This window comes from Nocardia jiangxiensis NBRC 101359 (assembly GCF_000308615.1).
Taxonomy (GTDB): domain Bacteria; phylum Actinomycetota; class Actinomycetes; order Mycobacteriales; family Mycobacteriaceae; genus Nocardia; species Nocardia jiangxiensis.
Genome location: NZ_BAGB01000160.1, coordinates 1 through 57,091 on the forward strand (window position 1 = coordinate 1; position 57,091 = coordinate 57,091).

Here is a 57,091-nt window from a genome sequence, read left to right on the forward strand (position 1 = left end):
GGCGATGTGCCCGGCCTCCGCGCGGAGGCCGGGCACAATTCAGGCGTTGTTACGGCGTGCCGAGTGCCGCCGCACGCTCGATGACGTCCATGCACTGTTTCAGGGCGTATGCCGGATTGATCTCCAACGCCTCGGTCGCCTCTTCGTAGATCAGAATGTGGCCGGCGGGAAAGAAGTACACCTCTCCGGCGGTAGCAGTCTCGTCGGGGAGTCCGGTATTGGGATAGGTAGCGCGGATGGTGCCGGAGTAGATGTATCCGTAATGCGGACAAGGACATACGCCGCCGGGCATTCCACCCACCCGATAGAGTTCGGTGCAGTCCCGGGGTCCGGCGGTGCGGGTGAAACCCACCTCCATGTCCCCCCATTGCTGGGAACGGAAGCCCGCTGCGCTCCGAGGCCAGCGGCCGTCTCCTCCCGGAGGCAGGTCCTGGGGTCGTGAATGGGGCATATTTGCCTCGCTTTCCTGCAGTGTCGAGACCCACCAGCGGGTCCCGAGACGATATGGCGGCGGTTCAGACGCCGAGCAGGTCGAGACTGCGATGACGCTCGACCGCGCGGCCGAGTCGGCCGGTCAGATGATCGGTGATCGGGCGGTCTACCCGCCGAGTCATCGCCCAGAGGAAGAACCCGTACGGCAGATACGCCCGGTACATCCACCAGGCGCGATCCCGGTCCGGCGGGGTGGCGGCGTGAGCCGAGAGCCGATCGAGGTAGTGGTCGAGGAGGGTTCGTTCGTGGTCGGCGAGATCGTCCGGGCTCAGGACCGTTGCCAGGTGGTAGGCCACATCGAGGGCCCACACACCGTGCTGAACGACCTGCCAGTCGATGAGCCCCGGGACTCCGCCCGGCAATTCGTAGATGTTTCCGGTGTGCAGGTCACCGTGCACCACGCAGGACGGCGATTCAGTGCGAAGACGATCCATCGCGGCCATCGCCGCTGCCAGACGGTCGCCACGACGCACCGAAGCCGAAACCCCATGCGCTCGACCGTCGTTCAGCAGTTCTTGCAATTGCGCAGGGCTTACATGCCCGGACAGCGAAATCAGCCGAGACGGAAAAAGCGTATGCAGCGCAGTCTTTCTCCTGTCCCAAGTGGCAGCATGCAGGGCGGCGAGCTGATCGAGCGTCGCGGCGGCCTGCTGCGCGCTGTAGCCGACCCGAGGATCCAGGAACCGAGCGCCGCTGGCGACCAGATCGTGCATCAGCACGAGCGCATGCCCGGTGTCCTCGTCGACCGCCGCGTGTACGCACGGTGGTGTACGGACCGGAAGATCATGGGCGGCGAAGCGGTAGAAGTCACCCTCGGCACGTGGGAAGCGCTGTTGCGTCGGGTTGAAATATCCCTTGGCGCACAACGCGATCGGAGCATCGGACTGGTGCGTGTAGTGGACTCTGAAGCGCAATTTGGTCGCGACTGTCTCGAGGCGCTCGACAACTTCGGTTCTGGTTACGACGGCGCCCGGATGGCTCCGATCCAGTGTGGCGGTGAGCCAGTCCGCCGACAACACGACGTTCGGGTCCCGGGGTGCTTGCCTGAGCACGGTACTCATCGGGCGTCCTCCGGGGTGATGACTCCGGTGAGCTCGCACGCTCGGTTCAGATAGGAGAAGCGGCGGGTGCCCGAATTGGTCGGTGGGTGCATGGATCGATGGCTGCGCAGGCTGAACAGACCAGCCTTCAGACCCGCGAACACTTCGTGCCAGTGCAGATTCTCGGTCGAAAGGCCGGTCGATTCCTGCCACAGATCGATTGTCTCGGTGCGAGTCCCGAGGCCGTCCAGTCGTGGGACTCCCTGGCCGATCGAGAGAGAATCGTCGAACAGGAGCCACCAGGCCAGGTCCGCCACTTGACCGGCCAGTGAGGATTGTTCCCAGTCCATGACACCGACGACTCGGAAGTCGTTGTCGAACATGATATTTCCAATGCGGGCGTCCCCCCAGGACAGGCCCGGACGGGACGCCGCCGGGCGATGTTCGTCGAGCCAGTCGAACAGCGCCAGAACGACATCGGGTATGTCCTCGCCCAGTGCCCACTGCGTGTAGCTGCGCCAGTAGCCCAGGTGTTGTGTGTCCCCGGCGGGACCGTGCTCGGGCCGGTCGATGAAAGACACTGTCGAGAGTGGTATCCGGTGGATCGCGGCTAGTTGCGCCATGGCGCTCTCCCACGCCGTGCGGCGCTGCGCCGGGGTTGCCTCGGCGAGCCAGCCCGAGGAGTTGTAGGCGGGCATGCTCACCGGAACCTTGCCGTGCATGCGGCGCATCACGTAGAACGGCTGCCCGAGAACCGATGTGTCGGTCTCGAACCACAATGCACGGGGCACCAGCACTTCGGATGCCTTGTCGAGTGCCACCAGGATGTCGTGTTGCAGATGGAATTTGGGCTCGTAGAACACCTGATTTTCCGGCGCGGGCGCGATCCGCACCACCAACTCCTCGATGTGTCCGGCCACATGCGCCGTCACGAGCATCGTCTCGTTCGAAAAGCCCGCGCCGCGTGGATAAGTTGGACGGTCGAGCACGACGCTCGCGACGCCCATCCGATCGGCGAGCCACGGCTGCAGAGCAGTGACCGCAGCATCGAGGTCACGACCTTTGGAAAAGACGGGCCCAGGCTCCATCGCCGTTCGGTTACCTTTCATTCGAGAGACCTCCGAAGGCCATGAGGCAGAAGGTCCACAGCTTCTCGGCTATATCGTCGATATCGTTCGGGGCGGGTGCGAATGAGTAGTGGTGGTACACCGACATGACCAGCTTCATCGCCAGCCACGCATCGGCCGCCGGATCGGTGGGCCGCAGCAAACCAGCACGCGCGGCCGCACGCAATTCCTGCTCGACGAGGTCGGCGAAGGGCTGGTTGGCCCGAGCCATCTCCGAGGGAAAGAGTTGGTAGAGCCGCCAATGCTCGGCCGTGATGAACCGTGCTCCGGAACCACCGTCATCGCCTTGTAGAGAGCGCAGCGACCGGACGACGTAGTAATGCAAGCGCGCCACCGGGTCTGGCATCGCCCGCGCTGTTTCTTCCACCTCGGCCGCACGCTCGGCGATCAGATCCTCGAACACCGCCAGTAGTAACTGGTCTTTCCCGGAGAAGTGACGGTAGAAGGTTTGCAGGGCGATGCCCGCTTCCTTGGACAGCTCCTGGGTCGTCAATGTTGTGCCCTCGATCTGCAGTAACCGCCGTGCGGCGGCCACGATCGCCTGGGCCTGCTCGATACTGCGGACTCGGGACCGCCGCACCGCACGAGAACGTGCGGCGGCCCGGTCGGCCCAGGCTGGTGGGGTGCGGTCCCCTCCGGGATCATCGACGGAGGTATCCGATCCGGACATCAGCAGGACTCCTTTCGTATGAACTCATCTCGTGCACCGGGCAGCCCGTCATCCGGCCACATATCCGCCATCGATCGGAACCAGCGCTCCGGTGATGTCGGCGGCCCTGTCGGAGACCAGGAACACCGCGGCCTCCGCGCAGTCCTGTGCGGTGATCGGGCGGCCCAGCGGATGTCTGGCCGCGGTGTGCCGGGCTATTCGAGCGATCGACTCGGCAGTCATATCCGCACCACCGGCGGCCATGAAATTCGTGTACGGCATCCCGGCCGGGCAGATGGCGTTGGCGCGGATTCCGAATGGTGCGCCCTCGATCGCGACCGCGCGGGTCAGTTGGTGCAGCGCGCCTTTCGTGGCCCCGTACACCGCACCACCCCATGCCACCAGACCGTCCACCGATCCGGTGTTGAGAATGACGCCGCTGGTCTGCTGGCGTTTGAATTGGATGACCGCGTGCTTGCAACCGAAGAAAGCCCCACCGACGTTGACCGCGAACAAGCGTTGAAAGTCCGAGACCGTGTGTTCTTCCAGTGACGCGCCCAGTCTCGGGGTCGGCACCCCGACATTGTTGAAGACGATGTCGAGTCGGCCGAACCGGTCGACCGCTGCTCTCAACATCATCACGACATCCGCCTCGTCGGCAACGTCGCAGGCTACGGGAAAGGCTGTGCCACCAGTACTTTCGATACTATCCGCAGTCTCTCGGGCACTGTCGGGATTGATATCGGCACACAGCACTCGAGCGCCTTCTGCGGCGAAGCGCCGCGCCGACGCGGCACCGACGCCGGATCCGGCACCGGTGACCACGGCGGCTTTTCCTTCCAGAAGCATCGATTCACTCATCCGGTGAGCCATGCAGCTTCGAATCGGGCATCTCAGACCCCGGCCAGGACCGGTGGCTCGGCGGGGGTGAAGCGGTACAGCCGTTCCGCATTGCCGCGGAGAATCTTGTACTGAGTTTCGGCCGGTAGGTGACCGATGAGCCCCCGCGCGGTCTGGATGCAGTTCGGCCAGGTGGAATCGGAGTGCGGGTAGTCGGTCTCGCACATGATGTTGTCCTCGCCCAGAACGTCGATGCTGGCGATGCCGTGGCTGTCCTCGATGAAGCAACCGAAGACGTGCTCGCGGAAAGTGGCGCGGATGTCCAGGGAGTCGAGGTCGACATTGCGGCTGACGCCGTGGTCGTTGAACTGGATTCCCTTCTTCACCCAGTGGCGCTGTTTGTCGAGCACCTGCTCGGCACGCTCCAGGAAGTAGGGCATCCAGCCGATCTCCCCTTCCGACAGCGCGATCTTCAATGTCGGGAACCGCTGGAACATTCCGCTGAACAGCCAGGACAGCATGGCGCCGGAGGTACGCGTCGCGCCCCAGGCGAGGTTCGCCAGGAACGGTGCGTCGGGGGCGATCTGGGGCACGGTCGAAGACGAGCCGACGTGCATCGAGACCACCATCTCCAGGTCGTTGGCCGCGGCCATGACCGGATCCCAGTACCCGTTCGCATCGTGGATCGTCGGGAGTCCCAGTGGCGCAGGGTTTTCCGAGAAGGCGAAGGTGGTCGCGCCCTTCGCCGCGCAGCGTTCCAGTTCGCCCGCGGCGAGTTTCGGATCCCACAGCGGAATGAGGACCAGCGGGATGTAGCGGCCGGGCGCGCTGGCGCACCAGTCCTCGATCATCCAGTCGTTGTACGCCTGCAGGCAGACGAAACCGAACTCATGATCGCTCGCTTCGGAGAAGAGTTGGCCGCAGAACCGTGTGATGGTCGGGAAGCACAGGGAGGCGAGAATTCCCGCGCGATCCATATCCTCGATCCGGGCTTTGGCGTCGTAGCAGCCGGGTCGCATTTCGCTGTACGGCAAGGGTTTCGGGCTGAACTCCTCCTTCGACTTTCCCGCGACGGCACTCAGGCCCGAACTGGGGAAGCGTTTGCCGTCGTAGACCCAGCAGTCCATGCCGTCGGCATCGATCTCGATGTGTGGCGCCCGCTCGCGGTCGGCGCGCGGGACGCGGTCCAACCACAGGTTCGGCGGTTCGAGGATGTGGTCGTCGACCGAGATGAGCCAATCCAGGGAAAGGTCGGAGGGCACGATAGCTCCTTGTGATTCGGTCATCGGAGTTCGCCGATGACAAGGTGTTTGACTTCCTGGAAGGCTCGGATTCCGTCCGGGCCTCGTTCACGGCCCAGGCCACTGTGCTTGTAACCCCCGCTCGGGGCGTACGCGCTGACCAGGGCCGTGTTGACGTTCACCGCTCCTGTACGCAGCCGCCTGGCGATCGCGGTCGCGGCGGTGACGTCGGCGCTGTAGACCTGTCCGGACAGGCCGTAGCGGCTGTCGTTGGCGATCTCGACCGCTTGGTCGATGTCGCGGTAACCGATAACTGCCAGCACCGGACCGAAGATCTCCTCCTGTGCCGCGGGATTGGCGTTGTCGGGGACGTCCAACACGGTCGGTTCGAGGTAGTAGCCGTGGTTCAATCCATCGGGGCGTACGCCGCCCTGTATCACTGTGGCTCCGTTGTCCACGGCCTGCTCGATGATCCGCTCGCAGCGTGCACGTTGTGCGGCGCTGATGAGTGGGCCCAGTGAGGTATCAGGGGCGGTGGGCGCACCTACCCGGAGTCCTGCGTAGGCCCGCGAAACCGTGTCGAGCACTTCATCTTTGTGTTTCTCCGGAACCAGCATCCGGGTGGCGGCGACACACGCTTGGCCGGCCATCCTGGCCACAACGACCGAGGCGCCGATCGGCGCCTTCGTGACGGCATCGGCCAGATAGATCTGTGCCGATTTGCCACCGAGTTCGAGCGCGACTCGTTTGATGGTCGGTGCGGCCTGCACTCCGATCAGGGCGCCGACTGCCGTGGATCCGGTGAACGAGACCATGTCGACGGCGGGATGGCTGGTCAGCAACTCGGCACCTGCCGAGCCGGACTCTGCGACCACGCTGAGGACTCCCGGCGGCAGTCCGGCTGCGTCAGCGGCGGACCCGAAGATCAGCGACGATATCGGCGTCAGGGGGCTGGGGCGCAGTATCACCGAGTTGCCGGTCAGCAGCGCGGGAACGACCTTCTGAAGCGCCATGATGAATGCCGCGTTGTAAGGGGTGATGGCGGTGACGACACCCACCGGTTCATGTCGTCGAATGCTCAGTGCTACCCGGCCCCGCGTCAATTCGTCCAGGGGAACGGGATTCGCATGTTCGTGTGACATCGACAGATAGAGCTCGATGGTGTTGCGCGCGATGGCCATTCCCGACCGGAACTGGGACTGTTCGGCGAATGCGAGTGGCTGACCGGCTTCGGCCACCATGGTCGCCACCAGCTCCTCGCGTGCGGCCTCGACATGGTCGAGAAAGGTGTGCAGTACGCGGGCGCGTTCGGCGTCCGGGACCTCGGACCAGTCACCGCTGTCGAAACTGCGGCGTGCCTGGACGATCGCACGCTCGATCTCGGCGAGCGGAGTGGAAACGAGTTCGGTGACGACCGTCTCGTCTGCGGGGTTCTCGACGAGGATGACGTCGTTTCCGTCGACCCAGGAGCCGGCTACGTACGAGCGTCGTTCGGCGAGGATCGTCGCCATGTGTGCCCTCCCATTTCGGTTGCTGTGCACGGTCATAACGGTTCGTTGGTGTACGCGACGGCACCGCCGAAGTGCGGTGAGGAATGGCAGGCGAGCCCGACGGTCGCGGCTCGCTGTCGTGCTCCGGCGCGCCCGGCCAACTGGAGGTAGCACTCCAGCATCTGCGGTATACCGTGCATTCGGCCGTTGCCGAGAGTGCCGCCGCCGGACAGCACTGGCAGTCCGGCTGGGTCGTCGCTGTCGATGCCGCCGTCGCGAACGAATCGGTGTGCTTCGCCGACAGGGCAGAAACCGAGTACCTCGAGCCAGAAATAGATGAACGGGGAGAACCCGTCGTACAACTGGGGTAGGTCCACATCGCCGGGCCCGACACCGGCTGAGGCCCACAGTCGTCGAGCTGTGGCGTCGCCGCCCTCCATGATGTCATCTAAGGGCCAATGCGATTGCAGCCGTAGTGGATTGGGTCCGCTCGAGGCGTGACCGGCGATGTAGACGGGACGGTGCGGAAGATCGCGGGCGCGTTCGGCGGATGTCAGAACGAACGCGGCTACGCCGTCGACGGGGATGTCGCAATCCAGGCGGCGTACCGGATCGCTGACCATCGGTGCGGCCAGGTACTCCTGCGCGGTCAGTGGCCGGTCTGCCCAGTACGACCAGGGGATTCTCGCGCCGTTCTTACGGGCCTCGACCGCGACCGCTGCCATCGCCTCGGGATCGGCCTTGTAGCGCTGCAGATATTCGTTGTAGGGCAGCGCGATCATCGGTAGCGGTCCGCCGTACCCCTGTGGTGCGGTCCACTGCTTCGGTCCTGCCGCCGCGGCCATCGAATTGGCGTGGTACCCGCCGGCTGGGTTGTGCAATGCCCTGTGCAGCACAACGTAATTCGCTGAACCGGAAGCGATGGCGTTCACCGCCAGGGCCACCGCGCCGGGGATCTGGCCGATGCCCTGGAAGCTGGCGATGTAGCGGGGGTCGGTCCCGATCCGGTCGGCCAGCCAATTGGCGGTCACCGTGCTGGAGCCGTCCTGCACGGTGTGCGTCCCGGCAGTCGGAAATAAGGACGACGTGACGAACCCGTCGATCGCTGAAGGCGTCAGCCCGGCGTCGGCGATGGCGGCCCGAGCGATATCGACGGTTGTCGCGCCGAGTGAGCGATCGAAGTGACGACGTATGTCGCTGTGGGCGAACCCCGCTATCGCTACCTGCCCACTCGCGGGGAACCGGCCGGTCACCGGATCGATCCATCGGGTGTTGGGCTCGTCGTGCGGTTCGCCGTGGATCCGCCTGCCAGAGTGAAGGCCGGGATCGAGAATTCCTCGTCGATGTCCTCGAATGTGACCAGGACCGGATCATCCACGTGGACAACGGTTTCCGGACCTTCCAAGAGCTGCGCGACCATACGCAGTCCGGGCTGCTCGGCTAGTTCGACATCCACGAGCAGATAGGGCACCCGATCGGCGAATCCCAGGAGGGAGGCATTGCGGACGACTGTCCACGATCGCACCGATCCTCGTCCTCTGACCGGTTCGAATCTGTACATGGGTGTTGTGGTGCCGCAGTGCATGCAGGTCTCCGTCGGGGGAAACGCGAACCAGTCGCATCGGGAGCATCGGGGGAGGGACAGTACGTGTCGCCTGGCGGCTGCCCAGTAATCCGCGGACAGATCGTCGGGGACTGGTATCGGGCGTGATGCAGTCATGGAATGACCTCGGCGATTGCATGGGAGTCCACTGAACCCCTTCCGATTACATGGGAGAGAATGCGACTCTCGATCATTGTAGAACGACACTCTCGTTTGTGGAGGCAGGAATGCGGGTTCAGGTCCGGCGCTCTCGGTGCCTGTCGATCTCTGTGGTCTGAAACATGTTTGTGCACAGACGTTTTGGCGGAGTCTCGCTGAGAACCTCGGACTCGCCGGTTTGGTCCGGACATACAGATCGGGCGCGCCTCGAGTCGGCCCGATCCGCTGACCGGAGTACGGTCGCTCGTAGCTTTCTGCCGTCCTCGGCCCGCGATCGGGCGAGGTGTGTGCGTCTTCTAATGCGTCGGCGCGGTCGGCGCGAAGGTGATGTTCAAGTTTCGCAGTCCACGGAGCAGGAAGGTCGGCTCGTAGTCGTAGGTGCGGGCGTCGGCAGGTCCGTGGATGCTGTCATCGATGGCGATGTCGTGGAATCGGTCCAGGACGCGATTCAAGGTGACCTTGCCTTCCACGCGAGCTAGCGGTGCTCCTGCGCAGGTGTGGATGCCGCGGCCGAAGGCTATGTGCTCGCGGGCGTTTCGCCTGTCGAGTCGGAACTCGTCCGGGTCCTCGAACTTGCGCGGGTCACGGTTGGCCGCACCGAGGCAGAGCATGATCACGGTGCCCGCCGGAATGTCGACGTCGCCGAGCCGGGTGGTCTTACGGGCCAGCCGGAAGTCCACCTTGGTGGGGCTTTCCGTCCGCAGTGCCTCCTCCATGAACGCGCCGATCAGGCTCCGGTCCGCACGCAATGTCTCCTGGAGATCAGGTTGCTCGGCGAGCACTCGGATGGCGGCGCTGAGCAGTTTGGTGACGGTTTCCTGCCCGGCGGCGAACAGGAACGTGGCCGGCCGAACGAGCTCGATCAGCTCGGGCGTCGATCCGTCGGGGTATTTCGTGGTGGCCAGGGTGGTGAGAATGTCGGTGCGGGGATGCGCTCGCCGGTCGGCGATGTAGGTGCTGAACGTCTCGTCCAGCCATTCGAGCGGATTCGTCCCCGTCGCTTGCTCATACATCGATCCTTCGATGGTTCCGGGGGTCGTCTGACCGGCCAGCCGGGCGCGGAATTCGTCGCGGTCGGCGTCGGGCACGCCGAGCAGGTCGGCGATGACGAGTGTGGCGAAAGGCTTGGCGTAATCAGTGAGGAATTCGCACCGGCCCTTGGCGAGGAACTCGTCGAGCTGGTGGTCGGCGAGTTGCCACATGAAGTCCTCGTTCTCCTTGAGTCGCTTGGGAGTCAGCAGGCGGCTCAAGAGCGCACGAGTGCGAGTGTGGTCGGGGGGATCCATGGTGACCATGTGCTCGGAGATCCGGAACAGGTGCCGGTGCTGTTCGATCTGCGCGGAGATGTCGTCGCCGGCAGGCTCGAACGGCAGGGGCGGGAAGGGGCCGCCGATGGAGATTGCCGCTGAGAAGGTGGCCGGGTCTCGGAAAACTTCGACGACCTCCTGGTAGCCGGTGACAGCGACGACATCGTGATGGGGTTCGCGGAATACCGGATTCCGGCTACGCAGGTGGTCCAGATACGGGTAAGGGTTCTGGGTGACGGCCGGGTCGGTGAAGTAGTCGACTTCGGCGAGATCGGTCATGTCTGGCCAACTTTCGGTTCGAGTCAGGGGCGGCGGACCGGGCCTTCGAGCGGCGTCGCGGCCCGGCTCGCCTCGGCTGTCAAGGCGTCCCGACGATCATGAGAGAGTGGTGTTCTCGTGAATAGTAGAATGATACTCTCGCTTTTGTAAGTGGTATTCGTTCGATTGGTCCGGCAAGCCTGGATCGGCGAACGGCGGGCATCGGTATGCCCGATCGACGATGAACCGAGGTGCTTCATGAGCGGGCGGGTCGAAGGCAAAGTCGCCTTCATCACGGGTGCGGCGCGAGGGCAGGGCCGCAGCCACGCGGTGCGGCTGGCGCAGGAGGGTGCGGATGTCATCGCGATTGACGTCTGCAAGGCGGTCGGTGGTAGCGAGGGGATTCCGCCTGCGACCCCGGAAGACCTGGCTGAGACTGCGGACTTGGTCAAGGGGCTCGGCCGACGGATCGTGACCGCGGAGGTCGACGTCCGCGATCTCGAAGCGCTACAGAGCGCAGTGGACAGCGGGGTGGAGCAGCTGGGCCGATTGGACATCATCGTGGCCAATGCGGGAATCGGCCTGGGTGGTGCGACGCTCGATCAGACCAGCGAAGAGGATTGGGATGCGGTGATCGACATCAACCTCTCCGGGGTCTGGAAGTCGGTGAAAGCCGTTGTGCCACACCTATTGTCGGGCGGGCACGGTGGGTCCATCATTCTGACCAGTTCGGTGGGCGGGCTCAAGGCGCTGGCGAACACCGGCCACTACATCGCCGCGAAACATGGGGTCGTCGGTCTGATGCGTACGTTCGCCGTCGAATTGGGCGAACACTCCATCCGGGTGAACTCGGTGCATCCGACGAACTGCAACACTCCGATGTTCATGAACGAGAGCACGATGAAGATGTTCCGGCCCGATCTGGAGAACCCGGGCCCGGAAGATCTCGTGGCGCCCGCTCGGCTGATGCACATCTTGCCGGTCGGCTGGGTCGAAGCGGTCGATATCAGCAATGCGGTGCTGTTCCTGGCCTCGGACGAATCCCGTTACATCACCGGGCTTCCCATGACGGTCGATGCGGGTAGCACGCTGAAATGATCTGAGGAGCCGGCTGATCGGGTCACTCTCGTGGTGACCCGATCAGCCGGTCGGCATCCGGTTATTCCGCCGGGGTGGTGCCGTCCTCATGTGCCATCCAATGCACGAACCGATGTAGCGGATACATGGCATCGTGCGGGTTGCCGATGGTGCTTGGGCCTGCCTCGCCGAGATGGACGATGCGCTGGGCGCTGCGGGCGGCGAGGCGATCACGGTACGCGGGTATGCGGTCGAAGGGGTAGAAGCCGACCGTCTGGGTGGCGACGGTGACATGACGTAGTGCGTCATCGAGAGAATCGACGCGAACGACGTTGGCGGTCTTGTTGATCGGATGGAAGTCGACAGGTTCGTCGGAGCGGATCACGACGCCGGTGCCGTCGGTGCGGCCCCAGACTCGGAATTCGTCGTCCAGCATCGCCAAGGTGTCGATCTGCTCGCGGAGGTCGGGGGCGAGTGGGCGGGAATCTCCCGACGCGGCAGCCTTTTCGGAGATGTGTGCGTACAGCCGCTCGCAGAAGTGGTCGGACTGTGCGGGATCTGCTTCGAGGTAGACGAAACGGCTTGCGACGCAGGCATCCTGGTTGAGCACCATGATGTCGGCGGCAGCCAGCTCGGCTGCGCGATCCACGGATTTCTCGGACGCGAACGCCTCCCGGCCCACCATCGAGATCGAGGTCTTCGGGTCGAACGACACCAGTTGCAGGCCCGGACCGAGATATTTGATCACGTTGTCGATCGCGTCGCCGCCACCCCAGGCCACGATCTTGTCGAAGTACTGCGGGCGGAACAGCACCCGCTCCACCGATTCGTCCCCGCCCCGCCAATAGACCGCCGACATCGATCGCACCACCGCGTGATCCGGATCAATGTCGGCCATCGTGCGGAGAATCCCTACCGCGGTGAAGGGATCGCTCGAGGACATCTTGAACAGATTCACCGCCTTCACCAGCGCAGCCTGCGCGATGCACTCCACGACGACACTCGGAGCGTTGCCGGGCAGGACGTGGATCAGCCGTGGTGCGAACGCGCGAATGAAGCTCCTGCGGCCGGTGAAGTCCTGCTTGGGAATCCACCCATCGAGGGCTCGGGGATCGGGGAAGTTCTGCTCCACCAACGTTTCCAGCACCCGGCGATCGAGATATGTCGCCGCGTATTCCAGTTGCGCCTCGAGCATCGTTCGCGGCAGAACATGAGTCGAGGTCATCCGCTCCAGGCAATCGGCCAGGAAGGGATTGCCGGGGTCGCGGAGTCGTTTCCCGGCCTCGACGAGGAAGTCGATGATGTCGGTGACCGGCACATCCAACAGCGGTGGGACTTCGCTGCGTGGATGCACGGCTTGGTCCAAGGACAGCTGTGGGGTCGCGAAGGCCACGCCCAGATCACGCGAGCGCTGGACGACATCATCACCCTCGATCAGTGTGCCGCGCAGGAAGAACGGCGCGGAGACGGTGGTCGTCATGCCAGCCCCCGCACGTAGGCGTCGACGGTGCCGGAGCATGCGATCTTGTCGTCGCCCGCGAGCTCGGCATAGCGGGTGATGTCGTCGCGCACCGACGGTCCGGCATTGCCGCAGGCACATCGGCCGAAGTCGAGCGAGATCTTGTCACCGGTGATGACCCCACCCCAGCGGCCGTCCAAGGACAAATCGAAGAACGCCGCGCGTCCTTCGATCTCACCTTCGTCTGGGGAGAGCAGCACCTCTCCGTCCTCGTCGAGAACGAACGGAATCACCCACGGCGGCACGTGATAACGACCGCCCGCCTGACACCGCGGCATCCCCGAGTTGAGTTCTTGCATGGAGTACATCTGGAACTTGCGCTCGGCGCCGATGTTGAATGTCTCGTTGACGAAATCCTCGTAATCCGCTGGTAGTTGCGCGCCCTTGCGGCCGCCACCGACGTATAGGCAGTTGTCCGGGTGGAAATCCACTGCGGTGCTGCCCATCTCGCGCACGAGCCGGGCGGCCTCGTACAGTGCGCTCCACATACCCGACAGATAGAGCTTCTCCTCGCGGTGCGCGACGAGTGTCTCCGCAGCTACCACCATCGCCTTGTCGAGTGCTTGCTGACGTTGCTCGGACGTGCGCTCGAAAGTGGCCAGCTCCTCGGGTAGCGCGGTCCCGTCCGCGATCTTCTTGCGCAACGCGATCATCGAGGTCAGCGAGCCGGTCGTGATCGGCGGGATCGGCATCCTGAAGGGTTCCTTGGCCGGATCGCTGTATGCCGTGTGCAAGGCTGTGCCGATCGCGGTGTTCCGGGGTGAGGACGCGGTGGTCGCGATTCCCAGCATCCGCCGATCCTGTGCCGGCTGCACTCCCGATCCCCAGGCGAAGACTGCGACGACGTCCGCACACGACCACTCGAGATCCTGCTGAGAGGACACCAGCATGGCGGGCCTCCCGGTAGTGCCGCTGGTGCAGGTCAGATGGTGCCCTTCGGTCTGGAGTCGATCGATCCAGTCATCGATGTCGATGATGTCGGAGGTATCGATCGGTGGAATCGGGTAGGGCGAGACGGTGCCGAGCCACTTGCCCAGCCGATCCCACTTACGTCCGGTCAGGAACGCTTCGGGATAGCTCTTGTACGCGGTGTGCGGAAACAGTAGCGGGATCGCGTCCTCGAACCGCTGGATCGAGGTGAGCCCGGCCTCGTCCGCCCGGCGAGCGAGCAGTTTGATGCGATCGCGGCGTTCGGAGAATCGTTCGTTGAGCGCTGCGAGCTGACTGGCTCGCAGCTCGCTGTGTGAGTGATCGAAGCGGTCGTCGGCCGTGGCCAGACGCATCAGCTGCTCCGTTGCTGAAGTCATCGACAAGCCCTCTCGAGAATCACATTACCGAAAAATGATAATAGATACCCCCGTGTGTCATTATTGTCGGATTCGGCCGGTATGCAAGGGTTTTGGCCGCCGATCTCGGCGCGATCGCCGAACTTGATACTGAGTTGGAGCGCGTGGGCCGGAGCTGGACCGGCTCTAGAGCGTCGACGGGGTGGTTGGCCCTGCTGTCGCCCTGCCGGGGTCGTATCCCGCCCGGTTTGAGTGAGGGGCGGAAGGCGCCGATTCGTTGTCGCCAGGCACGATGACCGATCTCATGAAAACTTCCAGGAGCCGGAGAACTTCGCGAGACGGGTCGAGCAGGGACTGGATGCGCAGGCCGTCGATCATCGCGAGCACAAGGGTGACCTTCTCCTCTGCCGACAGGTCGGCGCTGTCCTGCGCGGTGGGCAGTGAGTCGCTGGCCAGGTGTGCGCGCAGGCGTTCGCGGCGCTCGATGAAGAAATCATGTGCGGGATGGGCCGAGTTGGTGGCAGCGATGGCGAATGCCATCCAATTGCGCTGGTAATCGGGGTTGTCGAATTCGCCCCGAAGGACCTCGCTCAGCACGCTTGCCCCCGCGGTCCCGGACGCGCGGATCTGTGTTGCGAGTTTCTCTTCGTCCTCATCTCGTTGCGCCAGGGCGGCAACGAGCAATTCGTCCTTCCCGGAGAAGTGCCGCAGGAGAGCGGCATGGGTTATCTGTGCCCGGGATGCGATGTCCCGCAACGACGCACGCTCATAACCGTGCTGTGCGAAGCTCTCCAACGCAGCGCGCACGATCTGCGCGCGCCGCGCCGGTGTGGAGGCATTCGGTCCGCGCCGACGCTTTCCCGCGGCCCCGCGCTCACCAGGTGAATTGGTCTGGCGGAGTGCGGTCATGGACGTCCTTCGGTCGGGAATCGGGGCAAGCAGGCAGGTTTCGCGGTCGACCTATTCTAGTCTTGCAAAGAGTAACCAATATGGTTACTTTTAGCTGAGAGGCTGATTCTGGTGAGTAAGAGGAGATTCCGTGTCCATCCCTGATGTATCGGATAAATCCCTGGCAGAGCTGATTTCGCTCCGGGGACAGCGGGCGGTTGTGACCGGGGCCGGTCGAGGGCTGGGTAAGGCGATCGCGCTACGCCTGGCCGAGGCCGGGGCCGACGTGCTGATCGGCGACATCGAGGCCGACCTGGCGATTACTGCTGCTGAACAGGTAGCCGAGGCGTATGGCGTCCGGGCGATCGGGGTGGCCATGGATGTCACCGACGGGAGTCTCGTGGCGGCAGCGGCCGATCGGGCGGTCGCGGAACTCGGCGGTCTCGATATCTGGGTCAACAACGCCGGTGTGTTCCCCAGTATCCCGCTGCTGGAGATGAGTGATACGGACTGGGAGAAGGTATTCGCGGTGAATGCCCGTGGTGTGTTTCTCGGCGCGCGCGAGGCAGCGCGGCGCATGTCCGCTGCCGGGAGCGGTGGAGCCATCGTGAACATCGTTTCGACCGCTGGATTCCGTGCCAGCGCACCGGGTTTGGCTGCCTACGTCGGATCGAAGCATGCAGTGCGTGGTCTCACCCGTGAGCTGGCGCTCGAACTCGCACCGATGGGCATTCGAGTGCTCGGAGTCGCGCCGAGCTTCGTCCCCACCGAAGGCAACATGATGGCGCACGCGGCAGCGGGTATGCCCGCCGGAGATGATGACACTCCGCCGACGCCGTTGATGCTCAGCGGACCGATCGGCCGGGTTGGTGTGCCGGATGACATTGCCCGTGTCGCCTTGTTCTGCGCGTCGGATCTATCGGCCTTCATGACAGGCAGCACGTTGCTCGCCGACGGCGGCAGCACTGTCTGACTCGGCAGCGCTTCACGACGACATCCGAACTGCTCCTGGGTGGCTCGATCTTTCCGGCTGTGCAGAACTTTCTGCTCGCTGCTCGAGCGTCGGGGCCGGGTGCTTGCCTGACCAGTTGGGCATCCTATGGTGGCGAAGCCTTGCTGCGCCTGGGGATTGGGCCCTCGCCGGACATGTGGTAGCTGGCTGGCCACGTGGCGTCTACGGCCCAGTTCGCCGCCGCCCAGTGTCCGAAGTCGTATTCCACGACCGTTGGGATCGGTGACCTGTCGCCATAATTCTCGATCAGGGCGAGCACAGTGTCGTCCGGATTCTCGTCGACGTCACCGGCCTGCCGCGGCTGGTAGTGCGGTGGCCGAATTGGGCTGCGCGCTGTTCGAGGCTGGTCCGAGCTGGGGCGCTCATCGGTCGGTGAACCTGAGCGCTGTGCTTTCCATGGCGCAGTGGAAGTGATATTCTCATGTACCGGTAATGATATTACCGCTGATCAGAACCATGAAACAGTAAGCATGAGACTCATGAGCCCCAAGACCGGCAACGGGATGACGAGGGGCCTGTCTCACTCCGCCGTGAAAGGCTGGCGCGCGAATGACCGATCTGGCATCAGTCGACTACTTCTCCGATGCGGACATCGCTCAGAACCCGTACGAGTACCTCGATCACCTGCGTAACCAGAACCCCGTGTTCCGGGAGCCGCACTACGGTGTCGTGGCCGTGACCGGCTACCAAGAGGCGATCGAGGTATTTCGCGACGCCGGCACCTTCTCCGCGGCCATATCGATCGGCGGCCCGTTCCCGCCGCTGCCGTTTCAGCCCGAGGGCGACGACATCACCGCGCAGATCGAAGCGAACCGCCACCACTTCCCGATCAACGAGCACATGGTGACGATGGATCCGCCCAACCACACGCGTACTCGGGCGCTGCTCGCCAAACTCCTGACTCCGAAACGGTTGAAGGAGAACGAAGAGTACATGTGGCATCAGGCGGATCGTCAGCTCGACGAGTTCATCGCCAACGAGAAGTGTGAATTCCTCGGTGAGTACGCGAAACCCTATGCCACGCTGGTGATTGCGGATCTGCTCGGCGTACCCGATGCGGACCGCGACGAGTTCCGGGCCACGCTGGCCGGGCACGAGAGGCCCGGAAGCCGCGTCGGTGCTCTCGATCACGAGCCGGTCGGCCTCAATCCGCTGGAGTGGCTGGACAATACGTTCAGCGCCTACATCTCCGATCGGCAACGCACACCGCGCGAGGACATCCTGAGCGTTCTGGCCTCGACAACCTATCCCGATGGTTCGGAGCCCTCGATCATCGAACTCGTCCGGCCCGCCACCTTCCTGTTCGCCGCAGGCCAGGAAACGGTCACCAAACTCCTCAGTGTGGCTGTCAAGGTTCTGGCCGAGCGGCCGGAATATCAGCAGCTTCTGCGGGACGACCGCAGTCTCGTCGGACAATTCATCGAGGAGTCACTGCGGATCGAAAGCCCGACCAAGGTCGACTTCCGTCTGGCCAAGAAGAGTACGCAAGTTGGTGGGGTGGACATTCCCGCCGGAACGGTGCTCATGCTGTGCATCGGTGCCGCGAACCGCGACCCGCGCAAGTTCGAGAGCCCGGACCAATTTCGACTCGACCGTCGAAACTCTCGGGAACACATCGCATTCGGTCGCGGGATCCACACTTGCGCCGGTGCGCCGCTGGCACGGGCGGAGGGGCAGGTCACCCTCAATCGGCTGCTCGACCGAATCGGCGATCTCGCCATCGATGACAGCGTTCACGGCCCGTCGGGTCAGCGCAACTACCAGTACGAGCCGACGTTCCTGTTGCGCGGATTGCGAGATCTGCACATCACTTTCGATTCGAAGGTGCGGGCTGCCTGAACGAACCCGGTGGTTCTCGGACCATGATCGCCATCTTGCAGTCTCGCGACACTCTCGGGAAATATGCCCTGTAGTGGCCCACTCGTCGAGCGGGCCACTACAGGGATGTGCCGGAAGGAAGTTCGACTTGATGGCGAGCGAGCACGACGCGGGGCCGGAGATACCGGGTGAGGCGAGTGATCGGATCTGTCGTGCCGTGATCGAACTGCTCGAAGCCGAGGGCTACGAGACGATGTTGCTGCGCGATGTCGCGCGTCATGCGCGGGTATCGCTGACCAAGATCTACAAGCTGTACGGTTCTCGTGAAGAGTTGATCCTGGCGGCGTTGGACTGGTGGCTCGAGGCGAACCGGTATTCCGGTCTGGAGGTGCGTGCCCTCGAGCCGGGCGAAACCCTCTCCATCGGGCTGATGCGGGTCCTGCGCTCCATCTTCGAGCCATGGGAACAACATCCCGCCCTGCTCACGGCTTATTTCCGAGCTCGCTCGGCACCTGGCGGCGAGATGTTGTTGCGTCACGGGCTCGACGCTGTCGTGCCCGCGGCGATGGCGGCGCTCGACGGGGTCGACGCGGATTTCGTCCGAGATCTCGACACCATCCTGTCGAGCCTGGTCTACGGATTGCTCGGACGCTTCGCGTGCGGCGAGATCGAAGTGTCCGCGATCGTGCCGGCCGTCGACCGCACGGTGCACTGGTTGACGACTGGTTACGAGGCGGTTCGCGCCGTGTGAGACCTGTCAACGCGGGTGCGCTTCGGCACCGTCGCCCGGATCCTTGTGGAACACACCATCTTTCATGATCGCGACGATCCGGTCACTGTCCTGCAGGACGGTGATGTCGGTGAGTGGGTCGCCGTCGACGAGGATCATGTCGGCGAGGAATCCGGGTTTGATCTGGCCGAGTTCGTCGGGCCGACGCATGATCTGGCCGCCGAGCGCAGTCGCCGACAGCAAGGCTTCCTTCGGCGTGTAATCGAGCAGCTCGACGAAATGCTGCAAGTCGCGCGCGTAGGTGCCGTGCGGGGTCCACGCGAAACCGTAGTCACCACCGGGAAGGATGCGGATCCCGCGCGCCTTCATCTTCTTCAGTCCGTCAATGGCGCATTCGAGCTCGTGTTTGTACCCGGCGGCCTCGGCGGCTTCCGGCGGGTAGCCGAAATCGGCGGCGTCGTGCAGGGTCGCCACCAGCCAGTTGATGCCCGGCGCTACGAAGACCTCGTCCTTCTTCGCTTCGAGCATGTCCAAGCCTTCCTCGTCGACGAAGGAGGCGTGATAGATGATGTCGACGCCGTTGCGCAGCGACATCTTCACCGAGTCGCCGGAACGGGCGTGCGAGCACACCCGCAATCCGCGGCGGTGTGCCTCGGTCGTCGCTGCGAGGGTCTCCTCGTCGGAGAAGTAGTTGTCCGCGGCGTGCTGATTGCCGGTGATCTCCTCTCCGGACATGCTGAGTTTGACCAGGTCGGCGCCGAGTTCGACGTTGCGGCGCACTGCCTTGCGCATTTCCTCGGGGCCGTCGGCGAAGGCGGTGATTCCTTCGACGAGCGCGCCGCCGGTCACGGCGATTTCCTGGCAATTGGCCAAATAACGCGGGCCGGGGATCTGGCCGTCGTTGATGGCATTGCGGATGACGACGTCAAGCCGGGGTTTGGCCGCGGCGGCACCGACACACATGGTGTAGCCATAGTCGAGGTAGGTCCGTGCCGAGCGGGCGCACAGCAATGTGTGTTCCTCGACCCCCATGGAACCGAGGCCGGGCAGATCGGCCGAGTTGACCCAGGAGAAATGTGTGTGTGCATCGCACAGGCCGCTCATCAGGAACTTCCCGCCGCCATCGATGACGCGGACTCCTTCGCGGGCAAGCTCATCGGTGCCAGGTCGTACCGCGATGATGTGGTTCCCGCGAACGAGGACCTCGCCGTTGAACGAGTCGGAGCCGGTGGAGTCGAAGATCTGGACATTGGTGAACAGTGTGTCGGTGTTGTGGGTAGGGGCAGACGTCATTGTCGCCCTCCTTTCGAGCGAATGATCAAGGCTTGGCGAGGAATTCGACGAGCTGGGTGGTGACCGCGTCCGGGGCTTCGATGGGATGCCAGTGGCCGACACCGTCCAGGACGTGCAGTCGGGCGTTCGGGTACAACGCGAGTAGGTCCTCATTGACCGCGACGGGGCTGACCGGGTCGGCATCGCCGGTGACCAGCAGAACCGGAACATCGATCGACGTGATGTCGGGCTCGACGGCTGCGGCGAGGGCTTCGCAGGCCGCGGCATAGCCCTCGGGGTTCTGGCCGAGTAGGAGCTCACGGACCAGTGCCGAGGTCAGCGGCTGGGTCTCCAATGTCTTGCGAGACAAGGCGTTTGCGACGATCGTGTCCGCCACCGCGGACATGCCGCCCTCGCGCACGACGCGGGCACGGGCGCGAGTGCCCTTGCGGGCCTGATCGTTCTGAGTTCTGACAGGCCCCAGCAGAGCGATGCTGCTGACGCGATCCGGGTAGCGAGTCGCGAATGTCGTGGCGATCAACGTGCCCATCGAATGCGCGACCAGTGCCGTGGTGGTTATGCCCTCCGCATCCAGCAATGCACGCAGTTCCTCGACCCACTCGTCGATACCGGCCGCACCGGCGAACGGTGATCGGCCGTGTCCGGACAGGTCGTATCGCAGGACGGTATTGGTCTCGGCCAGTGCGGCCACCTGTGTTTCGAAGACCGTCGTGGCGCCACCCAAACCGTGAATGAGGACCACCGCCGGGCCGGCTCCCGTCTTCTCGCGGAACAGACGCCGCCCGGCTGCGGGCACCAGGTGATCGCGATCGATGACGGCTCCGACCGAGTTGCGCAGTTCGCCGAGCCCGGTGGCCGACACGATCACCTCGTCTCCGGTCTGCAGGAATTTCGGTGGGTCGAACCCGATGCCGACACCGACCGGAGTGCCGGTGGCGATCACATCGCCCGGTTCGAGAGTGATTCCGGCGGAAAGGGTTTCGATAATGGTCGGTACGTCGAAGATCAGCTGCGCGGTGTTGGCGTCCTGGCGGATCTCGCCGTTGACACGCGTTTGGAGCTGGACGTTCGTGATGTCGACTTCGTCGGCGGACACGGCCCACGGGCCCAGCGGGCAGAAGGTGTCGAGCGATTTGCCGATGAACCACTGTTTGTGGTCGCGCTGCAGGTCGCGTGCGGTGACATCGTTGATCAGCGTGTAGCCCCACACGTACTCGAGCGCGTCGGCCTTGGTGACCTTAGTGGCACGCTTGCCGATGATGATCCCGATCTCGCCTTCGTAGTCCAGCGCCGAGGTGAGGTCGGTGTGTGGGTCGATCACGTCATCGGAGGCGATCACCGTCGCGGCGGGCTTGGTGAATACCACCGGATACTGCGGCACATGCTGACCGTCGGCGGAATCGGTCGCGTCGAATCCGCTGCGGGCGAACTCCGCGGCATGCTCGGAGTAGTTGCGGCCCACACAGAAAATATTGCGGTGCGGCACGATCGGCGCGAGCACCTTGCCGCCTTCGACGGTGTCCGCGATCGCCAGCCGTGCCGAGGCATCGGCGCCCGCCTCGATCAGTTGCTGCAGTGAACGGACCGATTCGCCGGTGTCGCTGAACCGAGCGGCTCGCGCTGCTCCGTTGCCGTCCACCACACAGATCCGTGCACCATCTGTACCTTGTACCCGCGCAAAGCGCACTACCTGCCTCCTTGAACCAATGTGAACCAATATGCTTAATCGGTCTGTATTGGTCACAGTAGGTTGGTGCCCGTACGGAGTCAATAGGCCGTGGTAGAGACAAGTAGCCGGGGACCTATTGGCGTGCTTGGTGAACCAATGTCTATCATTGGTCCACTCGGAGGAGAGGAGTTGTGATGCCTGAGCCGGTCGGTCTGGGGGCATCGGTGCTGCAGCACGTCGATGCGCTGATCGCCGAAGAGGGACTTGGTCCAGGCGACAAGCTGCCGACCGAACGTGAGCTGGCCGCCGCGATCGGAGTCAGTCGCGGAGTTGTACGTTCGGCGCTGAACGGCCTGGAGAGTCAGGGAGCGGTGATACGGCATGTCGGCCGGGGCACCTTTCTGGCACCGAGCGCGTCTGTCGGAGTGCGAACGGAATCGGAGAATCAGCCGAGTCCCGCCGAGATCATGAGCTCACGGCTCACCCTCGAGCCCGAGCTGTTACCGCTTGCCGTGGCAGCTGCGACGCAGGCGGATATCGCTGAAATGCGCCGCTGCCTGCAGGGCGGGGAGAAGGCGAACTCTTCGGAGGAATTCGAGCACTGGGACACCGCGCTGCATCACAGCTTTGCTCTGGCCACCCACAACATGGTGTTGATCCGTGTCAGCGAACTCCTCATCGACAGCCGTCGGCAACCTGTGTGGGGAGGATTGAAGAAGCGCACGTTCCGCCTTGCGCTGCAACGTGAGTACTGCACCGAACACGGCGAAATCGTCGACGCGATCGCCGACCGTGACCCGGACGCGGCACGAGCCGCGATGCGGGCTCATCTACGTCATGTCCGCAATACACTTCTCGGCGATCAAACCTGATTCGCTTCGAGCTGTAGGCAGCGCACGAGGTGATGTCCAGTGTTTCCGATATCTGTTCTGTTCCGGCAGAGGGTTATCCGAGTTCGAGCGCTACCTTGATCGCGCCCGACTTGCGGTCGGCGGCCACGCGGAACGCTTCGGTGACATCGGCCAGTGGAAAGCGGTGTGTCACGAGTACCTCTGCGATCTCTGGGCGGGCCGCCAGCATTTCCGCTGCTTGGCGCATGTCGCGGCCGTTCGGGTGGGTGCAGTAGCCCATGGAGGCGACGAGTCGGGCTTCCTTGATCATGAGCAGCGTCGACGGAACCTCGAGGTGGTGATAGTGGACACCGAGCACGGATATGATGCCGCATGGCGCCAGCCATTGTGCGCCATCGAGCAAGGCGCTGCTGGAACCTGCGGCATCGATGACGATCTCGTAGCGGCCTTTCGGCTCGGTGGCCCCGAGACGCTCGCCTATCTCCATTTGGTGGCGGTAACGCGCTTGGAGAGCGACCTCGGCAGCGTCCTGCGCCTGCGCGGCGGCGACGGCGAGTAGCCCGACGGAACCGCCGCCGATCACGAGCACTCGCGTGTTCGGCCCCGCGTCGGCGATCCGTACTCCGTGCCAGGAGACCGCCGCGGGTTCGGCGAGGAATCCGTCGCGAACGTCGAGATCCTCGGGCAGCTCGACTAGATGACGCCTCGGCGCTCGAAACCGCTCGGCCATCCCGCCGTCCGCGCCGAAGCCGAGGCCGCGTCCGAGGGCGGTGCGGCACAGGTTGTACTGTCCGGTTCGGCATGACTCGCAGGTCCCACAGCCGTACAGCGCCTCGATGACGACCGGTGTCCCGTCTGCGTGGACACCGGAAAGCTCGTGTCCGATGATCCAGGGCGTGCCGTTCGCGAGTGCGACGATATCCGACGCGCAGATTCCCGCAGCACGCATCGAAATGATCTCGCCGGAGCCTGGTGGTTCGTCGACCGCGGCGAGAACTGCCGAACCTCCGGCTGCGCGGACCGCGCGGATGGAGCGAGTTGGAGCCATGGGATTTACCGCTTGTTGAGCATGCCCGCGTCCACCGGAACGACCGTTCCGGTCACATAGCGCGACTCGTCCGAGGCCAGCCACAAGACCGCGTTGGACACATCGAGTGGCTCCACCAGATCGACCGGCATGGCATTGGTCAGCGAGTTGGCGAGTGCCGGGTTGCGCTCCATGATCGCCGCGAGGTCGCCGTCGGCGGCCATCGGGGTGCGAACGGCTGTGGGCGCGACGCTGTTCACCCGGATCATATGCGGGGCAAGGTAATTGGCCCAAGACCGCATCAACCCGATGACGCCGTGCTTGGCTGCGGTGTAGCCGAGGAACCCGGCTGTCGGAATGCCGACGCCGATGAGTCCACCGGTGGAGCTGGTGAGGATGATCGAACCGCCGTTGTCGTGCTTCAGCAGCGATGGAATCGCGACGCGACCGGTGTTCCACACGCCGCTCATGTTGACCGCGACGACATCTTCCCATTCCTGGTCGGGGTCCATGCCCTTGCCTCCGGCGCCGATGCCTGCGTTCGCGACGACGATGGAGGCCGGGCCCAGCGCGGCCGTGCCTTCGTCGAAGGCCTTCTGGAGCGCGGGGTAGTCACGGACATCTGATTGGGATGCGACGATGCGCCGTCCGAGTTTCTCGACCTCGGAAACCGTTTGGTCGAGGTCGGCCGAGGTGGACATCGGGTACTGCACGGATTCGATCTGGGCGCAGATATCCACCGCGATGATGTCGGCCCCCTCCTCGGCGAGGCGCAAGGCATGGCTGCGTCCCTGTCCGCGCGCTGCGCCGGTGATGAACGCTACTTTGCCGTCGAGCTTGCCCATGGTGTTTTTCTCCGTTCGTGGTCAGCCGACCATCGAAATGTGGCCGGCTCGATATTTTTGGTCGGTGATTCTCAGCCGATGCTGAGAGGGAGGGTTTCCCACCCGCGCATCGTCGAAGTGGAGGACAGCCGCGCGTGGTCCCAGTCGACGTCCCACGCCTGGAACCTGTTGAGAAATTCGTCGAGGGCGATCCGGCCCTCGAGTCTGGCGAGGGCGGCGCCGAGGCAGTAGTGGGTACCGATTCCGAAGGTGAGATGTTGGTTGAGCTCGCGATGGATGTTGTAGCGCTCGCCGTCGTCCCAGTGCCGCTCATCGCGATTGGCCGAAGCCTCGAGCAGCATCATCGCGCTGCCTTCCGGGATCGTCTGGCCGTACAGTTGGACGTCGCGCGTTACGTAGCGCGCTATGGCGTGTCCGGTGGGTTCGAAGCGCAGCGTTTCCTCGACGGTGTTAGGGATCAGCTCCCGGTGGGCCAGGAGGTCGGCGCGCTGGTCCGGGTAGCGGGTGAGCACGGCGATGAGCCAGCCGATCAGGCGTGCGGTCGTTTCGTTGCCGGCACCGGCGAGGACGGTGACGTAGGTCAGAATCTCCTCGCGCGTGAGCGTGCGTCTAATCCCTGTTTCATCCTCGAATTCGGCGTTCAGGAGTTCGGTCATCAGGTCGTCGGAGGGGTGTTCGGCGCGCCACTCGATGTAATTCGCGAACAGGTCCGTATCCATGAGTGCGCGTGCGGACACCCGCATCTGTTCGCCGGGCACGGTGCGTAATTTGGCGTCGGCGCGTTCCCGGATCGTGAGCTGGTCTTCTTCGGGGATGCCCAGCAGCATGCCGATGACGCGCATCGGGACCTCGTTGGCGAACTCGGTCATGAGGTCGAACCGGTCGAGCCCGTCGAGCCGCTCGAGGCAGCGGACGCAGTACTCGCGGATCGCCGGTTCGAGCGCCAGCACCCGCCGCGGCGTGAACACCCGGGCGAGCAAGCGGCGGTGGAGGTCGTGAATGGGCGGATCCTCCATCAGCAGCGTGCCCGGTGGGATCTCGATATTCGCCTTGATGACCTCGAGGATCGGACCTCTCGAGGAGGAATAGGTGGTCCAGTCGAGCAGCGCGTTGTCGATGTCGTCCCAGCGGCTGAGGACCCAGAAGTCGTGGCGGTCATTATACCAGAGCGGCGCCTCGGCGCGCATACGCCGATAGATCGGGTACGGATCGCGGGCGATCCCGCGGTCGAACGGATCCCAGTACAAGGGGCTCGTATTGCTCACTCTGACACCTCATGGTGTGACTACTTCGTCGCCAATACTTTGAACACTTATTCAAACTTTAGAGGTCGGTGTTGTCAATATGTCCAGCGGGCCGGGCAAGATGGAACAAACGGAGAGGAGGCGGAGGCGGATGGCCGAACCCCGGCGTCGACGTGCGGCAACCGAGGAGAAGGTGGGTCGTGCTCTGGATGCGGCGGAGGAGATCATGCTGCTCGAGGGGTACGCGGCGATATCCTCACGTAACGTGGCCGAACGGATCGGCATGCGGGCTTCCCTCCTGCACTACTACTTCCCAACCATCGACGATCTCTTTCTCGCGCTGTTGCGACGACGCTCCGAGCAGAATGTGGAACGCATGAAGGTGGCGCTGGCCTCACCGCGTCCACTGCAGGCATGGTGGGATCTGGCGTCGGATCCGCGGGGGACGGCGCTGTTCATCGAATTCCTAGCGGCGGCCAATCATCGGCCAGTGCTGAAGGCCGAGATGGGCGAGGTCGCCCGCGAGGTACGGCGGATGCAGATGGGAATCCTGGACGAGATCCTTCTGGAGTACGACCTCGACCGGGATGAGTTCCCGCCTGCGCTCATCGCGTCCGCTATGCAGGGCTTGGCCCTCAGCGTTGTCGCTGACGAAGTCGCAGGCTACGAGACCGAGCACCGGCAGGCCCGTGCTGCCATGAGCCGACTGGTCGCCCGTCTCGAGCGGCGGCGGGTCCGCTCGATCCCGCCACGAACAAAACATTAGAACATCCGTTCAAATTGTGTCGATGTCGGCGATGTCGGTGCGATCCGAATGCGTCCGCAGTGATCGGCTGGGCGTCGAGGGACTGACAGGCTCTTGTTGCTAAGCAGGTTGATGCCGCAGCGGCGGGCGAGTGATCGTCAACCGAGTGCCGAACCGATCTTGTCGGTCAGGTGGTGGTATTCACAGCGCCACGGAGTCGCTGGCAGCGAGCAGAGTTGATGCCCGCTGCGGGGTTCTCGCTGCCTGTGCGGCCGATGGTTGATGCGGGTGTCGCCGTCACAAATATCGTTTCGTCCGGGCCTGTATCGAGCTTGGGCAGCCCACGTCGGATCTCGAAGCATGCAGTGCGCGACCTCATGCGGGGCCGGCCGCGGTGGTCGCGACATCCAGAAGACCCGTGGCCAGTCGTGTGAGTAAGCCGAGCGAATGCTGGCAGCGGGTAAAGCGTTGCCGTCATGGGTGTTTGGTGTGGGATGGTGCGGTGTTGCCTGGTGCGTGGTCTGTTTCGTTGCTGGCTGGCGTGTGGGGTGACGGTCGAGGTAGGTGAAGGTTGTGCAGGCCATAGCAAAAGAGGCGCGGGTTTCGTATTCTCCGGGTCCGTGGACTTGGCAGCCGGATTCGCGGAGGTGGATCGCCAGTCCGGTGAAGTCTGCGTCGCTGATGACGATGACGTAGGTGCGTATGTCGTTGTGGTGCAGCAGATCTATCGCGTCGATCGCTAGGCCAGGTCGGCTGAGTTCCTGCCGGTAGAGGTACCGCAGTGGTGTATCGGCCGGATGCCGTGCTCGGCGACTGTGGTTCGCCAGTGGGCCAAACCTGGGTGGCTCCAGTCACCGTATGCTCGCCAGATCCTGGCGACACCGTGGTTGGCGACTGCGGCTGTGAGGGTGTGGATGCAGCGTGCGGGGATGTTTTCCGCATCGATCAGTACGGCCATCGCCGGATCCGTCACTCCCTCCGGGGAGGGAGGAAGGCCCTGGGCGCGCAGGCAGCGCCGAGCAGCTTGCGCGAGACGGGAACCTAGACGGGTACCGAGTCGCTGGTGCTCGTACGGTTGGACGGTCCCTGGGGCGGTGTTCGCGTGGTGAGCGTTGCTGTGGATTGCTGGTCGGTGTGGGGTGTGAGGTGACGGCAGTCCTCGGTACAGGCGTGAGATCGCCGCGGCGATGGGGCGGCGCGTATGTCGGGGAGAGCGGTGTGGTCGTCGGCGATGTCGGTGAGCAGCCGCTGCAGGCGGTCGCCGAGTTCGGTCATGGGCGGGGCGAGTTGCACGGCGTCGAGGCCGACCGCGCGGTGCATGAGGTATCCGAACGCGTCGTGGAGCCCGTGCAGGCGGGTGGCCGGGTATTTGGTGAACAGGTGTGGCCCGGCTTGTTCGCCGAGGGCAACGACCGCGTCGGCGCAGGCGTTGCGGACGGTGAAGAAGAAGTCCGGTTCGGGGATGAGTGCGTACCAGTGCAGTCGATCGCTGATGTGAGCGGCGGTCATGAACCGCGGCCGTTCTGGGCGAGACGGACAACCGGCGGTGACGATGTGGCGATCAGATCCAGATCCGCGATCGTGCACGACAGGATCTGCTGGTGGGTGCTGCGCAGGATCTGCCGCAAGAGGTCGGAGTCCCAGGGCGGTAGCGCGAACTGGTCGGCGTCGGGGTCCGCGGGCGGGGCCTGCAGCAGGCGTGCGGCCTCGGTGTGTGAGACCTGGGCGTGGTGGGCGACGAGCCTGGTGCGGGATTTGCGGTCGGCGTGGCGAGCCACGACATCCAACGGCACGGCCCCACGCCCCGCACCCCGGTAGTCGTGGGACGGGTAGTTTTGCTTCTCGTGTACGGGTTTTCGGCGGGATTCACCGGGGACCTTTGGCTGCACTGGGGGCGGCGTGGGCGTTTCCTGGTGCGGCGTGGCTCGCAAGTGCAGTGCGGAATCTTACGGTCTGCGCCGCCCCGGGTTCACAATCCGAGGTCCTCGTGTCGCGCGGTCGGGTCGAGTGTCCCGTCCATCGCGTTGCTCTGTGTCGGGTCGGTGGCGATATCGGGGCGGTGGTGTTCGCGCGCGATGTGTTCGGCTGCTGCCTGTTCGGGGGTGAGCCGGGTGCGGCGGTGCTGTTCGGCGTGCAGGTCGGCGAGTTCGTTGCGCAGCCAGCCCACGTGCACTCTTGGCTCGGCGTGATCGTGGTCGTCGGGTGTGGCGGGTCCGAACAGGATCTCTTCGTCGGCGGGCATCGTGAGGCGGTGTTCGGTGTGGGTGATGTGCGCGGTGAGTTCGTGATCGGTGAGCATCTGCACCGGGTCGGACACGTCGATCGCGGGGGCGGTGACGTGTGGTGTGCTGGGGAACGGGTGCTTGGTGGCCCAGGTGTGGATGGCGTGGCGGTCGCGGCGGGTGGGTGCATCGCGCCAGTCGCGGCGGAGTTTGGCTTGTGCTTGGGCGGGTGGGTAGGTGTTGGTGATGTGTGCACAGCGGGCGTCGATGTGGTCGGCGGGGTCGTGGTCGGGGATGCCGGGGTGGCCGTCGTCGCGGCAGTCGCCGCACAGTCCGTCGTCGCTGCGCCGTCCGTGTGCGGGTGTGGTGTCGGTGGTGGCGCGTTCGATTCCGCAGTGCATGCAGGAGAATCCGTGGGTGCGGGGGGCGGCGCTGCGGTCATAGTCGAGGGTGTATTCGTCGGGTGGTTGCGGGTCGTGAGCGGCTGAGTGGTAGTGGTGGATGACTCCGTGTGGCAGCGGTAGATGGTCGGGGTGGTCGTCGATGGCGCCGCGGGTGTCGAGATAGCTTTGGACGAGGTCTTGACTGGTGTCGGGTGGTCGGGTGGTTGGGCGGGTCCGGTGGGTCGATTCGTGGTGATCGTGGGGTGCGGTGTCGCGTACCGGATTCCGGGAGGTTGGGTGGCGTTGGGAGCTGTCCGTGGGGGTGTAGGTGTGTGGATCGGTGTCCGGGATGCAGGCGAGGATGAGTTCGCGGTGGTGGGGGTATCTGTTTGCGGCCCACCGTAATCGGGCTTGTGCGACCGGGAAACTGGTCGTGTAGAGGGTGTTGGTGACCTTGTCCAGGATGTCGCGTTCCTCGACGGAGAGTTGCTCGGTGAGGGTTGCGAACCGGGTGGTTGCCTCGGCGATGTGTCCGGTGCGGAACAGTTCGCTGACGGTGTGAAGTTGTTCGGGTACCGAGGAATTGGGGTCCGGGTGAGGTGGTTGTGGTGCCGGATCTGTGCGTTGGTGGGTGTGCGGAGGGCTGTCGTTCTCGTCCATGTCGGGTCCTGTAGCGGTGGAGGGTTGGGGGGAGGATTCGGGTGTGGTGGGTGGTTGGGGGCGAAGGAGAGCTTCGACGCGCCATGCGAGCGCGGTGGCGAGCCGGTCAGGACGCAGACCAGTGGTGTCTGGCTGGGCGGCGCGCAGGAGTTCGTAGGCGGTGGTGAGCAGATCGGCGGGTGTCCAGTCCGTGCCGGTCGCGCGGTCCACCGCGGCGACCAGGCGCGGCCAGACGGGGTCGCGGAGGACGCGGTCGGTGGCCTCGTCGCCGAGCAACTGGTGCAGGTGATCGGTCCACTCGGGCCGCAGATTATTTGCTGCGGCAGCGGTGGACAAGGCCGCGGGATCGAGTCCGAGGCGCAGCCACAGTGCGGCCGCGGGCATCTGGTCGGGCAGCGGGCGCTGCGCTGCGGCGTCGGTGAGTAAGGCATCGATGTCGAGTCCCGCGGTTGCGGCGGTGTCGAGTCGTTCGGCCAGGACCGGCCACCAGGGATCGGCAATGATGCGGGCATCGACCCGCTTGGCCAGGCCCGACCACGTCGCGACGGCAGTGTGTAGATCGCCGACAGTGTCGGTGACGCGAGCGTCCAGGAGTGCTTGGTGGTCGCGTTCGAGGACCGGGTAACGCGTTGGGCCGGTCGGGCGCGGGTTGGTGTCCGGGACGTGGTTGGCTGCGCGCCACACTGCGAGATCGGCGATCAAGCGCGGATTCCCGAGCAGGGGACGTGCCCACACGGGCGCGGAAGCGGTGTCCCAGGTGTGCGCGTCGTGGGTGATGTGGGTGGTGAGGTCCGCGATGATCCGTGCTCGTGCGTGCAGTTGTTCGGTGACCGTGTTGTCGGGTAGTTCGTGTGGCAGTCCATGAATCCAGGGCAGTGGGCCGGGGCCGGTCGAGTGGTTGCCCGAGGGGTCCAGCCGCCAATCCAGTACGGCGGCGGGGTCGTCGGCGGTGTCGAGTTCACGAGCGTGGATTGCGGTGTGCAGGGCGGTGACTGGGTCTTGGCCGGACAAGGCGATCGTGGCCAGATGGCCCCGCAGGACCGGGTACGCGGCAGCGCCGGTGAGCCCCGGCCGTACATGTTCGGCCGCGTCATCGAGCCGAGTTAGCGCGTCGGTGCCGAGTGCGTGTTCGGCGGCCAAGCCGATCGCGTCGAGGTAGATGTCGACCGCGCGCCCGATTCGCCGGTGTGGATCCAGGGCGTCGCGTAGTTCGGTGAGTGCGGACTGTTGGGTCGCGTCGCGGGCCAGGATCCGTTGGAGCACATCCAATTCGGTGCGTGGCATGAGTCCGGGTTCGGTCCAGAAGGATGCTTCGCTGCCGTCGATGGCGGTGGGAACGTACAGGTGGTTGGCGTGCGCGCCACGCGTGAGCGCGACATACAGCTGGTTGCGTGACTCGGATCCGGTGAGTGCGATGTGGCAGGTGTCGACGGTGATGCCTTGGGCGGAGTCGATCGTGACCGCATACCCGAGGCGCACATGTGCTCGCGCATAGTCCGCGGGCAGGACCGTCGGGTGTCCGAGCCGGCGCCCGGATCGCAGGTGTCTGGCGTTCATACTGCCGTCCGGATGTACCGCGGTGACGATCCATCGGTAGCCGTTGCGCACCCAATCGTGTTCCCCGAGGCGCAGTCCGGGGTCGTTGTGGCGGGTGCAGATGATGTCGCCGGCTGAGGCGAACAGGTCGTCGGACAGCCGCGTCTCTGGACCGATGGGGGTGGTGTCGCGGGCGAGGCGGTCGGCGCGGGCGCGTTCGTTCAGGTCGGTGACGATCGCGTGGGTGGGGGCGAGCATGAGCGCATCGCGGTCGGTGAGGTGGTCCGCGATCCAGCCCGCGTAGGCGTGATCGTGTGCGGTGGCTGGGGCGCCGGAATGCACGCGTTGGTGGTCCAGGTAGTACGCGAATCCGGCCGGATCCCCGTCGCGCAGGAGCAGGCTCGCGGATCCTTCGGCGGTGTCGGCGAACCGCACCACGTGGCTCAGGGTGGAGGCGCGGGCGGCGTCGGCGGTGTTCGCGGCGCTGCCCGCGGCTTCGATCGCGGGGAGTTGCCGGTCATCCCCGACGCATCGGATGACTGCGTCGCGGGCGGTGAGGAACTCGAACAAGCGCAGGCGTTTGTCGTCGCCGAGTTTGATGTGCTCGTCCACGATCACCAACGTGTCGTGCCCGATCTGCAGCACCCACTGCGGCACCGACGCGGCAAAACCGTTCTCGCGGGGTGGATTCGGTGACGGTGTGTGGGCGTCGATGATGGTCAGCAGCCGGTCGGCGGTTTCGGTGCGTGCACCGGTTGCCGCGGCGAGTTCCGCGGCCGCCGCCGCGGTCGGCGCCAGCCCCAGCACGGTGCCGCCCGAGGCGCGCCAGGCGTCCACCAGCACACGCATGGCGGTGGTTTTTCCCGCACCGGCGGGCGCGTTGGTAGTTTCGATCCGCCACGACGAGCGCGCGAAAGCGCGCACGACCGCGATCTGACCGGCGTTCAACTGGCGATCCCGGTGGGCCGGATCGGCGTTGTAGGCGTCGATCGCGGCGGTGATCACAGGTTCGGGGAGGGTGCGCTCACCGGTCTGCAGGGACAGGTCGATCAACCGATCGGTGACCTGCAGCCGCCGCGCGGACGTGTACGACTGCGCACCGGACGTGGTGTAAACGCTGGCACCGCTACGTCGTTGGAACACTATCGGCACGCGATCCAGCGCGGGTTCCGCGGCGGTGTCGGGGTCCCCGCGGGGGATCGACCGCTCCGGTGCCAGCGCGTGGGCGGTGACCGCGTCGACGGTCTCGGCCCACCGATCGCGATCCACCAGGCCACGCAGGCGGCGTTCGGCCTCGGCGCGAATGTGATGCCACTGCCACGTCGACCGCTCACCCGACACCGTCTCCAGGACCCGGGCAGCGACCCGCGCCACAGCATCGGCGTCGAGAACTCGTGGCGGCGTGAGGGGTTGGCGAAACACTCTGGTGAGTGCGATCGCGAGTGCTTCACGCCCACCCAGCACGGCAAAAGCCTGAGCACGCCAATCCGCGCGTTGCTCGGCCAACGAGCGCAGTATGTGCTTGCGCGGGCGGGTGTCGAGGGTGGCCTGCTCGGCCAGCGCGTACATTTCCTTGGGCATCGGCTCACGCCCCACCCGGGACTGGAACGCGGTAGCCAACTCTCCGAGACGGCTGGTGATCGCGGCGTCGCGGCGGGACCAGTGCTCGATCAGCACCCATGGCACGCCGATGGTTTCGCGGATCGGGCGCTTGGCTGGATCGGTTCCGGGACGTTCGGCGAACCCGAGTCCGAGGTCCGCGGTGAGGTGGTGTTCGAGGCGGGAGTTGTAGATCTCGCTCACCACGACGGTCAGGCGGTAGATCATCGACGCGTCCAAGGTCCGCCACAGGCCATCGAGAGTGCGCACCCGGTTCGCGATCAGCAGGTGCGTGTGCAGATCCGGATCACCACAGCGGGATTCGCGGTGCGTGAACCGGGCCGCGACGATGCCTTCCACATCGACCTGCCGCACACCGTTGCGGCCCAACCGGGTGTAGATACCGTGGCGCTCGAGCCATTCGATCGCGTCGTCCACCGCGGCTTCGTGCGCCGCGGCGATCCGTTCAGCGCTCGCTTTCGGTGCGATGGCCCACAACGCCGACACGGACTTGACGGGGCTGAAAGTGATATCGAAACCGGCGACCGCGGCGCTTTTCGGGCGTGAGGCTCGTGCCACCCAAGAGGACAATTCGCGTGCATCCAACGGTGCCCGGCCGAACTCCGCAGTGAACATTTCGGTCGCGACTTCGGTGCGGATCCGCGCACGAGCGTCATCGGAAACGGCGGCATGGGGATTGTTTCCTTGGCTAATATTGTGTTTACGGAACGCGTCGCCGCACCGTTCCCGGTATTCGTTTGCGGTGTCGTAAACGCGGTACGGGCGACCTAAACGAGTTGCTTTTTCCGCTCTATCGCGGGCTGTTTTGGTGGTGGCGCCGCGGGCGATCTCGCGGTCGAAGACGCGGTCTTGGATCGCGTTCGCATCCGGATGCCTGCCCTCCCCGAACAGGGCCTTCATCTGCTCTTCGGTGACCTGTTCACCTGCAGCGATGTCGAGCGATGCGAGTCCGGTGCCGTGCCAGCGGCCCGGGGATTCCCCGCGCGCGGAGTAGTAGTCGGCCAGTGCGTCTGTGCCGAGGTCGGTGGAATCGCCTGCGGCTACCTGACGCAGGTAATACAAGTAACTGTTCCCAGCGAGAATCTTATGCAGCGTCGCTGTCACATATCCATCAAGCGCCCCCGGGTGCGGTACTATCCAGAGTGATAAGTGATGCTGTTTGCATCAAATCCGGCAAATTCCCTGGTCGTTATCGAAATGGAATCGGAAAATTGCTTCAGAAAGGGTGTTACCGACAGGTATCAGCCGCTCGCGATGCTCGGTGCACCGCTGGTCCGCGACACCCGGAATGGCCGCCGGGGGCGCACTTCGAGGTGTCAACGGAAAGGTGACATTGTCGCCTTTCCCGAGAAATTCCCTGGTCGGGGCCTGAATGCAAGAGGTCTGCTTGTTGTGAATGGGTGAGGAGGGGAGGTGGGGAGCGAGGGTGGTGAGTGTGGAGGTGCGTGATGGTGCGGGGTTGAGTTGGGAGGTGAGGTGTGTGTGGGTGTGGTGGGTGATGAGTAGTTAGGTCGGGGGTGGTGGTGTGGTCGGTGTAATAGCCGACCGCACCACGACCTGGCGGCCTAGTACCAGGACGGGGGCCGCTGATCATGGCCGCGGTGGGTGACCTCGATCGAGATGAGCGATTTGCCCCAGGTGACCCAGCCGAGGACGAATCCCAGGAGGTAGAGCAAGGTGTCGTGCATGGTGATCGCCCGATGGTGGTCGATGAGGTGGTGGTCCGGTCCGCCGCGGGGTAGTTGTCACCGCGGCGGACCGGAGCAGGGGCGTTCTCGTGTGGATCAGGCGGCGGTGCGCTCGCGTGGGGGGATCGTGATGAGGCCGAGCCAGACTCGGCATTCGGTGCACATGCTGTCGGTGTCGTTGACGGGGCGGATGCGGGTGCAGGCGTCGCAGCGGGCTCGGTGTTGTCCCGCGCCGGGGACGGGTCCGCGCGAGCGCGTGGGCCGGGCGGTGAGTGTGTCCGGTCGCTGCGACGGGTCCTGCTCGGCGTCGGCCGGGGCGACCGGCCGGGGGAGGTACTGGTCGAGGATCTCGATCAGCCACCGCGGTGCGCGAGCACGCACCTCGGCCAGAACAGCATGCACCGCGTTCGGGTACGTCTCGGTCAGGAACCGGCAGTAGGTGTGCGCGAGGTCCGCGGCGGTGAACCCGGTGGAGAGTTCGGGCAGGCGCGGGCGGGTGTGGTCGGTGCGGCACATGTCGCACAGCCCGTCGTCGCTACGCCACTTGCCGTCTCGGGTGTGGAGGGGGTGTTGGTCGGCGATGGAGCGTTCGATGAAGCAGGACACGCACCGCCACCCGGTGACCGGCTGCATGGCTTCGTGGTCGTAGTCCAACGCGTTGCCCCCGAACGGAATCGCTGGGCGGGCGTCTCCGCGCAGGGTGGTGCGTTTCTCGGCGTGGATGAGGGCTACCTGTTCGGAGATCGGCCGCTTGCCCGCGAGAGCGATGGCGTGGTGGCGTTGCTCGGCTACGTACGCCACCAACTGCTGATCCCACTCCTGCCGGGCCTGGTCTGCTTCCGGTGCGGTCGAAGCTGACTGTTCTGGCTGGGGGAGCAGTCCGCGTGCGGCGCGGTGTTCGTCGGCGGCTTGGGCGTCGGCGATCTCGCGGGCCATGGTGTCCACGTACAGGTGCTCGGCGACGTACTCGCGTACGAGGTCGGGCTCCGGGCGCGGCGCGGGGCGGTGTTTGCCGCGCGCTTGGACTCGCCGCGCGAGCTGCTCGGGCGTGTGGCGGGAGGCATCGGTGGAACGGCGGGGTGCGGCGAACAAGCGCGCGGGGGGATTGCGCCACATCCGGATTGACTGGCGCGGGGTCTCCGCGGCGGCCAGTTGCGCGGTCGGCGTTGCGGGAGTGGCGGTGCTGTGGGCGGCCAGCACCGCGGCGCGGGCGGCGCGGTCCCGCTCGTACAGGCGCGGGTCGCTGTCGGGTGTGAGGACCGCGAGGCGCTCGCGGTTGTGTGGCTCGTTCTCGTACCGGGCCTCGAGCAACTGCATCGCTTTCGGGTACGGGTAGGCGGTGAAGGTACTGACCAGCTCGTCGAGGAACTCACGATCCTCGGGCCCGGCGGACTCGAGCGCTGTGGCCGCGGCGGTGAGTGCGGCGCGCCGGTCGCTGTCGAAGGTCACGTGCAGGTCGCTGATCGTGTCGAGGAACGTTGTGGTGTCGCTCATGTCGAAGAGTCCTGTTCTGGTGAGTGAGTCGAAGAGACAACCCCGTGGCCCCGGTGAGCGCGAAGCCCCCGAGACATGCGGGATGGTCGGCTGGTCCGTGCGACCAGCCGAGGGCGGAACAACCGGGTCACGCCGCGACGCGCCGGCCGGGAACGCGCCGGGGCGTGCGCAACCGAATCCCGCGCTGAGAGCACGGCCCTGGCGTCGCGGATGAGACGCCGCGCTGGGGATTCGGTTGTGCCGGGCGCGGGCCTGGTGGGCGTGGCGTGTTGTGAGCTGGTAGCCCTCGGAGTGGCTGGTCGCACGGACCAGACGGGCATCCCACCCCGCCACAACTAGGCACACCGCGTCCCGATGCCGAAGCATCGGAACGGGGTGCGGGAGAACAGAACCGGGTCGGGGCTCGGGTTCAGAAGCCGGGATCCTCGCCCGAGCCGGTGAACCCTCCGGCTCCGGCTCCGGCCAGGGCGGGCTCGGTCCACGGATCGTCGTGGGCGGTGGTGGCCTCGGCGGCTGGTTCGGTCTCACCGGTCCTGGTGGTGTTGGGTTGGCCGAATCCGTTGCCGTTGGGTGTGGTTCGCTGCCGGGAGCCGGTGTTGCTGGCGTAGGCGGGAGCGTTGCGGGTGATTTTCGCGGTGGCGTACCGCAGCGAGGCCGCTAGTTCGTCGACCTCGAGTTCCATCACGGTGCGTGTGTCGCCTTCGCGGGTGGTGAACGTCCGCTGCTTGAGACGGCCACTGACACTGACCCGCGAGCCACGGATCAACGACTCCGCGGCATTCTCCGCGGCTTGCCTCCACACACTGCACCGCAGGAACAACGGGTCACCGTCACGCCATTCGTTCGCGGCCCGGTCGAAATAGCGGGGTGTAGAGGCGACGGTGAAGTTCACCACCGCATCACCGCGCGGGGTGAACGCCAGTGACGGATCCGCAGTCAAATTACCCGTCACGTGAAGAACGGTGTCCTGAGCCATGATCAGTAGCCTCCAATTCGGAAAGTGAGTGACAGGCAGACGATTTCGATCGCTCGACTCACGCGAGGACGCCACCGCCCAGCCCGGTGGGGCTGGACGGCAGCACTCGTAGCAACGAGCCAGACGTGTCATGCGCAGGGGTTAGACGTCCAGGTCGATGTCGCGGTAGTCCAGGAGCCCGGCCGCGGCGCGTTCGACATCGGTCAAGGACCAGACCTCGTCCTCGTCCGGCTTCTTCATCTGCTGTCCGGCCTCGGCCAGGAACGTCAGATACCGCGGCAGCCTCCCGTACGGGGGACGCCAGAACGTTTTGTCGGTCATCGACTCGAACGCAGCCAGCACCAGCCCGAGGGTGATCACCTGCGCACGCTGCGCAGTGGCGGTCGCGGCGGTGGTGGCGAGCTCGTCACCGAATCCCGGCACCCCGAGCAACTCCCGTGCCTTGTGCGAGGCCCCCGAGGAACTGAGCAGATCCGGGTAGCGCACCAGCGACTCGGCCACGAACGCCGCGGCCCCGACCGGGGGCTTGGCTCGTTTGAGCAACCGGACCAGGAACTCCTCGCGGCGCTCGCCCGCGGCCAGGGCCTGCTTGTTCAACTCGCGCACCCGCCGCCGCTCGAGCCGAGCGAGTTCCCGCTGTGCCGCGTCGGCCGCGGCTGCTTGCCGGGCCCGCTCGGCCGCGGAGACGCCCTCGGGCGAATCTTGCTCCCCGGAACCGGAATCGGTGTCGCGAATGTCGAGGGGCCGCATCCGCAGCCCGGAGCCGTGCAGCTGCTCGGCGAGCAGATAGTACGAAGGGGTCCAGCGATCGGCGTGGGTGATGGTGTCCGCGTGCCGCAACCCGTTCGCGGGTTCGAGTGTGCTGTCGTCGCGGGTGTCCCAGTCGACGGTGTCGGGGTCGACCAGCTCCCCGGTGTCCCGGTCGACCAGGTCTGCGTTCTCTTGGACCTCGACCCACACCGCCCATCGGGCCGCGTCGGCGCGGATCAGGTCCTCGGTGACCGGTTCCCCGGTCTCGGTTTCCAGCGTCGCGGTGGGCAGGAACTGGGGTTCGGGCTCCGTCGCGCTGGGTTCGGTGGTCAGGACCCCGAACCCGAATCCCGCGTAGAGCAGTGCAGCGTGGAGGCGGGCGCGGGTTTCGTGGCGGTCTTGGGCGATTTTCTTGGCGCGGAAGTCGAAGTTGTAGCTGGGCGCGTCGGTGAGTCGTTCGACCGCGTCGGTGTCGCCGAGTTGTTCGTAGTCGGCGATGACTGCGAGCTGGTCCAGGGTGTGCGTGCCCGCATCAACCAAGCTCTTCGCGGTGGGTGAGGCTCCGATGGTCGCGGCTTTGCGCACCTGGGGGCGTTTGAGCTGGAGCCCGTCGGCGACCCGGGTGACCGACGCGCCGAGATCGAGCATCAACGCCATCGCGCCGACGCGGTCGGCGTTGGTCATCGGCACACGCCGGTCGTTGAGATTCATCTGAGTCAACGTGTTCCGGATCCGGCGCTCGTTGTCGGAGATCGTCGGGTCCGCGTCGGTCACCCACGCCGGCACCTGCTCCACGTCCACCTCGAGCGCGCCGAGGGCACGGAGCTGGCCGTCGATGACATGGTTGCTGCCATCGGGTTGGCGCTGCACCATGACCGGGTCCTCGACACCGCGTTCGCGGATCGAGGCCAGCAACTTCGGGTGCTCGGTGAGATCGAACTGTTTGCGCACGTTCTCCGCGATCACCAGATCCTTCGGGGACAGGTACTCCGCCCGCGCATTGGGCGGCGGCTCAACGTTCGAGCCCGCCTGATCGGAGCCTGTGTCGGTGCCGGTGGTGCTGGAGTGGACGGGCTCGGTGTCCGGCGCGGCGTCGAAGGCTGGAGCGGAGTCGAGGTCGGGGTCGAGAACGGCGGTGCTGGTGAGGGTTTCGGTCGATGACACAGGATGCCTCCTCGAGAAGCGAACGGCGGGACCACTCGGTGACCGGTGTGAGCCGGTCGGGTGGTCCCGCCGTGACGGACAGCGGCGTGGATCGCTCGGGTCAGGCGGCGGCTTGGCGGCGGGCGCGGGTGAGGTTGAGCGGGCCCAAGCGCAGCACACCCGCCTCGGCTTCGGTGTAGGCCCAGTACCGGCCACGCCAATCTGGAAATTCGGACTGCCATTGCTCGGACACGGACACCGCGTCGAGCGCGGGAGCTTCTCCGGCCAGCCCTTGGTGAGCGAGTTGGTCGAACTCGGCACGCGTGATCGCCGAGACAGCAGCGGAGATATCGGGTGTGGGCATGAACGGACCTCCTGAATGAGATGAGCGGAATGGAATGGATGAGTGTCAGTCGTGCAGGCTGACACCGTGTTCGGTGGCGATGGCGTGGCCGCGGTCGGCGATCGGGCGGACCTGTCCGGGTGCCATGCCGGTGCGTAATGCCACATTGAGCAGGCCCGCGATGGCATGGTCCGGGTGAGCGCGGAGTGCGGCTTCGACCGCGACGTACGCGAGCGCGCTGTCACCGTTGAGGTAGGCGGAGAACGTCAGCAGTGTCGCGGCTTCGGCCCGATCGGGATCAGGGAGGCACCGAGTCAGCACAGCCCAGAACTGTTGCGCTGCTTGGGCGCGGTGGGTGGTGGGCAGGCCGAACATGGCGTCCCGCACGTGGTGATGACGCAGAGCGGTCGCCGTGTTCGCGTACTCGGCCGGGGCCGGCTCGGCCCCCACGGCGACGGCATCGATGCGCTCGATCATCGAGGCGATCAGTGCCCGGCGTTGCTCGGGTGTCGCCTCATCGGCTGCGGCGGGGTCCGGTGTGGTTGGGGCGGAGAATATTTCGCTGACCCGCTCGACCAGGACCGGGTTCACCCGGACCTGTTCGGCAACGTGCTCGCGGGAGGGGCGGATGGCGTGCTCACCGCGGCCTCGGCGATAGGCCGCGGCGAGCGCAGAAGTTTCCGGATCCGGGACGGTACCGGTGCGGTCGGGGCCCAGCAGGCTCCACCACCGCGCACCGGCCGCGATCCGCATGGTCGCCCACGCGCCATCGACCGTGATCCCGCGCCGCGTGAGCGCGGAGGCCAACGAGTGCACGACGTGGTCATGGCGGCTGTCGCGGGAGCGGGAGGTCACCTCGTCGGTGGTGCTGTCGATCAGGAGTACCAGCACCGCGGTCGCGTCGTCCCGGATAGCGATCGCCGCGGCGCGGGCGATCGCGTCCAAGAGTTGATCCCACTCGATCAGCAGGTCGTGGCGGGCCGCAACCCCCACCACACGGGCGTGTTCGCCGGGCTGATCACGCAACGTGACCAGCACCAGCGAATCGGACGGATAGAACCCCAGCATCACCGGCACACCGGCCAACACATCACCGGGATCCCGAGCTGTCGGAATCGATTCGGACATGAGTGTCCCTTCACTGAACAACGCAGGCGGTCAGGGGAATTCGCTGGCGAGGTACGCCAGCGGCGGCGGGACGGGCCGCAACCCGCCGCTGTCGAGATCGGGGATGCCGTACTCGCCGGCCATGGACTCGATGTACCGGATCAGTGCCGTGGTCGATCCGCCGAACCAGCGCCGCACCAGCTCCTGCACCGCGCGGTGGTCGTGCAACGGCAGATACTCCCGCACAGCGCGGCGACCACACCCACACGCGCACGAACGCGGCTGTCCACCCTCGCTGGTGTCGGGTTGGGGTGCAACAGATTCCATACGGACTCCTTTCCCAGGAATCTGGTTCCGCCGGGTCGGGTTACTCGATCTGTAACCCGATCTCCGCGGCAGTGGCTTGTCCCGAGTGAAGGAGGCGGCGGATCAGGTCGCTGGTGTCGCGGTCGGGCAACAGGCGGGAAAGGCGTAGCGCGAGAGGATGTTCCGGGTTGTCGATGAGGATCGAGGCCACCGCCGCCTCAGCGGTGGCCCAGTCATCGGCGGCGATCGAGGCCACCGCAGCCAGGAGCGCGGCATCGGCGCGGTGCCCGGGTGGCAGGGTCTGCCACGCCAAAGTCCACAACCCGCGCGCCGGATCTTCGGCGGAGGTGCCGATGAACCCGTACGCGCAGTCCCGCACCAGCGAGTCGCGCAGACACCGCGCCAGTTCGGCGATCTGCTCCGGGGACGGCCAGTCCCCGGTCGCTACTCCCTGCAGCACGGTGAGAACGAACCGCACCCGCTCCTGCACCCAAGACAGCTCCGGCCCCTCGGTGCTCGGATGCGGTGGCTGCTGCGCGAGCAGGGCGGCGGTGCGGGCGGCGCGGTCGGGTTCGGGCGCGGCCACCCCCGGCAGCACGGTCGGGGCGGGCTGGGTATCGCTGGTGGGCGGGTACAGCAGGCTCCACCACGGCTGGCCCGGCTCGGTGGCCGGGGTGACCCAGGCATCGAGCAGGGGAATGTTCCACACCGCGACCCGGTCGGCCAACGACCTGACCAGACCGCGGTACCGGTGTATCGGTGCGCTGGTGCCGACGGCATCGTCGATGACGATCGCGCACAACGCGTCCGGCCGGTACCGGCCACACAGGGAGAACGCGGCCATCGCAACCTGCTGCACGGCGACAGAACCATCGGGTAGGTCCAGATCGACCCGCGCGATGTGACCCGCGCGGACCACCGAGTCGGGAGTGTCGGTGTCGAAGAACAGGATCAACACCACCGACCGGCGCGGCTCATACGCGAGCCACCGGGGGACCGCCGCGATCAACGCACCGGGATTATCGATGTACACCATGAACGAAACTCCTTTCAACGCAAACGAACCCAGCAGTTCCTGAATGGACGGCCAGGCCCGCGGGTGTCATCGGGCCCGGCCGGTGCGCGAGCGCTCAGGCCACCTGTGCTCTGTTGTCGTGCGGGACCGCGCGCAGGCGCCACCTGGCTTCGGTGCTTATGACGCGGCCGAACCCTTGTGGCGAGGACACCGCAGAATTCGGGACGTGCGCAGCGGGTGTCGAGCGGCTGGAGGTGCGTGGGGATTGGTGCTCGATTCGGTGTGGCGCAGCAACGCCCCCATGTGATCCGGCTCATCCGAACCTCACGCCAAGTCTTCACCCTGGACGCCGGTCTCGGAGGTGGTGAGGCGATCCAGAGCGATCTGCGTGGCGAGGAGATCCAGGACGGTCGGCATGGACCGATCGGTGCTCTCGTCCTGGCCCGGGTCGGGGGTGGCGTCGCGGATCTTGCGGATCGCCAGAAGCGGCACACCGCGCATCCGGACCCCGGTGAGTGAGGGTGTGTTCTCGTCGCCGCGGTGGTGGTGGATGATCTGGTAGTCGTCGCGGTCGAGCCACACCGCGTACCAGTCGTCGATGGGTTTACCGGCCCGGAGATCTTCCTGTGAGCCGGTTTCGGGTGGGAGCCAGATGCGGCATTCGCAGGCCGGATCGTCGCAGCGAGTGATCCGTGCCGCCGCCGCGCGGGAGCGGTAGTGCGTGATCCGCCCGGCCAGGACCGGGCAACCGCGCACTGCGTAGGAGCAACATTCGGGATGTAATCCTGGTTCTGGTGCGACACCGAGTGCCCAGTCTTGTGGGCGGAGCAGCACCACGACCCGGTCCCCGAACGACTTTCCACACACTTGGCACAGGGCGAAGGAGAACACCAGGTGTAGGTGGGTGGGGTCGATCGCACCCCAGATCGGATCGCGGCGCTGCCGGTGGCACAGGGTGATGAACGGGATCGTGAGCCCGTGGGCGGTCGGGGCGTCGTGCAACCGTGCCAGGATCGGTGGACGCGGCGAACCCGGCGACGGCACAACAGAATCCATGATGAGGACCTCCTCGAGAAGAACGGCGGCGGACCGGGGGCTCAGCGGCCGCAACGATGTGATGGCGCGTGAGGGCCGATGGCGGGCCACGTCGGCGTGGTGCGGATACAAGGACGCAGGCATCCCCGGTGGCGTCGGCCGGAGTCGCGCTCGGAGATCGAGCCGCAACGTGTCACGTTCGCGTGCGCAGGCGCTGTTCGTGTCGCCGGCGCTCGCGGAGACCACGGCAGTATGGGGATCGCCGGAATCGTTGGTCAGCGATCCCTGTGGGAGACACGCGAGTTCGCCGACCGCGAGTCTCAGACGACAGCGGGCTGGACCGCGAGATCAGGGATCTTCGAGGGCGTTTGTCGGTGGATCTTGACGCGACCGCGGGATTTACCGAGAGACAGCGACAGCGTTCACCGCCTTGGCCAGTTGGACGTCGTCGATGTCCAGGTCGGCGTATCGGGCGATACCGTCCAGGTCGTCGCATTCGCAGCGGGGGAATACGCGTCCGCAGTGCTGGCAGAACCCGCAGAAGGTGCAGTGGGTGCCGGGGCGTTCGGGGTCGACGTCGCCGCACAACCCGCAGTACGCCTCGTCCAGGAAGCTCGGTCCGGATGCGCGGTGCCAGTGGGATTTCAGGGTCCACTGGTAGGTGGTGTTGGAGTACCAGATCCCGTCGTCGCTGTGGTGCCCGAGGTGTTCGTTGAAGATGTAGGCGGTGTGCCGGTAGCCGGGGTCGAGGGTGAGCAGCACCATTTTGTCGGTGCGTAACCAGGTTTCGAGCCCGCTACGCCCGACCCACGAGTCCAGGGGCCCGAACGGTTGACGCGGGAGGAAGTCCTCGGCGGCGATCCGGGTGTCCGAGCGCGGATCACCGTTGCGGGGTTGCACCGTCGCGGGCAGGACCCCGTTGTGCGCCAGTACCGTTCGCTGGTCACCACCGACGTGGAAGGGGTGACAGTTGTCGGTGCCGATGTGTCCGTGGGTGGCCAGGCGGGAATGGAACAACGCCGGGGTGTGCGGGAATCGTGCACGCACGGCAGCGAATTCGTCGATCACTTCGTCGGGGTCCAGGCCGTGACCGGTAAGGATCCGGTCCTCGGCGATGACGGCGTAGCCGTGCCCGTCCGGGTTGACATCTGCCCCGGCAGCAAGGGCGTCGAGGTCGGGGGTGATGCCGGGTTTGTAGAAGGTCAGGATGCACATGCCAGGTCCTCCAGTTCGGCCAGCAGCGGCGCGTAATCGGGGTGGGCGCGTAGCCAGGTCACGAATGCGGTCCATTCCCAGCCGTGGCGGCGGGTGATGTCGGTGCTGGTGAGGGTGCGGGTGTATTCGACCGAGGCGGCGACGAACCCGAGGGCGGCTTGAACCTGTTGCGGGATCAGGGAACTGGCGAAGATGCGTACTTCGAAGGTGTGCTCGGGCAGGGTGTTGATCGCCTGATAGCGGCCACCGTCCCCGAGGCCCCATTGATGGTTGCCCTTGGCGAAATCGACGATCCCGGCCCGTGCGCCGGGCTCGAACGCCGCCCACTCGTCGCAGGAGCGCCGCGCCAACCGGGTGAGGTGGGATTCGTTGCGGTAGAAGAACTTCATCCACCGATACACGTGCACCGGCGAAGTGAACCCCGCACGGGAGACGTGCACATGGATCCCGACATCCCCGTCGATGTACGCGCCGCGCTCCTCGAGCTCGGGCAGCAGATCCCACGGAAACTTCCGTATCGCGTACGGGTAGGACATCGGGTGGGTGACAACCTCGAACCCGCGCCCGTACCCGATCGAACCGTCGTCCTTGAGATACCCGAGGCGACCCAGCGTGCTGGTGGCCAGGCGGGCACAGTCGTAGCAGTCCCCATCGGAGGTCTTGAGTTCGAGTTCGAGCCCCAGGAACACGGGTCCGGTCCCGTGGAACAGCGGGGTGGGTTTGTAGCTGTAATCGTGGATGCCGTTACTGCGCGAGCAATCCGAGCAGTAATCGGCGTAGCCGGTGATCAGTGCGTCGCAGCGCTGACACGAGCAATAGTCGATCGCGCAGTGCGCGCAGACTTCGGTGCCGTTGTCGACCTCGCGCAGGTGCCGGGCCAGGAGCCCGCAGTCGTAGCAGCGGTAATAGTCCCCGGCGCAGTCGTCGCAGACGAGCCTGTCCTCGACTGTGTCGTTGGTGTCGTGGGTGTAGCGGTCGCAGCGCCCGCACTGGGACCATGCGGTGACGCAGTCGCCGCACAGCACCCCGTCATCGACGGTCAGATGTTGTTCGGTCGCGGGCAGGGAACACTCATCGCACCAGGGGGTTTGGGTGCAGACGTCGCAGAGTGGATGGTCGGTGCTCGGATCGTCGGACCGCAGGGCAGTCGAACATGTCGAGCAACGCGCCTGAGTCACAGCAGAAGGCATGAGTAATCGCCTTTCGGGACAGAGGGATGCATGCAGACGACAGCGCCCCGTCCGGTCCGCCGGGGCGGACAGGACGGGGCGCTGTGATGGGGATCGGGCCGAAGGAACCGACCTGACGTGGACCGGCGGTATCAGCGGTGGAGCCCGCCCGAACATGGTGAGGCTGGCGGCATGTCGACTACCGGCCGTGAGTACCTCGATGTGGTCGATGATCGGGTCTGGTACCGCACCGACCGGGCGGCCCAGCCGGGTGGCCCACTGCACGGTGTTGGCTGCGCCGCTGCGCAGGCCCGTTTCGCGCACCAACACTCCGCGCGAGAGCGCCTCTGTTGATCCGATTCCTCGCCAGGAACCGAGATTTCACCGGTCCGGTGCCGGGCAGGTACTCCGCCGCTGCGGGTCGGGCGTATGCGTGGTGTCGGTCATCGACTGCACAGTGGTGCTCCACTCGGCGAAAATGGATTGGCATGAGCGATGCGCGCGGCGGTGCCCCGCCGCAGCGGTGAACCTGGCGGGCCCTGGGCCGATTCGGCGACCGGCGATCAGGCGGTGAGGTATTCATTGAGGTCCGCGTATCGGTCGCGGCCGTGCAGATCGCGGCATTCGCAGTGCGGGAAGGTCCGCAGGCACTCGGCGCAGAATCCGCAGTAGGTGCAGTGCGAGCCGGGGCGTTCGGGGTCGTATTCGCCGCAATCGAGGCAGTACACCTCGTCCTCGATGCTGTAGTCACTGCCGTATGCCCATCGCGGGGTGCGGTAGGACAGGTTCGAGTACCAGATCCCTCCATCGCTGTGGTGTCCGAGGTCTTGGTTGAACAGCAGGACACGCTGCTGATAGGCGGGATCGACCGTGAACAGCACCATCTTGTCGGTGCCGAGCCACCGCTCGAGCCGGTCATGCCCGATGCGGGAGTTCAGCGATCCGAAGGGCTGGTGGGGCAGGAAGTCCTCGGCGGCGATGCGGGTATCCGAGCGCAGATCACCGGGCCCCGGGTGCACGGTGGCGGGAAGTATCCCGTTGTGCGCGATGACCGTTCGCTCGTCGCCACCGACCGCGAACGGATGACAGTTGGCCAGATCGATCGGGCCGTGCGTGGCCAGACGGGAATGAAACAACGCCGCCCCCTCGGGGTATTCGCCACGCACAGCGGCGAATTCACTGATCACCAGGTCGGGGTCCAAGCCGCGCCCGACCACGATCCGGTTCCCGGTGATGAGGGCGTAGCCGTGGCCGTGCGGGTTGGCCAGCGCCCCACCCCACAAGGCGTCCAGGTCGGGTGCGATACCCGGGGCGAAGTAGGTCAGGATGCACATGCCAGGTCCTCCAGTTCGGTCAGCAACGGGGTGTAGGCGGGGCGGGTACGCAGCCAGGTGGTGAACGCGGTCCATTCCCAGCCGCGGCGGCGCGCGATGTCGGCGCTGGTGAGGGTGCGGGTGTACTCGACGGTGGCGTCGACGAACCCGAGCGCGGCCTGAACCTGCTGCGGGTGCAGGGAACTGGCGAAGATCCGCACCTCGAAGGTGTCTTCGGGCTCGGCATTGACCGCCTGGCAGCGTCCGAATCCGCGCTCACCCTTGACAATGCGAGCGGTCCTCGAGCGGGCGTTGGGGTCGAAACTCGCCCAGGAGGCCGGATCCCGGCGCGCGAGCACCGTGGCCGGGCACTGGTTGCGATACACGAACTTGAGCCACCGATACGCGTGAGCGGGGGAGGAGAATCCGGCACGGGAGACGTGCACGTGCAACCCGACATGGCGGTCGGTGTACGCGCCTCGGGCCGCCAGGGCGGTCAGCAGATCCCACGGGAATTGGTCGATCGCGTACGCGTAACTCATGGGGTGGGTGACGAGTTCGAACCCGCACCCGATCGAGGAGTCTTCCTTCAAATAGCCCAGGCCGCGCAGCCGGTCCAGAGCCAGATCGACACACTCTTCCAGTGCCCGGGGCAGGGTCTTGATCTCGAGTTCGAACCCGAGATATACCGGCCCGGCTCCATGGAACCGGGGTGCGGGCTTGTAGAAGTAGTCGTGGATACGGTCGTCGGATCCGGTTGCGTGCCCGCAGGATTCGCAGTACGTGTGCCCCTCGGCCAGCAGGGTGTAGCAGTTGCCGCACTCGTCGTACAGCGAGGAGCAGCCCTCGCACACCACATCGTCGTTATCGAGGGTGTAGGTGCTCTCGTCGTACCGGTCGCAGCGATCACACAGCCCGTAGTCCGCGCAGCAGTCCTCACACAGTTCACTACTGTCGACGGCGAGGTACAGCTCCTCGGCGGGCCGCGCGCATCCCTCACAGACCGACCAATCCCCGCAGTTCGGGCACAAACGCGAATCGGGTGAATCCTCGGGCAGCACGGCAGAACAGTTGCGGCACTGCACATCAGCGGACACAGGCATGACAGATCGCCTCTCTTCAACGGAAACGACGACGGCCCCGCACCCCGGGGCGGATCGGGTGCGGGGCCGTCGAAAACGGTGCGAGGGGGAACGGCGTACGACCGGACGCGAGGTGCCCTCGGATCGGGGCGGACTCGTCGCCGTCAGGGCCGGGACGCAGTGGAGGTGCGCGAGCGGCGGCGGGAGGCCAGGGAATAGCAGTCGCAGTCGGCGAAGTCGGCCAGGCAGATGAAGCACCAGCCGCACCGGCTGCAGTACCGGCTGCCCGGCTCGGGGCCGTGGGTGCGGCAGTAGCGGCACGGGCCCCGCCACGACCGGGGTTGGCGGGCGTGGTAGCCGGTGTTGGAGTACCAGATCCCCGACTCCCAGGTCCCGAGGTGCTCGTTGAACACATACGAGCGGTGCGCGTAGGCGGGGTCGAGGGTCAGCAGGACGAGTTTGCTGTGGCCGAGCCAGGATTCCAGGCCCCGGAATCCGCGCCGAGTATCGACCGACCCGAACGGCAGCTTGGGGAGGTAGTCCTCGGCGGCGATCCGGGTGTCCGACCGCGGATCGTACGGGCGCGGATGCACGCGCTGGGGCAGGGTTCCGTTGTGCGCCAGCCAGGTTCGCGCATCGCTCCCCAGGGGGAACGGATGGCAGTTGCCGAGGGTGACGATCCCGCGGGTGGCCCACCGGGAATGGAACACCGCGGGCCCGTTCGGGTGTTGGTCCCGGGCGTGCGCGAATTCGGCGATCACCTGATCGGCGTCCATCCCGTGCCCGGTGAGGATCCGTGTGCCGGTGAGCATGGCCCATCCGTGACCGTCGCGATTGATGCTCGCGCCGATCGCGAGAGCGGACAGGTCCGGGCCGACACCGCCGGGGAAGAAGGTCAGGAGGCACACGCCAGGCTCACCTCTCCCAGACGCTGGGCCAGGGCCGGGTAGTCGGGGTGGGCGTGTACCCAGTCGGTGAATCGTGGCCAGTCCCAACCGTGATGGGCAGTGATGTCGTGTGCGGTGAGACCGCGGGTGTATTCGACCGTGGCCGCCACGAAGCTCAGCGCGGCCTGAACCCGGACCGGATTCAGCGATCCGGCGAATACCCGCACCTCGAGGGTGTGGCGGGGATGCGGGTTCACCGCCTGGTAGCGGTCCACGTCGTTTCCGTGTGGATGCCCCTTGGCGGTGTCCTTGATCCGGGTGCGCGCCTGGGGAGAGAACCGCGCGTACCGGGACCGCCGGCCAGCGAGTTCGGTGACCGCGATCTCGTTGCGGTACAGGAACGTAGCCCACCGGTAGATGTGCGCGGGGGAGCAGAACCCGGCACGCGAGGCATGCACATGCAATCCGACCCGCCGATCCGAGCTGCAGCCCAGCGCGGACAGCTCACCCAGCAACGGCCACGGGAACTCGCGCATCGCGAACGGGAAATCCATCGGGTGGGTGACCAGCTCGAACCCCGACGGCTCGATCGAGGAATCGTTCTTCAAGTACGCCAGCCGCCCGACCGCGTCAGCGACCGCGGATACCGCTTCGTGCCGATGGCGTTGAGGGACAATGATTTCCAGCTCCATCCCCAGATATAGCGGTCCGGTGCCGTAAAAGCGGGGATCGGGTTTGTAGCTGTAATTCCACACCTCCGGACCCGAATGACACGCATCACAAGCGGTGTAGTCCGGCAGCAGCGTGCCGCAGTCCTCACACGCGGCGAACCCGGCCGCGCAACCCTGGCAGACGCGACGTCCGCCGGAAACGTAGCGCGTCGTCGCGGCCCAGAGCGCGCACATGCTGCACTGATCGAAATGACGGTGTGCGCACACCGCGCACACAGTGACTCCACCCACCGCGGGGACCTGATTGTCGCTGTAGCGGCCGCAATGCGCGCATATCGCGACCCCGGCCACGCACGCGCCGCACCAGTTCCCCGAATCGGAGGTCGCGACCAGTACCCGGCTCGGGGCCCGGCACCGGTCACACCACAACATCATGGAAAGACATGCGGTACAGACGGTTTCGTTCTCGGCGGTGTCGTGACGGACACCGGCAGTTCGGGATCCGCACATCGCGCACGGCGGGGCGAGAGACACCGACAGATAGGGCATGAGGATCGCCTCCTGAAACGGGTGCAGAAACGACGAACGCCGTGACGGCGGAATCCGTCACGGCGTCAACAACATTCGGAGAACAGGCGGCGGTCACGCCGCGGAAGGAGGCCAGAGTGAAGCCGGCATCCGAGTCGGGCGAGGCGCGTGAGCGTTCAGTGGCCGGGAGCGGTGAATTGGCAGTTCGGGTCGTGGTGTCCGGTGCAGGTGATGGTGCCCAGCGTGCGGGTAGCGGCTGCCAGCTTGCGGCGGGTCGTGGTCTCGGCATCGTCGATCAGCGAGCCCACGGCGTCTTCGTAGTAGTCGCGCGTCGAGTCGCCGACCGGAGAGAAACCGGCCTTGCGCCACATCCGCAGATACAAGCCCATGCCAGTGCTGTTGAGCGGCCCGGCGAGGCTGGTGGTCATCATCGCCGCGGCAACCTCGACTGCGGTGCCTGGCCGGGTATCGGCGCCTGCGGCAACACGTTCGAGCAACTCGCGCACATGGCTGCGATATACGAACTCGGTCGACATCACCCGATGAGTCGGCACACACAGCCCATCGCTGTGCCACAACAGATCCCGCGTCGCAGGGTGACGTTTCTGCGCGTGGCGGATCTCACTCTCCATACACTCTCGCTGCGCGAACACAGTGTTCACCGTGGATTCGATGTGCCCGAACAGATCACGCATATCGCCGAGGGCTGACGGTTCAGGCTCACAAGTCACGGATGTCTCCTTCCTCGGTATAGGGGATGGCCCCTGGCACCGGTGCGAATTTGACGGATGTACGGGTCTGTTGAGCAGGCGAAACGATCGAATTCGCTTGGATGCCATGTATGTCCGGACCTCGAGGCGGCCAGGGCGCTCGGTCAGGGGCAGGACTTACCTAGAGGGATCGATAGAGCCGGTCCGTGCTATGCGCTCAAGTCAGCGGCACCGGGTATGGTGGTGTGTGCGAGGGACTGACCGGTTTCACACGTGTCAGGAGTTCGTTATGGACGAAAATCGCCGCCCCCGCCCCGCCCGCGTCCGTCGCGGGTCATCACCGGAAGTCGCCGCACGCCTGCAACGCTCACGCCGCAGAGCCCTGGACCGCCGAGCCGCGGTGCGTGAGCGAGAAAAGATCGTCACCGCAGCAGTGCGGGACTACATCAACGCATGGCACGCCATCAGGCTCGTGCAACAGCGCCGCGATACCGACATCGACGACCTCAAACGCCGGATCGAAGACGTCACTGTCCGCGCCGAGAACGAGATCGCCGGCCACGAACAGGCCCAGGAAGTGGCAGCAGCCGCAATCCAGGAGCAAGGCCACACCGACAACGAGATCGCCGAGTTCCTCGAAATCAGCACCAAACATGCGCGACAGCTCGTCTCCGCGTCCCGCAGAACCGAAGCGACCAAACCCAGCAGCCCGCAACCTGATACAGACCCGGAACAGGTCGGCGTGCCGCACGTACACGAGTCCGAAGACTCGGATCCGTTAGTGGAGACTGGCCGCACAATCTCGCCTGGACTCGGTGAAGGGAATGATGCCATCCCATAGGAACCTCGGTCGATATCTACGAGGTTCAGTCTGGTCGAACTGGCCACACCTCATAGCACTGGCACCATTCAGGAGTGGGCCGTTCCGTTTCGGCGTTCAGACGTCGGGGGTCTCCACCGGATCGGTGTTGCCTCCGGCGTGAAGTGCTCGGTGACGGAACCTCACACGTGGGCGTAACCCCCGGCATTCCATACGGCCCATCGGAATTGGCTCGTTGACAACGGCTGGCGAGCCGGAATGCGCGGATCCGAGGTGGTCGGCCAGTAGCAGAAACCACAACGGTGGCAGTACATTCCAGCGCTCCACAGCGCATACGCCGCGGGCCGCCCTTGACAGATCAGGCTGTTGCGGCGTACACGACTACGGACGAGACCGAACGCAATGACAGCGGGGCTGGCGACCGCGAGTACAAAAGCCGAACCGAACACCACGCTGGTGATCGTGTCGATGATGGCGGGGTGGTCCACACCGGGGTGGGCGAAAAGGTAACTCACCATCGTGATCAATACGACGAGCGCAGGAACCGTCATCAGCAAGCCCAGAGCCATTGGACGTGCCGTCGACACTAACGGCGGGGTATACCGTGTAGCAGCAGCCAGCTGAGTGGTCTGGGTGCGTTCGGTGACTGCAGTGCCGATCACAGGGACCACACCACTTGAGCTGAAACCAATCCCAGAGTAGTAGTCGGTGCTCGAGACCGTTGACACACCAGCGGAGCACAGCGCAGGAACACTCTGGACCCAGTCCGAGCTGCTGCAAGTCGGACAGGAGATGTCATGGTGCACGGGCGCGTCCCTCGTGGTGATCGATGTTTGCGCAGTGTGGCCAAGCTCAGGTGTAAGTCCTTTCAATGGAACACCTTCGACCTCCGAATGTCGAGTCGCGCAATGAACAGATCCTGGATGCGGTTGGTGGGCAGTGGCATTGATGGTCCTTACCTCTGCGTCGGGACAATTAGACGATCGCGGCTGGTCGCGATGTACCGTCGACTGCGACGACCGTGGTGCAGAGCGCCTGGGTGGAGATCCGGGGCGTGGCCGCCAATCCAAGCTCTGTGCGGGAAGTGGTCAAGGCCCTTGTGCTCAAAGCAGCCACCGCAATCGCAGGCGAGGTCGGCCGCAGACTCACCGTCGCCGCCGACCGGTCCACTCCTGGGGCCCGACGGGGGCGTCCGGCTGACCACCGCCCGTGCCGATCGGCCCAGTTACACATCATATCGAGTGGGTGGTGGGGTGCGAGAACTTCTCGCTGATCGGCGGTGTGTGCATGACGGCCTCGCATTCGAGCACCGATGGACGCGGTGTCCTCCGGCGACGTTTCCGGCATCCGGGCACGATATCCACCCGACCACCGTCCGGCCGGGCCGGAACGGGTGCCCGGACATTCGACCGGGCCGGGTTCCTCCCACAGTCCATCGCGGCGCCGGTACAGCCGATCAAGCCGCACGACTCGCCCGTCGCTGAGCTGGTAGACGGGCTGCGGGCATGCTTTCGCTCATACGTTCGAGTTCTATATTGTTGACACGTGATCGAAATCGGGCAGAGGGTGCGAATCGGGGAACACGGTGTCAGTGTGTTCGCGGTGGTCGAACACGAGGACGAGGACCACGTGCTTATCGAGTCGGTGCTCGAGGATTCTCCCGGCCGGTACCCGTTCTCGATGCCGGTCAGCGCCCTACATCTCGCGGAGTGACCCAGGCGCGCAGCACGTGCGCGTGACCTCGAGCCGCGCCGGATGCGACACCACCCACGGTCAGCAGGCGGGCTGCTGGAGCGGGTAGCACGGCGGTGGGGTGTAAGTCGCTGACGGCGGGGCGGTCAGCCGCACCCCGACGCCGTCGATGTGGGAATTACCCCGACCGGCGATGGCCATCAGGACCAGTACGAGCACTGCGCCGCATAGGACGACACCGGCCAGGGTGCCCAGGACCGTGTTGGGGTTCGAACTGCGGTAGCCGTGCGGGTAGAACCGCCTGGATCGTGGTCGTCGTGGGCCGCGGTCCCGGACTCGGACCCGGCCGCCTGCTGGCACGAAGCTTTCGCCGTGCTTGCCCTTGCGCGAGTGCATCCGGTACGGCTCGTACACCATCGGGTCAGTATGGCGCGGGGGGCCGACACGATCCGGCGATCGAGAGTCCGTGCACGCCACCGGAACTCGCCGATTCCGGCGGAATATCGGTGGCTCAGTGGTCAGATACTGTCGGTCGCGGCGAGTCTCGTGCCGGTGACGAGGTCGGGTTCGATCGCGATCAGCGCGTCGTTGGGCGTGCGGGTCCAGGACTCCAAGAGTGGCTTGTACACGGCGATCCGGTCCGGATCGTCGATGATCCGCGCGTAGCCGACCACTCGCACCGTCCAGCCCTGATGAGAATCGGGGTCGATCTGGTCGGCTTGGTAGCCGAGCACGGTTTTGTCTCTCGCGCGCAGCATGTCGGTCAGCCAGGGCGTCGCTCCGGCCCCGATGATGATCTGTCCGTCCCGCACCACGTGGTTGACCGGCCGCACGGCAGGCAGGGCATCGCGGGTGTAGACCACTCGGCCCAGTGACACCTCGGCCAGCAACGTCAGGCACTCGTTCGAGTCCAGCGCGATCACCCCAACCTCAGGAGGGCCGGTGGGACGCTGCGGTGGATCGGAGTCGCTCGGCACGATCATGCTGTTACCCCTGCTCACTAGGGGGGAAACCGGGGCTCAGCGCTCAACTCGTGTTCGTCTCCCGGACGCACTCCTCGTTGTTCACCGGGTCAGCCAACCACCGTGCCGGTTGTCGCGGGTAGGGCTGAATGTCACCGCCGAGCCCGACAGGGGGCCGCGCGGGAGGTCGGTGCGCCCGGTTGGTGCGGTGTCGGCGGGGGTTCGGGTGAGCGGGTCCATCGTTGCAGCGATGGACCCGCTCGGTAACGGTCCGTCCGGGTCAACAGAAGATGCGGGCCGTCGAGGGCGGGTGCACGAGGATTTCTCGGAGAGTCCCGGAGATCCGATGCGCCCGTCCCAGTTTCGCGGCCGGGCCCGAGCGCCGTCCAGAGGCTTGCCGAACATGGGAAACGTTTCCGGTGGGAGAGAAACGTTTCCGGGGGGATATCGAGGCGTTTCTGTGTGGGCTGGGAGGTGTTTCGGGCTCGCGGACGATGGTCGTAGCTGTTCTGTGATCCGATTTGTCCGGATCTGCGTGTTGTCGAGCGCTTTCCGGGGCTGTGGCACCGGTCACGATGGGTGCGATCTTCGGCCGGTGGGGCGCGGAAATGATAGGCAACGACCGGAACGGCGGCTTCCCTTGGCGGGGGGCGTTCGTGGTGGAACTGTTGTGACAGGCGCTACTGCCGTCGAGACCCGCACAGCCCGCTTGCAGGCGGTCGCTGTGGATTCGGGGATCGGCGGGGGTGGCGTCGAGGTGTCACTGGAAAGTCCGTCCGGGTCAAGAACGAGACGGCATTCGTCGCAAGGGGAGGTCGAACAATGCTCGACATTCAGCAAGCGCTGCGTCCGCGGAAACTGTTGCAGCCGAAGACAGTGTGGGTGCGGGTAGTCATCTTCGTGATCGTGTTGATCGGTGTGATCGTCCTGATCGCGTGCCACCTCGACCCGCAGGCCGCGGTCTGGGTGGTCGGCGCGGCCGGGGTGGCCGCGGCCAAAACCTCGGCCGGGCTGCTGGGCGCCGCGCCGGAGCCCCGGCGGTGACTGCGCCGCGCCCGGCGGAAGTGCTGGCACTCAAGCGGGATCTGGAGGAGTTGGTCGCTCAGGCCAAAGGTGGTTTGAGCCAGGCACGATGGGCGGCGAAGGTGCCGGTCGATTCCGCGATGGTGACCAAGGCGCTCAAGGAAAAATACTCGATGCCGGCGTGGGACAGCACTGGCCGGGCGATCGTGTCGAAGTGCCTGCGCCAGAGCGGCCTGTCGGAGGACTCCGCCGAATTCAAGGCGGAACTGAGCCATTGGGAACAACGCTGGGAAGCCGCCCGTATCGCGGACAGGCACCGGCCTCCGGCGGAGAGCCCAGTGCCTCCAGAGGAGAGTCCGGTCCCTCCGGCGGACAGTCCGGGGCGTGTGAAACCGCCTGTGTGGCAGCGTAAGAAGACGCTGATCGCCGGGGGTATCGTGGCGGCGCTGGTTGTGGCGGCGGTGGTCGTGGTCACCGACCGCTCGAACTCGCACGCCTCGGCCGCTCCTACGGTGGCGGAGGCTGCCAAGTGCGTCACCACGGGCATCCTGGGCCCCGACGGTCGATGCATCGCCGCGGATGACCCGGAGCTGTCCGGGACCGACCCTGTCGTCCAGCGGACTCTCGCAGCCATCGCCGAGAACAACCGGAAAGCCGTCGACGCGGGGACCTTCTACCGCATCGGGGTGCCTGTGCCGATCGCGCTGAAGTCCGATTCCGGGGGTATCAAGGGGCAGCTCAACAACATCCAGCTGGCGCAGATGCTCATCGGCGCCCAAGCAGCCCAGAATCAGGTGAACGACGCCTCGGCGAAACAGAACGCGGGCCGCGCGAAGATTCAGCTGGTGATGGCTGATATCGGGGTGGATCAGTCCAGGTGGCAACAGCCGTTCGAGTTGATGGAACGTATGGCGGGCAACGATGTCCAGGCCGGACGTCTGCTCGGCGTCGTCGCGCTCAACACCAGCCTGCAGGCCACCAACGCCGCGGCCGCGGAACTGAAGAAAGCCCAGATCCCGGAGTTCGGTCCCATCACCAACGCCGCCGCGCTGGACTCCTGGATCGTGTCGATGATGCCCACCACCATGAACCTCGTCCAGGACCTCGACGACTGGTACGGGCGCCAGCCGGGCCCGCACACAGCGATCGAGCTGCTGGACACCAAGGCATTCAACGACAGCACCGATCTGTACATCAGATCGTTGAAGGCCGACTTCGACAAGACGACCTACATTCACTCCGCGCTCAGCGAGCTCAACGACGGAAAACCGGTGTGGTTCGACGGTTCCACCCTGGTACCCGGCGGACAGCCCGATGTCTTCAAAGGCATCTGCGACAGCCACGCGAACACCCTGGTCTACGGTGGCCGTGACGCGGACCTGGGCAAGCTGCTCGAATACCTGAACTCCCCGCTGTGCGCACACCGGCCGAAACGGATCCTCACCATCGCCGCATCGCTGAGCAGCGCCGACGAGAACAAGGACCTGCTGACCGCAATGGGGATGTCGGTGATCTTCGCCAGCCCGGTGGACCCCAGCAAGTCCTCCGGGGCAGGCTGGAACTCCTACGCCGATCGCGTGCGCAGCATCTCCAGCAACAGCGCCCACGACGGCCGCCCGCTGTCGCCTTCCGAATCACCCAGCGCCTACGGATGTTTGACCAACGACGCGGTACTTTCTCTCACCCAGGCGATCCGCACCGGTGGACCCGGCGGCACTCCCACCCCCAGCAACGTTCGGACCTGGCTGACCGGCATCAACGGAAACCCCGAAAGCGTCCCAGGATGCAGCGGCCCGGTCACCTTCAGCCCCGCCGACGACGGCACGATCACCCGCGCCGACCCCTCCTCGACCATCGTCATCGACCCCTCGGAACCACAGTGAGCGAGCCCGATTCCCCGACTTTCTGACCCCGGCACCATCCCCGGTACGGGGTCATTCCCGAGGCACTCTGGAGGGAATCCCGCACAGCGGCGGGTGCCCGAGCCACTGGCGGCGCCACATGCCGTGGCAGATCAGCAGATCCCGGACCAGGTACTGGCCGGTGATCTCGTCGCCGGAATCAGGATCGAGACCGGCCTGCAGCAGTGCTTCGCGATCGATGGAATCCATACCTGTATGACGGCCTGCGCGACGGACCGGTTCCCGAAAGTTTGCCGAAAGTACGCTAAGTGGTGTGGGAGGTGTGTGCCCGCGCCGATGCTGGCGACCGGTGGCCGGCCGAGGCGTTGCCCACGCGCGCGGGCGGCGGCCAGGCCCTCGTGGGTGGCTCATTTGCGCCGAATCGTGTGGTGGGGAGGGGGTTTCGGACGTCATGGGCCTATAACCCCGATGATCGTGCGCAGAGGCGCCGGTTGGTGGTTGACCGTTGGTCTGGCACGAGGTTGTTGTGTGTGGAGGAGGACATGAATTGGATACATCGGACCGCGGTGCTCTGCCCGATGGCAGAGGCTCCTCCGGTCTCGACCCTCTCGATCCCGTCGTCCCTGATCCGGTCGCACAAGCTCTCGACGCGTTGGACCGGGCGGCCGC

At 65.5% G+C, this 57,091-nt stretch carries 54 protein-coding genes and 2 pseudogenes (1 of these 56 cut by a window edge); 12 read left to right on the forward strand and 44 right to left on the reverse strand.

All coding sequences use genetic code 11. The annotated features are described in order from the left end of the window. Positions 1-49: 49 nt before the first annotated feature. From ON40_RS37865 to ON40_RS37910, 10 genes are all read right to left on the reverse strand, one after another. Positions 50-358 (reverse strand): cupin domain-containing protein, encoded by a 309-nt coding sequence (locus tag ON40_RS37865; protein WP_040830198.1) that lies wholly within the window; start codon positions 356-358, stop codon positions 50-52. 157 nt (positions 359-515) lie between these two features. Continuing rightward, on the reverse strand, positions 516-1,553 hold the full coding sequence (locus ON40_RS37870; protein WP_040830200.1) for a phosphotransferase: 1,038 nt from the start codon (positions 1,551-1,553) through the stop codon (positions 516-518). Continuing rightward, entirely contained in the window at positions 1,550-2,641 is a 1,092-nt protein-coding gene (locus ON40_RS37875) for a phosphotransferase family protein (RefSeq protein ID WP_245568170.1), read from the reverse strand. The genes ON40_RS37870 and ON40_RS37875 overlap by 4 nt, the downstream gene beginning before the upstream one ends. Next, the gene (locus ON40_RS37880) at positions 2,631-3,329 is read right to left on the reverse strand and encodes a TetR/AcrR family transcriptional regulator (RefSeq protein WP_051194199.1); all 699 of its coding nucleotides are present in this window, start codon (positions 3,327-3,329) and stop codon (positions 2,631-2,633) included. Before ON40_RS37880 ends, ON40_RS37875 begins: the two co-directional genes overlap by 11 nt. A gap of 48 nt (positions 3,330-3,377) precedes the next feature. Then, a complete protein-coding gene (locus ON40_RS37885) occupies positions 3,378-4,157 on the reverse strand; it encodes an SDR family NAD(P)-dependent oxidoreductase (protein ID WP_040830257.1) in 780 nt (259 codons plus the stop codon). Positions 4,158-4,201: 44 nt separating this feature from the next. Next, complete coding sequence (locus tag ON40_RS37890; protein WP_040830203.1) at positions 4,202-5,410, reverse strand: amidohydrolase family protein; 1,209 nt, start codon at positions 5,408-5,410, stop codon at positions 4,202-4,204. 20 nt (positions 5,411-5,430) lie between these two features. Continuing rightward, positions 5,431-6,900 (reverse strand): aldehyde dehydrogenase family protein, encoded by a 1,470-nt coding sequence (locus tag ON40_RS37895; protein ID WP_040830206.1) that lies wholly within the window; start codon positions 6,898-6,900, stop codon positions 5,431-5,433. Between the two features lie 32 nt (positions 6,901-6,932). Further along, positions 6,933-8,132, reverse strand: coding sequence for a thiolase family protein (locus ON40_RS37900; RefSeq protein ID WP_040830207.1), 1,200 nt, complete (start codon positions 8,130-8,132; stop codon positions 6,933-6,935). Next, a complete protein-coding gene (locus tag ON40_RS55600) occupies positions 8,129-8,599 on the reverse strand; it encodes a Zn-ribbon domain-containing OB-fold protein (protein WP_051194201.1) in 471 nt (156 codons plus the stop codon). Before ON40_RS55600 ends, ON40_RS37900 begins: the two co-directional genes overlap by 4 nt. Before the next feature lie 338 nt (positions 8,600-8,937). Next, the gene (locus ON40_RS37910; RefSeq protein WP_040830209.1) at positions 8,938-10,227 is read right to left on the reverse strand and encodes a cytochrome P450; all 1,290 of its coding nucleotides are present in this window, start codon (positions 10,225-10,227) and stop codon (positions 8,938-8,940) included. Between the two features lie 237 nt (positions 10,228-10,464). Between ON40_RS37910 and ON40_RS37915 the strand changes: the two genes are divergently transcribed. Continuing rightward, positions 10,465-11,304, forward strand: a complete 840-nt coding sequence (locus ON40_RS37915) for a mycofactocin-coupled SDR family oxidoreductase (protein WP_040830211.1) — start codon at positions 10,465-10,467, stop codon at positions 11,302-11,304. Positions 11,305-11,365: 61 nt separating this feature from the next. Here the strand turns inward: ON40_RS37915 and ON40_RS37920 are convergent, their stop codons facing one another. From ON40_RS37920 to ON40_RS37930, 3 genes are all read right to left on the reverse strand, one after another. Beyond that, positions 11,366-12,763, reverse strand: a complete 1,398-nt coding sequence (locus ON40_RS37920; protein ID WP_040830212.1) for an acyl-CoA reductase — start codon at positions 12,761-12,763, stop codon at positions 11,366-11,368. Continuing rightward, entirely contained in the window at positions 12,760-14,109 is a 1,350-nt protein-coding gene (locus ON40_RS37925) for a hypothetical protein (protein ID WP_040830214.1), read from the reverse strand. Before ON40_RS37925 ends, ON40_RS37920 begins: the two co-directional genes overlap by 4 nt. Positions 14,110-14,274: 165 nt before the next feature. After that, positions 14,275-14,997: a TetR/AcrR family transcriptional regulator gene (locus ON40_RS37930; RefSeq protein ID WP_083896223.1), complete on the reverse strand. Its 723-nt coding sequence runs from the start codon at positions 14,995-14,997 to the stop codon at positions 14,275-14,277. Positions 14,998-15,127: 130 nt separating this feature from the next. Between ON40_RS37930 and ON40_RS37935 the strand changes: the two genes are divergently transcribed. From ON40_RS37935 to ON40_RS37945, 4 genes and pseudogenes are all read left to right on the forward strand, one after another. After that, entirely contained in the window at positions 15,128-15,949 is an 822-nt protein-coding gene (locus ON40_RS37935) for an SDR family NAD(P)-dependent oxidoreductase (protein ID WP_040830216.1), read from the forward strand. Next, positions 15,901-16,214: pseudogene (locus ON40_RS50690) on the forward strand (nitroreductase family protein); the annotation flags it as partial. The gene ON40_RS37935 and the pseudogene ON40_RS50690, both read left to right, overlap by 49 nt. A 323-nt stretch (positions 16,215-16,537) precedes the next feature. Further along, the gene (locus ON40_RS37940; RefSeq protein ID WP_040830218.1) at positions 16,538-17,827 is read left to right on the forward strand and encodes a cytochrome P450; all 1,290 of its coding nucleotides are present in this window, start codon (positions 16,538-16,540) and stop codon (positions 17,825-17,827) included. A gap of 130 nt (positions 17,828-17,957) precedes the next feature. Continuing rightward, positions 17,958-18,557, forward strand: coding sequence for a TetR family transcriptional regulator (locus tag ON40_RS37945; RefSeq protein ID WP_040830219.1), 600 nt, complete (start codon positions 17,958-17,960; stop codon positions 18,555-18,557). A 6-nt stretch (positions 18,558-18,563) separates the two neighbouring features. Here the strand turns inward: ON40_RS37945 and ON40_RS37950 are convergent, their stop codons facing one another. Both ON40_RS37950 and ON40_RS37955 read right to left on the reverse strand, forming a co-directional pair. Beyond that, positions 18,564-19,829 carry a metal-dependent hydrolase family protein gene (locus ON40_RS37950; protein ID WP_040830221.1) on the reverse strand — a complete coding sequence of 422 codons (1,266 nt, stop codon included), beginning with the start codon at positions 19,827-19,829 and terminating at the stop codon, positions 18,564-18,566. 25 nt (positions 19,830-19,854) lie between these two features. Beyond that, entirely contained in the window at positions 19,855-21,468 is a 1,614-nt protein-coding gene (locus ON40_RS37955; protein WP_245568171.1) for a bifunctional fumarylacetoacetate hydrolase/alpha/beta hydrolase family protein, read from the reverse strand. Between the two features lie 224 nt (positions 21,469-21,692). Here ON40_RS37955 and ON40_RS37960 point away from each other — a divergent pair, with 224 nt between their 5' ends. Beyond that, on the forward strand, positions 21,693-22,370 hold the full coding sequence (locus ON40_RS37960; protein WP_040830225.1) for a FadR/GntR family transcriptional regulator: 678 nt from the start codon (positions 21,693-21,695) through the stop codon (positions 22,368-22,370). Between the two features lie 73 nt (positions 22,371-22,443). Here the strand turns inward: ON40_RS37960 and ON40_RS37965 are convergent, their stop codons facing one another. From ON40_RS37965 to ON40_RS37975, 3 genes are all read right to left on the reverse strand, one after another. Next, positions 22,444-23,397, reverse strand: a complete 954-nt coding sequence (locus tag ON40_RS37965; protein ID WP_085997871.1) for a zinc-dependent alcohol dehydrogenase — start codon at positions 23,395-23,397, stop codon at positions 22,444-22,446. 5 nt (positions 23,398-23,402) lie between these two features. Further along, complete coding sequence (locus ON40_RS37970; RefSeq protein ID WP_040830227.1) at positions 23,403-24,221, reverse strand: mycofactocin-coupled SDR family oxidoreductase; 819 nt, start codon at positions 24,219-24,221, stop codon at positions 23,403-23,405. Between the two features lie 71 nt (positions 24,222-24,292). Continuing rightward, positions 24,293-25,408, reverse strand: a complete 1,116-nt coding sequence (locus tag ON40_RS37975) for a cytochrome P450 (RefSeq protein WP_218008939.1) — start codon at positions 25,406-25,408, stop codon at positions 24,293-24,295. Positions 25,409-25,616: 208 nt separating this feature from the next. Here ON40_RS37975 and ON40_RS37980 point away from each other — a divergent pair, with 208 nt between their 5' ends. After that, positions 25,617-26,231 carry a TetR/AcrR family transcriptional regulator gene (locus ON40_RS37980; protein ID WP_040830232.1) on the forward strand — a complete coding sequence of 205 codons (615 nt, stop codon included), beginning with the start codon at positions 25,617-25,619 and terminating at the stop codon, positions 26,229-26,231. 137 nt (positions 26,232-26,368) lie between these two features. Here ON40_RS37980 and ON40_RS56365 read toward each other — a convergent pair whose 3' ends face one another. The 22 genes and pseudogenes from ON40_RS56365 to ON40_RS38070 all read right to left on the reverse strand — a co-directional run bounded on the left by ON40_RS56365 (position 26,369) and on the right by ON40_RS38070 (position 50,084). Then, positions 26,369-27,037, reverse strand: a complete 669-nt coding sequence (locus ON40_RS56365; RefSeq protein ID WP_373282049.1) for an NYN domain-containing protein — start codon at positions 27,035-27,037, stop codon at positions 26,369-26,371. Further along, entirely contained in the window at positions 26,950-27,168 is a 219-nt protein-coding gene (locus ON40_RS56370; protein ID WP_157186690.1) for an NYN domain-containing protein, read from the reverse strand. Before ON40_RS56370 ends, ON40_RS56365 begins: the two co-directional genes overlap by 88 nt. 83 nt (positions 27,169-27,251) lie before the next feature. Continuing rightward, positions 27,252-27,719, reverse strand: a complete 468-nt coding sequence (locus ON40_RS37985) for a hypothetical protein (RefSeq protein ID WP_040830234.1) — start codon at positions 27,717-27,719, stop codon at positions 27,252-27,254. Beyond that, on the reverse strand, positions 27,716-28,003 hold the full coding sequence (locus tag ON40_RS37990) for a hypothetical protein (protein WP_040830236.1): 288 nt from the start codon (positions 28,001-28,003) through the stop codon (positions 27,716-27,718). The genes ON40_RS37985 and ON40_RS37990 overlap by 4 nt, the downstream gene beginning before the upstream one ends. A gap of 176 nt (positions 28,004-28,179) precedes the next feature. Continuing rightward, on the reverse strand, positions 28,180-33,735 hold the full coding sequence (mobF, locus tag ON40_RS37995) for a MobF family relaxase (protein ID WP_083896225.1): 5,556 nt from the start codon (positions 33,733-33,735) through the stop codon (positions 28,180-28,182). Between the two features lie 461 nt (positions 33,736-34,196). Next, positions 34,197-34,319, reverse strand: a complete 123-nt coding sequence (locus tag ON40_RS55610; RefSeq protein WP_281033104.1) for a hypothetical protein — start codon at positions 34,317-34,319, stop codon at positions 34,197-34,199. A 96-nt stretch (positions 34,320-34,415) separates the two neighbouring features. After that, positions 34,416-35,813 carry a hypothetical protein gene (locus tag ON40_RS38000; protein WP_040830237.1) on the reverse strand — a complete coding sequence of 466 codons (1,398 nt, stop codon included), beginning with the start codon at positions 35,811-35,813 and terminating at the stop codon, positions 34,416-34,418. Positions 35,814-36,222: 409 nt separating this feature from the next. Continuing rightward, positions 36,223-36,789, reverse strand: coding sequence for a single-stranded DNA-binding protein (locus tag ON40_RS38005; protein WP_040830238.1), 567 nt, complete (start codon positions 36,787-36,789; stop codon positions 36,223-36,225). Between the two features lie 141 nt (positions 36,790-36,930). After that, positions 36,931-38,703: a ParB/RepB/Spo0J family partition protein gene (locus ON40_RS38010; protein ID WP_040830239.1), complete on the reverse strand. Its 1,773-nt coding sequence runs from the start codon at positions 38,701-38,703 to the stop codon at positions 36,931-36,933. Positions 38,704-38,803: 100 nt separating this feature from the next. Further along, complete coding sequence (locus ON40_RS52740; RefSeq protein ID WP_040830240.1) at positions 38,804-39,046, reverse strand: hypothetical protein; 243 nt, start codon at positions 39,044-39,046, stop codon at positions 38,804-38,806. Between the two features lie 45 nt (positions 39,047-39,091). Continuing rightward, positions 39,092-40,153 carry a DUF4192 domain-containing protein gene (locus ON40_RS38020; protein WP_083896227.1) on the reverse strand — a complete coding sequence of 354 codons (1,062 nt, stop codon included), beginning with the start codon at positions 40,151-40,153 and terminating at the stop codon, positions 39,092-39,094. Positions 40,154-40,183: 30 nt separating this feature from the next. After that, positions 40,184-40,459, reverse strand: a complete 276-nt coding sequence (locus ON40_RS38025; protein WP_157186691.1) for a hypothetical protein — start codon at positions 40,457-40,459, stop codon at positions 40,184-40,186. A 40-nt stretch (positions 40,460-40,499) separates the two neighbouring features. Next, entirely contained in the window at positions 40,500-41,474 is a 975-nt protein-coding gene (locus ON40_RS38030; RefSeq protein ID WP_040830243.1) for a DUF4192 domain-containing protein, read from the reverse strand. Positions 41,475-41,777: 303 nt separating this feature from the next. Next, complete coding sequence (locus tag ON40_RS38035) at positions 41,778-42,509, reverse strand: hypothetical protein (protein ID WP_157186692.1); 732 nt, start codon at positions 42,507-42,509, stop codon at positions 41,778-41,780. A 378-nt stretch (positions 42,510-42,887) separates the two neighbouring features. Then, complete coding sequence (locus ON40_RS38040; RefSeq protein ID WP_051194203.1) at positions 42,888-43,703, reverse strand: class II glutamine amidotransferase; 816 nt, start codon at positions 43,701-43,703, stop codon at positions 42,888-42,890. Then, a complete protein-coding gene (locus ON40_RS55110) occupies positions 43,691-44,893 on the reverse strand; it encodes an amidoligase family protein (protein WP_245568176.1) in 1,203 nt (400 codons plus the stop codon). The genes ON40_RS38040 and ON40_RS55110 overlap by 13 nt, the downstream gene beginning before the upstream one ends. A 216-nt stretch (positions 44,894-45,109) precedes the next feature. Beyond that, positions 45,110-45,232 (reverse strand): annotated as a pseudogene (locus tag ON40_RS56600) (DNA-processing protein DprA); the annotation flags it as partial. A gap of 203 nt (positions 45,233-45,435) precedes the next feature. Then, positions 45,436-46,206 (reverse strand): class II glutamine amidotransferase domain-containing protein, encoded by a 771-nt coding sequence (locus ON40_RS38050; RefSeq protein WP_040830245.1) that lies wholly within the window; start codon positions 46,204-46,206, stop codon positions 45,436-45,438. Further along, positions 46,194-47,288 (reverse strand): hypothetical protein, encoded by a 1,095-nt coding sequence (locus ON40_RS38055; RefSeq protein ID WP_245568172.1) that lies wholly within the window; start codon positions 47,286-47,288, stop codon positions 46,194-46,196. Before ON40_RS38055 ends, ON40_RS38050 begins: the two co-directional genes overlap by 13 nt. A 143-nt stretch (positions 47,289-47,431) precedes the next feature. Continuing rightward, positions 47,432-48,175: a class II glutamine amidotransferase gene (locus tag ON40_RS38060; RefSeq protein ID WP_051194204.1), complete on the reverse strand. Its 744-nt coding sequence runs from the start codon at positions 48,173-48,175 to the stop codon at positions 47,432-47,434. Further along, positions 48,163-49,059: a hypothetical protein gene (locus ON40_RS38065; RefSeq protein WP_245568173.1), complete on the reverse strand. Its 897-nt coding sequence runs from the start codon at positions 49,057-49,059 to the stop codon at positions 48,163-48,165. Before ON40_RS38065 ends, ON40_RS38060 begins: the two co-directional genes overlap by 13 nt. A 470-nt stretch (positions 49,060-49,529) precedes the next feature. Further along, positions 49,530-50,084 carry a hypothetical protein gene (locus ON40_RS38070; RefSeq protein WP_157186693.1) on the reverse strand — a complete coding sequence of 185 codons (555 nt, stop codon included), beginning with the start codon at positions 50,082-50,084 and terminating at the stop codon, positions 49,530-49,532. Between the two features lie 268 nt (positions 50,085-50,352). On the opposite strand from ON40_RS38070, the gene ON40_RS38075 reads away from it, so the two are divergent. Continuing rightward, a complete protein-coding gene (locus ON40_RS38075) occupies positions 50,353-50,904 on the forward strand; it encodes a hypothetical protein (RefSeq protein WP_157186694.1) in 552 nt (183 codons plus the stop codon). 161 nt (positions 50,905-51,065) lie between these two features. On the opposite strand, the gene ON40_RS38080 is transcribed toward ON40_RS38075, so the two are convergent. Beyond that, positions 51,066-51,545, reverse strand: a complete 480-nt coding sequence (locus tag ON40_RS38080; protein ID WP_157186695.1) for a hypothetical protein — start codon at positions 51,543-51,545, stop codon at positions 51,066-51,068. An 883-nt stretch (positions 51,546-52,428) separates the two neighbouring features. Here ON40_RS38080 and ON40_RS52745 point away from each other — a divergent pair. After that, positions 52,429-52,596 carry a hypothetical protein gene (locus ON40_RS52745; protein ID WP_157186696.1) on the forward strand — a complete coding sequence of 56 codons (168 nt, stop codon included), beginning with the start codon at positions 52,429-52,431 and terminating at the stop codon, positions 52,594-52,596. Positions 52,597-52,656: 60 nt separating this feature from the next. Here the strand turns inward: ON40_RS52745 and ON40_RS53555 are convergent, their stop codons facing one another. Then, positions 52,657-52,992, reverse strand: a complete 336-nt coding sequence (locus ON40_RS53555; RefSeq protein WP_040830249.1) for a hypothetical protein — start codon at positions 52,990-52,992, stop codon at positions 52,657-52,659. Positions 52,993-53,093: 101 nt separating this feature from the next. Further along, entirely contained in the window at positions 53,094-53,558 is a 465-nt protein-coding gene (locus ON40_RS38090; RefSeq protein ID WP_083896228.1) for a pyridoxamine 5'-phosphate oxidase family protein, read from the reverse strand. Positions 53,559-54,359: 801 nt separating this feature from the next. Here ON40_RS38090 and ON40_RS38095 point away from each other — a divergent pair. Further along, positions 54,360-54,581 carry a hypothetical protein gene (locus ON40_RS38095; protein WP_040830250.1) on the forward strand — a complete coding sequence of 74 codons (222 nt, stop codon included), beginning with the start codon at positions 54,360-54,362 and terminating at the stop codon, positions 54,579-54,581. Continuing rightward, on the forward strand, positions 54,578-56,443 hold the full coding sequence (locus ON40_RS38100) for a type 1 periplasmic-binding domain-containing protein (RefSeq protein WP_040830251.1): 1,866 nt from the start codon (positions 54,578-54,580) through the stop codon (positions 56,441-56,443). Before ON40_RS38095 ends, ON40_RS38100 begins: the two co-directional genes overlap by 4 nt. 51 nt (positions 56,444-56,494) lie before the next feature. On the opposite strand, the gene ON40_RS52750 is transcribed toward ON40_RS38100, so the two are convergent. Continuing rightward, on the reverse strand, positions 56,495-56,671 hold the full coding sequence (locus ON40_RS52750) for a hypothetical protein (RefSeq protein WP_157186697.1): 177 nt from the start codon (positions 56,669-56,671) through the stop codon (positions 56,495-56,497). A gap of 298 nt (positions 56,672-56,969) precedes the next feature. Between ON40_RS52750 and ON40_RS38105 the strand changes: the two genes are divergently transcribed. After that, a protein-coding gene (locus ON40_RS38105; protein ID WP_157186698.1) for a sigma-70 family RNA polymerase sigma factor crosses the window boundary here: on the forward strand, positions 56,970-57,091 show its 5' portion. 670 nt of this gene lie beyond the right edge of the window; 122 of the gene's 792 nt are visible here — the first part of the coding sequence; the start codon lies at positions 56,970-56,972; the stop codon falls past the right edge of the window.

Excerpts from the sequence above, each read along its gene's own strand:
- ON40_RS37865 (WP_040830198.1), bottom strand. The coding sequence starts at position 358 with ATGGAGGTGGGTTTCACCCGCACCGCCGGACCCCGGGACTGCACCGAA.
- ON40_RS37870 (WP_040830200.1), bottom strand. The coding sequence starts at position 1,553 with ATGAGTACCGTGCTCAGGCAAGCACCCCGGGACCCGAACGTCGTGTTG.
- ON40_RS37875 (WP_245568170.1), bottom strand. The coding sequence starts at position 2,641 with ATGAAAGGTAACCGAACGGCGATGGAGCCTGGGCCCGTCTTTTCCAAA.
- ON40_RS37880 (WP_051194199.1), bottom strand. The coding sequence starts at position 3,329 with ATGTCCGGATCGGATACCTCCGTCGATGATCCCGGAGGGGACCGCACC.
- ON40_RS37885 (WP_040830257.1), bottom strand. The coding sequence starts at position 4,157 with ATGCTTCTGGAAGGAAAAGCCGCCGTGGTCACCGGTGCCGGATCCGGC.
- ON40_RS37895 (WP_040830206.1), bottom strand. The coding sequence starts at position 6,900 with ATGGCGACGATCCTCGCCGAACGACGCTCGTACGTAGCCGGCTCCTGG.
- ON40_RS55600 (WP_051194201.1), bottom strand. The coding sequence starts at position 8,599 with ATGACTGCATCACGCCCGATACCAGTCCCCGACGATCTGTCCGCGGAT.
- ON40_RS37910 (WP_040830209.1), bottom strand. The coding sequence starts at position 10,227 with ATGACCGATCTCGCCGAAGTCGACTACTTCACCGACCCGGCCGTCACC.
- ON40_RS37915 (WP_040830211.1), top strand. The coding sequence starts at position 10,465 with ATGAGCGGGCGGGTCGAAGGCAAAGTCGCCTTCATCACGGGTGCGGCG.
- ON40_RS37920 (WP_040830212.1), bottom strand. The coding sequence starts at position 12,763 with ATGACGACCACCGTCTCCGCGCCGTTCTTCCTGCGCGGCACACTGATC.
- ON40_RS37925 (WP_040830214.1), bottom strand. The coding sequence starts at position 14,109 with ATGACTTCAGCAACGGAGCAGCTGATGCGTCTGGCCACGGCCGACGAC.
- ON40_RS37930 (WP_083896223.1), bottom strand. The coding sequence starts at position 14,997 with ATGACCGCACTCCGCCAGACCAATTCACCTGGTGAGCGCGGGGCCGCG.
- ON40_RS37940 (WP_040830218.1), top strand. The coding sequence starts at position 16,538 with ATGACCGATCTGGCATCAGTCGACTACTTCTCCGATGCGGACATCGCT.
- ON40_RS37945 (WP_040830219.1), top strand. The coding sequence starts at position 17,958 with ATGGCGAGCGAGCACGACGCGGGGCCGGAGATACCGGGTGAGGCGAGT.
- ON40_RS37950 (WP_040830221.1), bottom strand. The coding sequence starts at position 19,829 with ATGACGTCTGCCCCTACCCACAACACCGACACACTGTTCACCAATGTC.
- ON40_RS37960 (WP_040830225.1), top strand. The coding sequence starts at position 21,693 with ATGCCTGAGCCGGTCGGTCTGGGGGCATCGGTGCTGCAGCACGTCGAT.
- ON40_RS37965 (WP_085997871.1), bottom strand. The coding sequence starts at position 23,397 with ATGGCTCCAACTCGCTCCATCCGCGCGGTCCGCGCAGCCGGAGGTTCG.
- ON40_RS37970 (WP_040830227.1), bottom strand. The coding sequence starts at position 24,221 with ATGGGCAAGCTCGACGGCAAAGTAGCGTTCATCACCGGCGCAGCGCGC.
- ON40_RS37975 (WP_218008939.1), bottom strand. The coding sequence starts at position 25,408 with ATGCGCGCCGAGGCGCCGCTCTGGTATAATGACCGCCACGACTTCTGG.
- ON40_RS37980 (WP_040830232.1), top strand. The coding sequence starts at position 25,617 with ATGGCCGAACCCCGGCGTCGACGTGCGGCAACCGAGGAGAAGGTGGGT.
- ON40_RS56370 (WP_157186690.1), bottom strand. The coding sequence starts at position 27,168 with ATGGCCGTACTGATCGATGCGGAAAACATCCCCGCACGCTGCATCCAC.
- ON40_RS37985 (WP_040830234.1), bottom strand. The coding sequence starts at position 27,719 with ATGACCGCCGCTCACATCAGCGATCGACTGCACTGGTACGCACTCATC.
- ON40_RS55610 (WP_281033104.1), bottom strand. The coding sequence starts at position 34,319 with ATGCACGACACCTTGCTCTACCTCCTGGGATTCGTCCTCGGCTGGGTC.
- ON40_RS38000 (WP_040830237.1), bottom strand. The coding sequence starts at position 35,813 with ATGAGCGACACCACAACGTTCCTCGACACGATCAGCGACCTGCACGTG.
- ON40_RS38005 (WP_040830238.1), bottom strand. The coding sequence starts at position 36,789 with ATGGCTCAGGACACCGTTCTTCACGTGACGGGTAATTTGACTGCGGAT.
- ON40_RS52740 (WP_040830240.1), bottom strand. The coding sequence starts at position 39,046 with ATGCCCACACCCGATATCTCCGCTGCTGTCTCGGCGATCACGCGTGCC.
- ON40_RS38020 (WP_083896227.1), bottom strand. The coding sequence starts at position 40,153 with ATGTCCGAATCGATTCCGACAGCTCGGGATCCCGGTGATGTGTTGGCC.
- ON40_RS38025 (WP_157186691.1), bottom strand. The coding sequence starts at position 40,459 with ATGGAATCTGTTGCACCCCAACCCGACACCAGCGAGGGTGGACAGCCG.
- ON40_RS38030 (WP_040830243.1), bottom strand. The coding sequence starts at position 41,474 with ATGGTGTACATCGATAATCCCGGTGCGTTGATCGCGGCGGTCCCCCGG.
- ON40_RS38035 (WP_157186692.1), bottom strand. The coding sequence starts at position 42,509 with ATGGATTCTGTTGTGCCGTCGCCGGGTTCGCCGCGTCCACCGATCCTG.
- ON40_RS38040 (WP_051194203.1), bottom strand. The coding sequence starts at position 43,703 with ATGTGCATCCTGACCTTCTACAAACCCGGCATCACCCCCGACCTCGAC.
- ON40_RS55110 (WP_245568176.1), bottom strand. The coding sequence starts at position 44,893 with ATGCCTTCTGCTGTGACTCAGGCGCGTTGCTCGACATGTTCGACTGCC.
- ON40_RS38050 (WP_040830245.1), bottom strand. The coding sequence starts at position 46,206 with ATGTGCATCCTGACCTACTTCGCCCCGGGTATCGCACCCGACCTGGAC.
- ON40_RS38055 (WP_245568172.1), bottom strand. The coding sequence starts at position 47,288 with ATGCCTGTGTCCGCTGATGTGCAGTGCCGCAACTGTTCTGCCGTGCTG.
- ON40_RS38065 (WP_245568173.1), bottom strand. The coding sequence starts at position 49,059 with ATGTGCGCGCTCTGGGCCGCGACGACGCGCTACGTTTCCGGCGGACGT.
- ON40_RS38075 (WP_157186694.1), top strand. The coding sequence starts at position 50,353 with ATGGACGAAAATCGCCGCCCCCGCCCCGCCCGCGTCCGTCGCGGGTCA.
- ON40_RS53555 (WP_040830249.1), bottom strand. The coding sequence starts at position 52,992 with ATGGTGTACGAGCCGTACCGGATGCACTCGCGCAAGGGCAAGCACGGC.
- ON40_RS38090 (WP_083896228.1), bottom strand. The coding sequence starts at position 53,558 with ATGATCGTGCCGAGCGACTCCGATCCACCGCAGCGTCCCACCGGCCCT.
- ON40_RS38095 (WP_040830250.1), top strand. The coding sequence starts at position 54,360 with ATGCTCGACATTCAGCAAGCGCTGCGTCCGCGGAAACTGTTGCAGCCG.
- ON40_RS52750 (WP_157186697.1), bottom strand. The coding sequence starts at position 56,671 with ATGGATTCCATCGATCGCGAAGCACTGCTGCAGGCCGGTCTCGATCCT.